Source organism: candidate division WOR-3 bacterium, assembly GCA_039804025.1.
GTDB lineage: Bacteria > Hydrothermota > Hydrothermia > Hydrothermales > JAJRUZ01 > JBCNVI01.
Window position 1 is genome coordinate 1 of sequence record JBDRZP010000014.1, and the last position, 57,671, is coordinate 57,671.

Genomic DNA, 57,671 nt, shown 5'->3' on the forward strand with positions numbered 1-57,671 from the left:
TGGTGAAAGACCGAGTGTTGGTTCATCTAAAAGAAAAATTTCTGGATTATAGGAAAGGATTGTTGCAAGGGAAACCTTCTTTTTCTCTCCAAAAGAAAGATGATGGGGAATTCTTTCTTCAAATCCTGAAACCCCTGCTTTTTTAAGTGCATCTTTTACAATCTCATCTAAATTACCATTAAATCCAAAATTCTTTGGAGCAAAGGCAACATCATCATAAACTTTTGGCATAAATAATGAATCATCTGGGTTTTCAAATAAAAAACCTATTTTTTTTCTTAAACTTTCATTAAATTCCTTACCATCAATTAAAACTTTTCCTTCATATTTTAAAAGACCTGCAATACATAAAAGAAAAGTTGTTTTACCAGAGCCATTTTCACCAATAATTGATAGAGTTTCATTTTCATAAACCTTTAAATTTATTCCCTTTAAAACCTCCTTTTTATCCTCATAAGAAAATCTTAAATCTATTATTTCTATTTTTACCTTTCTATTTTCCATCCTTTTGAAACCATTGCTTTTAAAACTCTTTCACTTCTTTCATAAGTTCTTATGAATATGTTTCCTGAAAAAATTAAATAACTTTTAAAATCAGGATTTTTACCTTTTGAAATCATCGCCCTTTTCATCCTTTCAATCTCATCATAAAGAAGAAAAAAGAACCTGTATAAGAAAGAAAAAATAAGGGAAATTAAAAAACCATAGGGAATTTTTTCAAAAATTTTAAAGAAATCTTCCATTTTTGTTGTAAAAAGGAAAATGATTATAAAAGATATTGAAAAAAGGGACTTTAAAAGAGAGTATAAAAAACTTAATAAACTTTTGTTATTTAAAATGGAAAGCAGAAAAATAATTGCTAAAAAGGGTAAAATTAAAACAATTCTTTTTAAAAAATAAAAAATGGGTATTTTTGAGATTATAAGGAAAATTGAGATTAATAAGAAAAAGGGGGAATAAAAAATAAGGTTCTGAGGTAAAAGGAGAATTAAAAAAAGAAGAAGAATTAAAAAAATAAATTTTATTGAAGGGGAAATTTTTTGCAAAATTCCCTTTTTAAAATAAAACCTGTCAATAAAATGATGCTTCATATTTTTTCAATTTTTAAAATTTCGGGTTTTATCTTTTTTAAAAAATTTATCATAAAAACTGTAAATATTCCTTCAATTATACCTGCTATAAAATGGGAAAAAATCATAGGGAAAAAACTTTTGTAAAAAGAAATTTTACCTGAAATTGAAAGTTCAAGGGTTACAAAGAAACTGCCAAGACAAACTGTAAATATTGAAATTGAAAAGATAAAAATGTTTTCAAATTTTGGGAAAATCTTGAAGAAAAATTTATAGATATAAAATCCTAAAATAGAGGAAATAAAGAGAGTATTGAAGGAGTTTGCTCCAATTGTTAAAATTCCACCATGGGATAAAATCAATGCCTGAAGAAAAAGGGATAAAAAACAGATGAAAAATGAAGAAAAAGGTCCTAATATAAGGGAGATAAAAAAAGCACCAAGAAGATGAACCGATGTTCCATAAGGAACAGGAAAACTTATACTCTCTATTAAAAAAATAAAGGAGGCTGAAAGACCGAGAAGCGGAACTCTTTCAGGGGAAATTTTTTTTATTATTTTTTTAATTGAATAAATAAGTGTCAAGATTGAAAAAGCATTTGTTAAAGAAACTGTCTTTACATCTAAAAATCCATCAGGTATATGCATCTTTTAACTTTTTATTTGCCATTATATAAAAAATTATTCCTGTGAAATTAAATATTATTGAAATACCAAAAAGGATTTTAAAATAAATAGGAATTTTTGAACTCCTTATAAACTCTTCCTTTTCCAGATTTTTTATTTCAAATTCCTTTATAATTCCATGACCCATTCCATCATCAACCTCTATTTTCCATTTACCAATTTTATCAGGGAAAAATAAAACCCTTCCATTTTTATCAAGGGTTCCTTCTGAAAAAATTTTACCATCAGGTGAATATATTTTATAATCTGCAAAGGAAATCGGAGTTCCATCTTCATAAAAAAATCTTATACCTTTTGCATTTTCAAAAAATTCAAAATCAACACCATGGGAAATTAAAATCAATGTGAATAAAATGTTAATGTGCATACCTTACCTTTCTCCCTTTTAATTAAAAGATTTAACCCTTTTTTAACTTTATAAGAATTTTTAAAAAATCCGCTTCCCTTTTCATTCATGAATTCATAATTTCCCTGAGGGAAATTTATTTCTTTATCTTTTGAAAAATCAAAATCCTTTAAATTTATTTCAAAATCATAATCTAAATTTTTAAATTCTGTTAATTTTTCAACATAAAAATAATTCTTTCCTATATAAAAGATTTCTCCATCAGGCTTTGAAAGAATAAAGTAAATAAGATATACCCCTTCTTTATTTATTTTAAAAGAGGATAAAAGATAATTTTTTTCCTTTTTATATTCAAGATTGATTTCATTTCCATCAGGCTCAACAAGTTTAAACTCTTTTATGAGTTTTTCCTTTGGAGCAAATTCAGATTCAAAAATTTTGTGTCCTCCTTTTATAAATATCTTTATCTCCTCATTTAATTTTGGAAAAGGATTTGATATTTCTATCCAGAAATCATGGGAATATAAAAAATTTAAGAAAAATAAAATAAAAAATAATTTTTTCATTTTTCTCTCCTTAAAATCTATACATTAAAGTTAAATTTGCCCTCAAATTTGTTGATTTTGAATTACCAAATCCGATTCCTGTTTTTATAAGAGAGTTTTCAATTGGGATGTAAATTCCAGGAAGGAAAAATAAGGAACCTTCATAATCCCCGAGAATTTCAATCCCACCTGCAATACCATGCGGGTCAGAGGATAAAGGATTTTTAATGCCAAATGCCCATTCCTTTAAAAATTCATCACCATCCTTTATAAAATTTAAATTTAAACATATATTTGAATGGACACCAAAATCCTTACTTAAAATTATTTTTCCTTCAAAAACTTCTTTTCCATCAAGATATTCTCTGCTTCTTTTAAAAGGAGTTTCATAAGATAAAACAAAAGCAAAATCAATAAATGTAAATTTTTTAATTCTTCCTTGAAGTGAAAATGCTATCGCCTCAATGAAAGGAGAAAGTTCAATATTATTTAGAGTATATCCTTTACCAAATTTTGAAAAATGGGTATGAACATCAAACATAATATAATCTGTTATTCCATAGGAAATTCCTGGTGTAAATTCCCAGTGGTCTAAATCAGGATTATCCTTATTTTCAACAAAATAATCATAATGAAGATGAAATACTTTTTGATTTTTTGGTGCAGTTGAATATGATTCCATTTCTATATATTCCATTGCATGATGAGCATAAATCTTTGAAAAAGTTATATCAGTAATTAAAAGGACACTTATTATTACATATATTTTTTTCATTTTTCCCCTCCCCTTTTAAAGGATTTGAACCTTTATTTGTGTTACATTTTTAAAAAATGTATTACTGTTTAATTATACATTAATAAGAGAAGAAATTCAAGTTTTTAATTTATTTAAATTTCTTTTCCTGTAGTTGCGATACTTAGCGAACTGTATTTAACGCCTTTTGTAGATTTTAATTTATTTGCGAGAGTTTCTATATCTTTTGGTTTTCCTTTTGCAAGGACTATTTCAAGGCAATTATTCTCATCAAGATGAACATGTTGTGAAGAGATTATGATTTCATGAAAATGGTGCTCAATATTTAGTAATTTATTTACAAGTTCCCTTTTATGGTGATTGTAAATAAGTATAATTGCACCTACAACTTCTTTACCCTCCATCCATTCCTTTTTGACAAGATATTCTCTTATTAGGTCTCCTATTGCTTTTGATCTTGTTGGATAATTTCTCTTTTTAATCTCCTTATCAAATTTTAATACGAGATCACTATCAAGTGATACACTGAATCTTTTTAGTTTTGTCAATTAAATTACCTCCTTATTAAACATTATAAATGATAAATTTAAAGTTTTCAAATTGTATTTTAACTTATTTCTTTTTTTATAATTTTTTAAAATGATCTTAGAATATCCTTCTTCAATAATATTTGATTTTGATTTTCAAAATATATTAAAAAAAGATGAGAAAATTATTGTTTTAAAAAGTAAGGATCTGTTGAAAGCTGAGATTTATGCTTATAATCTTATTAAATTTCTTAAATATCCTACTATTACAATTTATTATGATTTTGAGGATAGGGAGCTCTTTCTTATAAAATTTTTCAAGATTCTGAAAGATTATGGAGAAGAGAAAGGTGAATTCTTTTACGAAAGTATTGACCAATACAGGAATGTTGGGGAAGACCTTGTTATTTTTTTGCCCTATCTTCCAGAATCACTTTTTCCTTATTTAAAAAATCTTTCAGAATTTTTTCTGAACTTGAAATTTTTTGTATTATCCAGGGGGTCTTGCGATTTTATATATTCTCTTGATTTAGATGAAATTAATTCAAAAAAAATAGATTCCTTCATTGAGAGTGTTTATGAAAATTTTGAAAGGATTTTTAATGATAATAGAGATATAAAAAATATTCTTTCTTTAACTTTAAGTTTGCCATTATTCAACGCAAGTATTATTTCTCATTTGACTGGTTTAGAGGAAAGTATTGTGAATGGAAATATAAATTTCATAAATAAAAATTTTTTCCCACTTTATAAGATTAGAAGAACTTTAAAGGATAATTTTTATTATTTAACATTTTCAAAATTTATAAAGGAAAAATTTGAAAAATTAATTTCCCTTGATAAGGAAATTTACAAAAGAATAGGAGAGATTTTTGAGAATGAAAAATTAATTGAGGAGGCAATTTTATTATTTAGAAAGTATGAGAACTTTGAAGAAATGGAGAATTTAATTAAAAAAAATATTGAAAAGGTTCTGTTTGATTATCACCTTTCTTATTATACAAGATATATAGTAAAAGAAATTGAGGATGAGAAGTTAAAAACTTATCCTTTCCTTTTAGCCCTTAAAGGGGAGTTCTATTTGAGGAAATATGATTTTGAAAAAAGTGAAAAATTAATAAAAAATTCAATTGAAAATTCAGAAGAGAAAGAAAGGGAATATTTAAAAATTTTTGAACTTTTATATAACTGGGAAACCGGTAAGGATGATAAAATAATTTCAGAGTGGGAAAGTTTGAATAAGGGTGAAATTTCTAAAGCTGTGAGAGCTTATTTTCTTTATAGGGTGGGAGGAAGTTTTCTGTTTATGGAAGAAACAAAAAGAGCAGAGGAGTGTCTACTTGAAGCTCTTTCCCTTGCAATGGATTTAGGATATTCTGACTTTGTGGGTGATATAGCAAATACTCTGGGTTATGTTGTAAAAGCATACGGCTATGATCTTGAAAGGGCAATTGTACTTTTTAAGAAAAGAGCCTATACTGATATACCTAATTTTAAAAATATAATAGGGCTCTTTAATCTCGGTTATGTTTATGCTTTTCTTGGAAAATTTGACGAAGCAGGGTTGTGTCTTAAGGATATAGAAAATCTTGGAAAATTGTTCCCTGAAAATTATGATGGGACTGCATATTTTTATTTAAAGGGAATTATACATTTTTTTAAAAGGGAATTTGATGAGGCAATTTCATCATTTGAAGAAATTTTGAAAATATCAAAAAGACCTCTCACTATTTTTAATATTTCTCTTTATATGGCTAAATGTTATTTCTTTAAAGGTGATGCTGATAAGGGATTTTATTACCTTGATAAATCCTTAGAATATTATAAACCTTCCTCTAAAATTGAGCAAAATTCTGTTAATTTAGTAAATGCAATAGGTTTTTATAAAAGTGGAAAAAAGGAAAAAATGTTTGATTCATTAGAAGAAATAAAGCAAAAGGAAAAATTTCTTTCAAACGAGGAGAAATTAATATTTTATTATCTTTTAGAGATTTTAGGTGATAAAAAATATGAGGGTAAATTTGATAAGTTAAGAGAAAAGTTAAAAGCAATTAACTTTTTAGAAGGTTTTAAGTAAGGTTTCCAAAAATTAAGTATCCTGTGTGGGTAATTCCAAACTCCTTTGGTCTTGTTCCTATATCTCTTATCATAATTTCTCTCAATAAAATTTCATATACTCTTATTCTTACAAATCCATTATTTTCCATTTCCTTTTTAGTTTTCTGAATCTGTTCTATATTTGGTGATAAAGAGCCAAGAGGATGTCCTTTTTTCAAAATTTTTATGGTATGTCTTATAACACTCCATGGTTCTGGAATATCTATAAATACTGCATCTACTTTTATATCAGGAAATCCTTCTTTTTCCACATCTCTTAAGTGAAACTCTATGTTATCAAAAAGTTTATACCTTAAAATATTTTCTTTTGCAAGTTCATAAAATTCCTTTCTTCTTTCAAAGGTATAAATTTTTCCTTTTTTCCCAACTATACTTGATATGAGGGTTAAAAAAGAACCACTTCCTGTTCCAACTTCACAAACTTTTGAGCCTGCTCTTATTCCAAGTTCAAGGATTATAAATCCTGCATCCTTTGGATAAATTATTGTTGTTTTTCTTTTTATTTTCAACATCAAATCACTTGTTGAGGGTTTTAAAACAAAAAATTTTTTATTTTTTGAACTCATAAGTTTATCGCCATATTTCAAATTCTCAGGAATAACAATTTTTCCAAGGTGTGTATGGATTTCTTTTAAGGGTTCCTTTTCAATAATTCTTTCAAATTTATTATCCTCACTTAAAATTAAAATTTTTTCACCTTTTTTAACTTTCATAAAATTATTTTAATATATTCCTCAATAGAAATTTGATCAGGTCTTTTTTCTCTAATTTCTTCTGGAACTTTTTCGTAAAGACCGAATTCCTTTAATATTTTACCTATTTTTTTCCTTCTCTCCTGGAAGGCTCTTCTTACTAATTTAAAAAAAATTTCTTCCTTTTCTTTTTCAATTTGTAATTTTTCCTTTGGTATCATTCTGAAAAAGAGGGAATTGACTTTTGGTTTTGGGTAAAAAAAATGTGCTGGGATTGGCATTAAAACTTTTATATCCGTATAAAAGTTTATGAATATTGTTAGGGATGAAAACTCTTTTGTTCCTGGTTTTGCATTAATTCTTTCAACAACCTCTTTTTGAAGGGTTAAATAGATTTCTGAGAAGTTTTCCCTTTCCCTTATCAATCTAATAAGAAGTGGTGTTGTAATATTATAGGGAACATTGGAAAGAAGTTTTACTTTTTTTAGATTAAATTTATCTAAAATTTCCTTTATGTTTATTTTAAGAAAATCACCTTCAATGAGAGAAAAATCAAGGTCAAGAATATTTTCCCTTAGATATCTACATAAATTTCTATCAATTTCAATTGCGATTACCTTGACTTTTTTTTCAAGAAGTATCTTTGTTAATATTCCTTTACCAGGACCTATTTCAAGAACATATTCCCCCTTTTTTAAATTCATTTTTTCTATCATTTCTCTTGCCACTTTCTTATTCACAAGAAAAACCTGCGAGAATCTTTTTTTCACTTACTAATTATAAATTATCCTCATACAGAACTTGCATTTTTAATAAACAAATGATATATTTATATTCAGTTTAAAATTAAAACTAAATTAAAATAAAAAGGAGGTTAAAAATGGCTTTTAAATTACCCGATTTACCTTATTCTTATGATGCTTTGGAGCCTTATATAGATGCAAAAACAATGGAGATTCATCACACAAAGCATCATGCTGCCTATGTAAATAATCTAAATAATGCTCTCTCAAAATATCCCGAACTTGAAAAATATTCTCTTGAGGAAATTTTAAGAAATCTTGATTCTATTCCAGAGGATATAAAGATTACTGTGCGAAATAATGGTGGAGGGCATTTTAATCACTCACTTTTCTGGGAAGTTATGAAAAAAGATGGTGGAGAGCCTAAAGGAGAGCTTTTAAAGGCAATAGAAAGGGATTTTGGTTCTTTTTCTTCTTTTAAAGAAAAATTTGCAAATGCTGCAAAGAATCATTTTGGTTCAGGATGGGCTTGGCTTTCTCTATCAAGATTTGGAAAACTTTATGTTTTTTCAACTCCTAATCAGGATAATCCATTAATGATAGGTTATATTCCCATTCTTGGACTTGATGTATGGGAGCATGCTTATTACTTAAAGTATCAAAATAGAAGAGCAGAATATGTGGATAACTGGTTTAATGTGATAAACTGGGATAAAGTAAAAGATAATTATGAGGAGGCTTTAAAAAAGATTAGATAGAAAACTCAAAAAAGAAGATTTTTAATTTTTTTAATTCTTAAGGATCTATTTTTTTATTAAAAATAATTTATTTTAAAATTTTTATATGAAAAAATTAACAATTCACGATATAATTGCAAAAAAGGGAAAGGAAAAAATTGTAGCCCTTACAAGTTATGATTATCAAATGGCTAAAATTGAAGATGAAATAGGAATTGATATTATTCTTGTTGGTGATAGTGTTTCTAATGTTTTGCTTGGATATGATAACACTTTAAGAATAGGAATGGATGAAATGCTCGTTTTTACAAGGGCAGTTGCAAGGGGTGTAAAATATTCCCTTCTTGTCGGTGATATGCCCTTTTTATCCTTTCAGATTTCAAAAGAAGAAGCAATAAGAAATGCTGGTGAATTTATAAGAGCAGGATGTGATGCTGTTAAAATTGAAGGAGGAGAAGAGTCCCTTGAAGTAATTGAATACCTTGTTAAAAACGGTATTCCTGTAATGGGTCATATAGGTTTGACTCCACAGTGGATTTTAAAAATGGGAGGTTATAAAGTTCAGGGAAAAACTGAAGAAAGTATAAAAAAATTAAAAAGAGATGCTGAACTTTTAGAAAATGGAGGAGTTTTTTCCATTGTTCTTGAAGGTGTAAAAGAAGATGTAGCAAAAGAAATCACAGAGAGTTTAAAAATTCCAACAATAGGAATTGGGTCTGGAAGATACTGTGATGGTCAGATTCTTGTTGTATGGGATATATTAGGTTATACAGAAAAACCCTATCCCAAGTTTGTAAGAACCTATGAAGATTTGAGGGAAAGAATAAAAAATGCCCTTTTAAGATTTAAAGAGGATGTTATTAAAGGAAATTACCCTTCTGAAAAAGAAATCTATTAAATCAATTTTTCAAAAAATTTTTTTAAGTCCCTGAAATTATCAAAAACAAAATTAGCACCTGCTTTTAAAAGTTCCTCCTTTGAAAATCTAAAAATAGCCATTCCTATGGATTTAAAGCTTACCTTTTTTGCAGCCTCAATATCTCTTGGTGTATCTCCAATTACATAAACATCTAAAATTCTAAAATTTTCTCTTTCTGCAATTTTTTTTCCCTTTTCATATGCTTTTCTTAAAATTTCACTTCTTTCCCAGGAATCAGAGGCATAACCGCCAAACTTAAAGTATTTTAAAAGATAAGAGGGTTTTAATTTTATCTCAGCACCTTCTTCAAGATTTCCTGTAGCAAGTCCTAATAAAAATTTTTCCTTTTTCTGTGCCCATTCGAGAAATTCCGGAACTCCCTCAAAGATTTTATAACCTGGATTATCTATTTCCTTTTTGAGATTATCAAGATAAATTTCAAGAATTTCTTCAATTTCTTTTTTTTCTGGTTTTTTATTTAATTTTTTTAAAAATACTTCCTCAATAATTAAGGGATCTGTTTTTCCATCAGGAGAAATATCTTTCATAGCTTCTTTTAATCCATATTTTTTAAAAAAAGCCTTATCAATAGACCTTGTTCCTGCTCCACCTGAATAAATAAGTGTTCCGTCAATATCAAAAAGGAGCATGATTTTATCCATATTTTTTATTATAAAAGATTTGATAAATTTTCTCAAAAATATTTATACTTTATAAAAATTCATATGAAAATAATACTTTTTATTATTATCACTTCTTCCTGGTTTCAGAAAGATTTTGAAAGGGCTAAATTTTTATATGAAAGTGCTTTAAAAGGAGAGGAAAATTCAGAAAATCCCTTTGTTTATTTTATTAAAGCAATAAAAGAAGAAAAAATGGGAAAATTTGAAGAGGCAAGGAATGATTTTGAAAAAGCTAAGTTTTTCTCAAATCTTGAGCCAGCAAATATATTTTTGATGTATATGATTTGTGATATAAAAAATTTGAAAGAGTTTAAAGATGAACTTATTCCACTTTTATTAAAATCAAAAGAAAAAAAGGGAGTAGAGGATATTTATGAAATTTCAGAATACTTTTTTAAAAAATCTGAATGGGAGCCCCTTTTTATATTAAAAATTGAGGAACTTGATAAAGCATTGGCTATTTCGCCGACATATATTAAAGCATGGTTTAAAAAACTCGAACTTTATTATATAAATTTTAAATTTTTAGATTTTTTAAAAACCTTTTTCAGTTTTTCCCCTTTTAAGAGAGGTAATCCCCTTTTTAAAGAAATTTTTAATCTTGCCTTTTTAAGAGTTATAATTCTTTTTTTCTATTCTCTTTTTTTTATATTCCTTCTTGGAATTTTATTAAGAAAAAGGTATTCAATTTATTTTATTAATTTAAAAACTCTTTCTCAATTTCCTGAATCCGAATTTTTACCTATTATTTTATTTTTAATTCTCTTATTTTTAAGAGCGCCTCTTCCTTTTTACCTTCTTTTAATAATACCTACAATTTTCTTTTTAGAACTTAAAGAAAAAATTTTCCTTTCAATTTTACTTATTTTGATTTTTTTAGTCTCTTTATTTGCCATTCAGAAGGAACCCTATTCCCTTTCCTTTGTTCAAGACCCTCTCAATCCCTATTATCTTAAGTTTTTAACAATGAATTCCCCTTATGATGAGGAACTTTTAAAGAAATGGGATTCTCTAAATATTGAGGAGAAAAATTTAATGAAAAGTATCATTTATATGAAAAAAGGGGAAATAAAAGAAGCAGAAAAGCTTTTAAGAGATAAATTTAATAAATCTTCTTACAATTATTTAGTTGAGATGGGGAATATATATTTTTTAAAGGGAAAGTATGATTCAGCGAGTATTTTTTATAGAGAAGCAATTAATTTATATCCAGAGAAATTTGAGGCACATTTTAATTTATCTCAGGTTGCCTTTCAGATGGTTGACCTTGATTTATTTCAAAAAGAAATAGAAATTCTTAATCACATAGATGCTAAAAAAACCGAAAGATACATAAAAGTTATAAAGGAATTCAAACTTACTCCATTTTTACATGCCTACCCCGAAAATTTTAAGAAATATAAATTCAAAAGTGAAAAAGTTTTTCTTTTTGTTAACAGGTTTATTTTCCCATCCCTATTTATGCCTCTTTCTTTTATAATTCTATTTATCATGTTTTTCCTTAAAGGCACACAAAGTATTAAAAGGTGTAAAGCATGTAAAAAAGTTATTTTAGGAGAAGTAGAAAATATTCCCCCCCTTGGTGAGGTTTGCGAAAAATGTAAAAATGAAATTCTTGCTACAGAATCCTTAAAATTAAGACAGAGAATTGCAATGAGGTTAAAAATGAAAAGGTTACAGAAAATTAAAAATATTCTTTTATTTGTTAATCTTTTACTTCCCGGGCTTTCCTTTGTTATAAATAATTCTATGATACTATTTTTGATAAGTTCTTCTATCTTTTCCCTTGGTCTTATTATTATTTACTTTACTTCCTTTAAACTTTTCGGTATTTTACTTTATATATTTAGTTTTTTAATTTTTCTTTTTTATTATTTAACAGGAGGTAAAATTGATGAAGCAATTTAGTGAGGGAATGAGTGGAAGTTTGAAGATATTTTCTGCACCTGATGTATTACAACTAATTTCCCAGCAAAGAAAAAAAGGTGTTGTTTATTTTTATAAGGGTAAAACAGAAGCAGCAGTTGGTTTTGAAGATGGAAAAGTTGTTGCTGCCTATATTATAAGAGAAGGAGAGTTTGAATCCCTTGAAAATTTTTTAGTAAAATCAGGTCTTGTATCAGAACAGGATTATAAAACAGCAAAGGAAATCCAGGAAGATACAGGAGAGCCCATTGAGGAAATTCTTGTAAAGGAAGGTGTAATAACTTCTGAGAATTTGATTGAGATAATTTCCTTTAAGATTCAGGAAGTTATAGATGAAGTTATAACCTGGAGAGAGGGAATATATAAATTTGAGCCTGATAAGGAGATTTATAAGTTTTCAAAGATTAAGATAAGTCTTCCTCTTGATTCCCTTTTAATGGAAGCAGCTTGGCATCAGGATGAGTGGCCAAGAATAAAGGAGAAAATCAAAAGTTCTGATATGGTTTTTAAAATTTCATCAAAAAAACCACAGATTGAACTTGAGCTGGAAAAGGATGAGAAAAAAGTTTTGAAGCTTGTAAATGCAAGAAGAACAGTTCAGGAAATTGTAAATTTAAGTGGTCTTGGAAAATTTAAGACCTATTTTGCTTTATACAGGTTATATGAAATGGGAAGAATAGAACCTGTGGAAAAACTTACTGAAAAAGAAGAATTTGTAGAGGAAGTTGTTAAAGAGGATAAAGTTAAAAGAGAAAGGGAAAAAACTTTGATTTTACCTAACCTTACACTTCGTTTAATTTTCATTTTTCTTTTTGTTTTTCTGTTTTTTATTTTGAAAGTTTATAAAAGGGGAATTTTCCCTTATATTGAAAAAATTGTTCCTGAACAAAAAGTTTTTAGTGTTGATGAAAATTTATTCAAAATTTCACCATGAATTCAATTAGGGAACTTTCAAAACTTATAACAAAAATTGAAAATTTTGATGAACTTGATTCAGATGTTTTAAAGAGAATTTTTGAAAAAGAAGGTAAAGCACACAGGATAGGTTTTACAGGTCCTCCAGGTGCAGGAAAAAGCACTTTGAGTGATAGGATAGCTTCACTTTTAGCAGAGGAAAAAAATAAGGTTGGAATTATCGCAGTTGATCCTACAAGTCCTTTCACAGGTGGAGCAATTCTTGGGGATAGAATAAGAATGGAGGAAGCTTCAAAGAAAGGTGTTTTTATTAGAAGTTTGGGTTCAAGAGGAGGTATAGGAGGTTTATCAAGGAGAACTTACCTTTCGTCTCTTTCCATGGAATCTTTTGGAATGGATTATATCATAATTGAAACAGTGGGAGTAGGTCAATCAGATTTTGAAATAAGATATATTGCTGATACAACTATCGTTGTTTTAACTCCTGAATCCGGTGATTATGTTCAAGCTATGAAGGCAGGTTTAATGGAGATTGGTGATATTTATGTTATAAATAAGTCAGATAGACCTGGTGCAAAGGAAATAAAAAATGAAGTTGAATCTGCACTTTTACTTTTACCATCAAATTCTGAGTGGAAAGTGAAAGTAATTCTTACAAGTGGAATAAAGGGCGAAGGTATAGAAGAGTTGAAAAATCTTATAATTACTCATAAAAAATTTTTAGAAGAAACAAAATTAAAGGATAAAATGATTAGAGAAAGAAGAAAAAGATTTTTAATGGAATTTTTAAGGGATGAGATATGGGATGAAATTGAATTTTTTCTTGAAAAGAATGGTCTAATTGAGAAATTTTTAAAAGATATAGAAATGGGAAAACCTTTTAGAGAGATAAAAAAAGAATTTTTTGAATTTTTTAAAAAGGGGTTAAAATCCCCTTAAACTTTTTTAAAAAAGATATGGAAAAGGAAAAAATTTTAGAGGAAAAGAAGAAATGGGAAGAGTGTGTAAGAAAAAATTACAAGGATGAAAAAGAAAAATATCAAACTATATCAGGAATTGAAATAAAGGATATTTATACCCCTCTTGATGTTGAAGATCTTGATTATTTGAGAGACCTTGGTTTTCCTGGTCAATATCCCTTCACAAGAGGAGTTTATGGAAATATGTATAGAGGTAAGTTATGGACAATCAGACAATTTTCAGGTTTTGGAACAGCAAAGGATACAAATGAAAGGTTTAAGTTTCTTTTAAAACACGGTCAAACAGGTCTCTCAACAGCCTTTGATATGCCAACTCTTATGGGTTATGATTCAGACCATCCAATGGCACAGGGTGAAGTGGGAAGAGAGGGTGTTGCTGTTGATACTCTTAAAGATTTTGAAATTCTTTTTGATGGTATTCCCCTTGATAAGGTTTCCACTTCCTTTACAATCAATTCACCGGCAGCAATTATTCTTGCAATGTATATTGCTGTCGGAGAAAAACAGGGTGTGCCTTCCCATAAGTTAAGAGGAACAATTCAGAATGATATATTAAAGGAGTATCACGCTCAGAATGAGTGGATTTTTCCACCTGAACCTTCCATAAAGATAATTACTGATATTTTTGAATTTGCAAAGGATCATCTTCCAAAGTTTAATACAATTTCCATATCAGGTTATCATATAAGAGAGGCTGGTTCAACAGCAGTTCAAGAGCTTGCCTTTACCCTTGCAGATGGTTTTGCCTATGTTGAGGCAGGAATAAGGAGAGGTTTAAATGTTGATGATTTTGCAAGCAGGTTATCCTTTTTCTTTAATGCCCATATGGATTTCTTTGAAGAAATTGCAAAATATAGAGCTGCAAGGAGAATATGGGCAAGGGAAATGAAAGAAAGATACAAGGCAAAAGATCCAAGGTCAATGATGTTAAGGTTTCATACCCAGACCGCAGGATGCTCCTTACAGGCTCAGCAACCTCTTGTTAATATAATTAGGACAACAATTGAGGCTCTCTCAGCAGTTTTAGGAGGGACTCAGAGTCTCCACACAAATTCTTATGATGAAGCCTTACAGTTACCGGCAGAATTACCTGCTGTTATTGCAGTGAGAACCCAGCAGGTTATAGCTTATGAAAGTGGTGTTATAAATACGATTGACCCCTTAGCTGGAAGTTATTTTGTGGAATCACTTACAAATAAGATGGAGGAGGAGGCTTATAAGTATTTTGATGAGATTTTAAAAATGGGTAATGGTTCTTTCCTTGATGGTGTTTTAAAAGGCATAGGGGAAGGATTTTTTAAAAGGGAAATAGCAAATGCTGCTTATGAATTTCAAAAGAGAGTTGAATCACAGGAATATATTATTGTTGGGGTTAATAAGTATGTTGACCCTGAAGAAAAAATAGAAGTTCCACCTTTTAAAATGGATCCTGAACTTGAGAAAAAGCAGATTGAATTTTTGCATAAAGTAAAATCTGAAAGGGATAATATAGCGACTCAAAATGCCCTTAATGAACTTGGAAAAGCAGCTGATAGAGGTCTCAATTTGATGCCTTATATTATTGAATGTGTTAAAAGATATGCTACTGAAGGAGAAATAATTGATACTCTGAAAGTAAGGTATGGAGTATTTAGGGAAAAGGTTGTTGTTTGATTTTTATTTATTAAAAATTTGAAATTAATTTAAGATTAATATTATATTATCCTTATGAAAAAATTTTTAATTTTTTTCTTTATTTTATTTTTAACTTCAACTCCGCTTTTTTCACATGAGAAGCATGAAGAAAAAGGAGTTGAAAAAGAGGAAATTGTTTCACCTCAAGAGGAAGGTCAAGAAGGTGAAGAAAAAATTGAGGAAAAGTTTGTTTTGCCGCCTATAAAGGATATTCTATTTTCCCATCTTCATAACAAATTAATTCATTTTCCAATAGTTCTTTCCCTTTTAGCTTTCCTCTTTTTTCTATTTCCAGGTAATGAGAAAGAGGCGCGATTTTTGCTCATATTAGCAGCAGCCTTTACAATTCCTGTTTATTTCACTGGTGAGGCACAAAGTGAGTTTTTTGAAGGAAAGGAGAAAGAGTATCTTGTTGAATTACATGAGCAGTTTGGAATATTTACGATAATTTCTATATGGATATTTCTTTTTCTTTCCTTTTTAAAAATACCAAAAATAATAAAGATATTTTTTGGAGTTATAGTTGTAATACTTGTAATGATAACAGGTTTATATGGTGGAATTTGTGCTCATTAATAGATTTAAAAAGGAGGTTTTTATGTTTATAGCCATAAATAGAATTTTTGTTAAGGATGAATTCAAGAAGGAATGGGAAGAAAGGTTTAAGAGAAGAAAGAGACTTGTGGAGAAAAAGAAGGGTTTTAGAAAAATGGAAGTTTTAAAACCTCTTGAAGGGAATGATTATCTTGTAGTTACATACTGGGAAACAAAAGAAGATTTTTTAAACTGGGTTAATTCAGAGGATTTTAAGGAGGCTCATAAGGATTCGCCACCTTCAGAATTTTTTTTAAAACAGAATGAATTTAGTATCTATGAATTATTATATGAAAGTGGATGAAATTTTTTGGTAAGGATAAAAAGAATGCTAAAATTTTAATTAAGGGTGTTCCCTTTGAATTTATATCACCTTCAGGTGGATGTGCCCTTTCACCTTATTTTTTAAGATACTGTTCAGAGTATATAGAAACAAAAAGTTTTTATTTTAATAAGGAATGTGAGGATTTTGAAGATAAGGGGGATATTTCCTGTTTTGGAATTGAATTTATTGAAGCGATTGATTTGATAGAAAGGGAATCCAGTGAAATATTAGAAAGTGGTAAAATGGTTTTATTTATAGGTGGTGATCATACTATAAGTTATCCTATCTTTAAGTCAGTTAAAAATATATATCCTGATGTTAAATTACTTATTTTTGATGCTCATACTGATTTCAGGGATTTATTTATGGATTCTAAACTGAATCATGCTACCTGGTTAAAAAGGCTTTATGAGGAAAGAGTTATTAGGGAAGATGAAGTATTTTTATATGGAATAAGGGAAAATTTTCCTGAAACCCCCTTTAAGATTTTAAAAAAGGAGGAACTTTTAGAACTTAAAGGAAACTTTTATCTTTCCTTTGATTTAGATGTTTTTAAACCTGAATTTTTTTCTTCTGTTACAAATCCTGTTCCAGGTGGTTTGAGTTTTGAGGAAGTTATGGAAATTTTAAATAGAATAAAAAATTACATAGTTTCTGCTGATTTTGTTGAATTTAATCCTTTAAGAGGAAATCCCCTTATTTCAGGAACTATTTTTGCTACACTAATTCGTGAGTTTATTGTTTTAAAGTCTCTTTAAAATTTATTATTAATTTTTATTGGCTTCTTGAGATTTATTCAACCGAAATTAAAAAACACTAATAACTGGATTTGAATTAAAGAAAAATGAGAATTTTATAAAATATAATATAAAGTTATGGGTGTAAGCCAAAAAAAGATAAAACCTTTTAATTTCGAAAGAGATAGAGAGGTTTTTATTACTTTTGATAGTGGAGTAATCTATCCCTATATAAATCAAATATTTGCGAAAGGAAGGGTTAAAAGTTATGGGGAAAATTGATTTTTTAAAGGAAAGAGCGAAAGAGTTCTGGGAAAATGCTTTGGATCTATTTCAAAAGGAAAGATACAATCTATGTGCTTTTAGTTTGGAGCAATCTTTGCAATTATGGTTGAAATATTTAATTGGCAAAAGATTGGGAAACTGGCCACAGATTCATTATTTAGTAGAATTAATTAAAGAACTTTCTAAGGCTTATGATAGTTCAGAAATCCTTGAGTATTTAAAAGAAAATGAGTTATTTCTTGATGATTTAAGTGATGCTTATTTTGTTTCCCGTTATTATCCTAAGAAATTTAGTAAAAGTTTAACAGAAAAATTAATAAATGAATGTGAAAAATTTATCAAATTAACTGAAAAGATAACCAAAGAAAAATTTTTTGAGCCATGAAAACATTAGTTGATATTGATAAAGAAATCTGGGAAGAGAAAAGAAAATATTTTGAAAATTATGTAGAATACTGTAAAAAAATTAAAAAAATCAGCGAAGAACTTTTAGGTTCGGTTAAAGTTTTAGTATTTGGTTCGGTTGTAAAAGGTAAATGGACACCAGCCAGTGATATTGATGTTTTAATTATTTCAGAAAATTTATCGGAAAATTGGGAGGATAACCGTCTAATAAGAACAATGATAAAATCCCGTATTGGACTTTTCACTCCCTTTCAACTTCATTTAATTACCGAATCTCAATATGAAGACTGGTTTAAAAGATTTATCAGAGAAGATTTTATTGAGGTTTAATTTATTCCTTTAACTGAAAAATTTTAAAGAGATAATAGAATTATTGAATAAAGATAGAGAAATACTTTAAAATTATTTTATGAGACCGAAAGAATTTAAAATGTTATGTTATAATTATCATATTTCTGCTCTTATTCCTGAATCAAGGGCACCGATAAGGAGAAAACAAAAGGATTCTTTATCCTGAAGTTATTGAATATATAAAGAAAAGGAGATGGGAAATTCCGCTACTTGGACAAATTCCTTTGAAAAAAGAATTAGATGAATTTTGTAAAAATAAAGGAATAAAGCCAATTTCCGCTTCTACTATTGCAAAAAAACAAGATATCTTAAAGATAGAGATGAAATTATAAATCCAAAAGCAAAAATTTCTTTTTATGCAAAAACCAGCAAAGTGGTAATAAGGGAAAAGAGGAAAAAGAAAAATTGAGAATTTGAAGAATTACTTGAAGATTCTCAGATTAATGCTTTTGTAGAAAGATTTAATAGACTTTTCTACGAGCATTTAATTGAGTGGAATTTAAACGAGATTATTCAGCCTGATTAATTCAACTACTATTTGAAAAATTTTAAAGAGATATTAGATAATGGGGAAAGGTAAAAATTCGCAGGCTAAAGCCTGCGCCTACCATTTTTATAAAATCTTTAGGTGGAAATCTACACCTTTTAAGGTATAAATTAACAAGTTTTTTAGAATATTGTTTCTATTATCCCTCATATTATCTTCACCCTTAATTTTCCAAAAAAACAAAGTTTCTATAATTTAATGGTAGCCGCACCCTTTAGGGTGCGCAAAAATTCACTTTTATTTTTTAAAAACATATATTAATAATCCTAACCACTCTTAAAATGTTATGGTATTCTACAACACCCGAAATGGAAAAATAATATAAACCCCTTATAATATAATTGTGATAATTTTCTTTATAGTTACTTATTTTCCGATTTTATTTATTTTTTTAATTTTTTCTTTCTTATACTTGATCCAAAAATTTATCGAAAAAGGGGTCCTTCTTAAATTTTTAATTCTAATTTTATTTATTTTTCTCTCTTTGATTGTAAGTATTTTTATCAGCAACATGATCTTTTCTCCTTCCGATGCTTTAGATATAGGTATTCTTATTGGCTTTATTATTTCTTCTATTATACTTATTAAAAAAGGAGCAAGAATTTTTTTAAGTTATGTTAAATTTAAAAACTCTCTTTCGTATTATTTTAAAAAGGAAAAAATTCTGTCTTTTTCTAATAATTATGTAGCATTAAAAAAACTTATAGAAAATTATTTGAGAATGGGGGAATATGAAAAGGCAAAAAAGGTAATGGAAAATATTCTTAAAAATACAAATGAGGATTTATTTAAAGAAAAATTGAATATAGAGATGAAGAATTTAGAAGTTTTTATTAATCTGGAAAAAGAGAAAAATAAAAAGATCTGTAAGTTCTGTAAAAATGAAGTATTTGAAAGCAGTGTAATATGCAATTTTTGCGGAAAAATTCAATATCCGATTTCACTTTTTGATTTTTTTCAAAAAAATTTCAAAATAAATCCGTGGGTCTTTATCATTTTTCCGATTTTCTTTATTCTTTTCCTTTTAGCTTTAAATTTTATCTTTGCCTTATCATGGATTTTTTTATGGTTCGCTCTAATTTTTTCAATCTATGAACCTTTTCAAAACTCTAAGATTCCTTCCAAAGAGGAATTTGATTGAAAATAGAATTCTTAAAAAGAATATAGCGAAATAGTTAAAATGAGAAATTACACAGACTCTGTAAAAGTTTTAAATATTGAATAAAGTAAGATTAATTCTCCCAGAAGATTTAAATGTTAAGAATTCAAAAAGTTATGGATAAATTATGAATATTCTGGAAAAGAGCACCTCTTGTGATTTTTTTGAATCCAAGAAATACCACTTTTATGATGTTATGTGTTTTAAAAGAATTTGATTTTTCTGTTGTTTTCAAATTAAATTATTCTTTTAAAAGGAGAAAAAAATGGAAGAGAAAATTAAAGAAATTTTAGAAGCTTTAAAAAAGGTTATTGACCCAGAATTGGGTAGGGATATTGTTTCTTTAAATATGATAAGCGATATTAAGGTATGTGATAGCACTGTTTCTTTTAAATTCACCCTCACAACACCAGCCTGTCCTATAAGAGATAAATTAAAAAAAGAAGCTGAAGAAGCTGTGCGAAAACTTCCTTGGGTTGAAAATGTAATTGTTACAATGGATGCAAATGTTGTTTCTAAAAGAATTCAAACTGATAGAAAAGTTAAAGGTATAAAACATATTGTAAGTATCGTAAGTGGAAAAGGTGGGGTTGGAAAATCTACTGTTTCAATTAACCTTGCTCTTGCTCTTAAAAGTTTAGGTGCAAGAACCGGTTTACTTGATGGAGATGTTTATGGCCCAACCCTTTCAATTATGGGAAAAACAAAAGCCCCTCCCCTTGTAAATGAAGAAGATAAAATTGTTCCTCCACTTTATCATGGAATTCCAATAATTTCAATAGGTTTTATGACAAATCCGGATCAAGCTGTTGTATGGAGAGGACCAATAGTTCATACTGCCTACAGACAGATGCTCTTTGACCTTGAATGGGGTGAACTTGATTATTTAATAGTGGATTTACCTCCTGGAACCGGAGACCCTTTAATTTCAATAACTCAACTTGTTGAACTCTCAGGTGCTGTTCTTGTTACAACGCCACAGGATGTCTCTGTTTCTGATGTCCGGAGAGCAGGTAATTTTCTTAAAAAAATGAATGTTCCTATACTTGCGGTTGTTGAAAATATGAGTGAGTTTATATGCCCTCATTGCGGTAAAATGACAAAACTTTTCAGCGGAAAGGGTGGAGAGATTCTTTCAAGTGAATTTGGTCTTGAAGATTATATAAAAATTCCATTTGACCCTTTAATTTCTGAATACTCTGAAAAAGGTGAGCCCTATTATGATTTAACTCCTGATTCTCCATCAAAGGATGCCTTTAAAAAACTTGCTGAAAAAGTTGCCTCAAAAATAAGCATTTTAACTCATAGCTCTTTCTTATAAATCAGCCCTTTGGAGACCCGTATGCTGGTAACAGAATGCCCCATATAGTTATCTTTGTTTATAAGTGAAAATCTTAAACCCCCTTGTGGTGGTGATGGAATATTATGGACAGAATTGTGTTATTCACTTTGTCCCGTTCACTCTGGCAATATGGCGGTGATAGAATGCTTTGTCTCCCAGCCCTTACTTATAAATCAAGCCCCCTTTTTCTAAGTATATAAAAATATCCTATAAAAAGAATAAAAAGAAACAAAATTAATTCTATTGTGGCAAAAATTCCAAATTTTTTTGCTTCAAATATAAAAGGAAATAAAAGGGCTGCCTCTATATCAAAAAGTAAAAATAAAAGCAAAAAGGGGAAAACTCTTACACCATACCTTTTATAGGGCGAATCTTTATATAACATTCCTGATTCATAGGGTTCAAGTTTTCCCTCAGATATTTCTTTATATCCTAAAATTTTATTTTTAACTGTTGAAGAAAAAAGTTCTACAAGAAAAAATGTAAAAAAAACAAAAAATAAAAAGATTAAAAAACTTATATACTCATTCATTCCCTTTAAGAAAATTCTTTAAAACATAAGGGAGTATTCCGCCATATTTTAAATATTCAATTTCTTTCCATGTATCAATTCTCAAAATTCCATTAAAAACTATTTCCATATCATCCCTTTTAGCTTTTATTTTTACCTTTTTGTTTGGTCTCAAATCCTCTTCAAGACCTTCTATAAAGTAGATTTCTTCACCTGTTAAGTTCAGTGTGGAAGCATTTTGTCCTTCTTCAAACTGTATTGGAATAACTCCCATCTGAATTAGATTCTGCCTATGAATCCTTTCAAAACTTTCTGCTATTATTGCCTTAATTGAAAGAAGCTTTGTTCCCTTTGCTGCCCAGTCTCTTGAAGAACCACTTCCATATTCTTTTCCAGCAATCACAATAAGAGGCACCCCTTCTTCCATATATTTCATTGCAGCATCATAAATTGTTAAAACTTCTCTCTCGGGAAATTTTATAGTCCAGAATCCCTCTCTGTCTGGAATCAGTTTATTTTTTAACCTGACATTTCCAAATGTTCCCCTTATCATAACTTCATGATTACCTCTCCTTGCTCCAAATGTATTAAATTCTTCTCGTTTTAAACCCTTTGAAATCAAATATTTACCAGCAGGGGAATCCTCTGGAATCTTGCCAGCAGGAGAAATATGGTCTGTTGTTATTGAATCACCGAGCAGTAATAAAACTCTCGCATTTTTAATATCTTTAATTGGAGAAGGGGTGGGTTTAAAATCTTCAAAAAATGGAGCTTCTCTTATATAAGTTGAATCTTCTTCAAATTCAAAAAGGGTTCCCTTGGGTGATTCCAGTTTCTCCCACAATTCATTCCCCTTATAAATTTCAGAATAAACTTTCTTATAGTGTTCTCTTGAAAGGAACTTTTTCATATAATCAAATACCTCTTCCTCTGAAGGCCATATATCTTTTAAATATACAGGGTTATCATTTGGATCAAGTCCTACTGGCTCTTCATAAGGATTGAAAAGGATATCACCCTTTATAGCAAAAGCAACAACAAGAGGAGGACTTGCTAAAAAATTCATTTTAACAAGAGGATGGACTCTTGCCTCAAAGTTTCTATTTCCTGATAAAACTGAGGCAACGATAAGATTTTTCTCTTTTATTATCCTTTCAACACCTGGAACAAGGGGTCCTGAATTTCCTATACATGTAGTGCAACCGTAACCTGCTATAAAGAAACCAAGGGCTTCAAGATAAGTTAAAAGTCCTGCTTTTTCAAGGTATTCTTTTACTACTAAGGAACCTGGTGCAAAGGAAGTTTTAACATATGGTTTAACTTTAAGTCCCCTTTCAACTGCTTTTTTAGCAAGGATTCCTGCTGAAAATAAAACAAAGGGGTTACTTGTATTTGTGCAACTTGTTATTGCTGCAATTACAATTGAACCATCCTTAATTTCAAAATGTATGTTTTCCTTTTTAATTTCATAAACTCTCAATTCTTCACCTCTTACCTGTGGATGAGGTCCTCCTTCTGATTCAAGTCGAGAAACACATTCTTCAGGAACTTTTACCTTATAATCTTTTTCAAGGTATTCTTTTACTTTATTTTTTAATTCAAAAAGGTTTATTCTATCCTGGGGTCTTTTAGGTCCGGATACTGAAGGAAGAACATCTTCTAAATTTATTTCAATTAGATCAGTATAAATTGGTTCTTCTTTATATGTATAAAATAAAAGATTCTCTTTTGTGTATCTTTTAACTCTTTCAATAATTTTTTCATCTCTTCCTGTTTCATATAGATAGATGAGGGTTTTTTCATCAACAGGGAAAAATCCTATTGTGGCTCCATATTCAGGACTCATATTTGAAATTGTTGCTCTATCCTGAACTGTTAAAGTTTTTAGCGCCTCTCCAAAATACTCAACAAATTTATCAACTACTTTTTTCTCCCTGAGTTTTTGGGTTATATATAGAACAAGGTCTGTTGGAGTTACTCCTTCCTTAAGTTTTCCCTTTAACCTAACTCCAATCACTTCAGGGAAAACCATATATATAGGTTCACCCAGCATACAAGCTTCAGCTTCAATTCCACCAACACCCCATCCAAGAACACCTATCCCATTTATCATTGTTGTATGAGAATCTGTTCCAATTAGGGTATCAGGAATAAGAATTTTTTTATTTTGATATTTTCTTACACTTACAACTTCTGAAAGGTATTCAAGGTTAACCTGGTGAATAATTCCCTTTCCAGGAGGAATAACTTTTAAATTTTCAAAAGAATTCTGAGCCCATTTTAAAAGTTTATATCTCTCTTTGTTCCTTTCAAATTCTTTTTCAATATTTAAATTTAGAGCAAATTTTGTTCCGAAATAATCAACTTGAACTGAGTGATCAATTACAAGGTGAGAAGGAATTTTAGGATTTACTTTTTTCGGATCCCCTCCTAATCTTTTCATTGCATTTCTCATTGAGGCAAGATCAACTATTGCTGGAACACCTGTAAAATCTTGTAATATAACTCTTGAAGGATAAAAAGGTATTTCTATTTTTTCCTTTATTTTCCCGTCCCAATTTCTGAAAATATCTAATAATTTATCTAAATTGGTATTTTTTTCATAATTTCTCAATATGTTTTCAAGGAGTATTCTGATAGAAAAGGGGAGTTTCTGGATATCTATTCCAAATTTTTTTGATGCTTTTTTAAGAGAAAAAATGTAGTATTTTTTAGAATTTATATTTATTTCTTTTAAAATTTCTTTTAAACCTTTCATAATTTTATTTTATGATAACACTTGAATAATTTAAAAGTAAGAGTTATAATTAAGAACATGAAAATAAAAAAGAAGAAAAAATTGACAAAAAAGGAATTAAAGAAGGACCCCTTTATAGAATTTGTTAATAATATTTACGAAAAGTTTAAAGAAAAACCGAGGGAGTATATTGGTTCTATTTTGTTAATAATAGCAGTAATCTTTTTAATTTTTATATTAAGAACAGGAGAGGTAGAGGATTTTCCAATAGCAAGGCAGATGTGGTTTCAGGCGGTATCACTAATGCAAGCACAAAGGATGAATGAGGCAATTCAGATTTTTCAGGATATTTCAATAAGATTTCCTAATTCACCTGAAGGAAAAAAGGCAATTTTTTATCTTGCTAATTTTGCATTTTTGCAGGAAGATTATGTAACAGCAAAGACAAGATATGAAAGTTATCTTTCAAAAAAACCCAATGACCCACTTCTTGAGGCATCAGCAAATGAAGCTCTTGCAATTATAGATTTTAATATGGGTAATATTGAAGGAGGTAAAAAAAGATTAAAAGAGGCTATAAGAAAAACCCCTTATAAAACCTTTAAGAGCTACTTTGCTTATAGATTTGTTAAATTGCTTATTGATAAGGAATTATATAAGGAAGCCTATGAAATTCTTAATGAATTTAAAGATGAAATTTCAGAGGAATTTAAAGCTGACTTTGTTAGATTTGAAAGTTTTCTTAAAGGTGTTTTAGAATTGTAATTGGGAATACTATGAATGAAAATACAGAATTAAAGGAAATGAAAAAAAATATCGGAAATGAAAGACATATTTATGCTTCCTTTTCTTATATACCCTTTTTAAATTTTATTCCCCTTTTTGATAATGAGGCAGGTGATTTTGTTCATTTTCATGCAAAGCAAGGGTTTTTAATTTTTGTTATTGAATTTATAGGGCTTTTATTCTTTTTTGCCCTTTATCTTCTTGTTGGTTCAATTCCTGTAGTTCGTTATATTTTTATCAATTTCTTTTTTGCCTTTTATATACTTTGTATAGCTGTTTTAATTATTATAGGAATTTATGGTGCTTTAACTGGAAAAAAACTACAAATTCCCTTTATAGGAGAATTTGTTGATAAATTAAACCTTTAAAAGGAGGTAAATTTTGTTAGGAGAATCTTATTTTGATAAGTTTACACAGAGGGCTAAAAAAGCTTTTCAAATTGCAAAGGATGAAGCTATAAGATTAGCCCATTCTGAAGTAGGAACAGAACACCTTTTACTTGCTCTAACCCGTATGACAGATTCAGTAGCAGCCATGGTTCTTTCAAACCTTGGTGTTGATTTTGACCTTTTGAGAGAAAGAATTGAAGCAGCACATCCTCCTGGAAATTATGTGACTCCAATGCAGGATTTACCTATGAGTGCAAGTTTAAGAAGAGCTATTCAATATGCAGCTGAAGAAGCAAGAAAACTTGGACATACACATATTGGTTCAGAACATTTACTTATTGGTATAATGAGAGAAAAAAGAGGTTTGGGGGCAAAAATACTTTCCCAATTTGGTCTTGATTTTGACCTTGTTGTTGAAGAAACTTTAAGGCTTTTATCCAGCCTTGAAGAACCTCAACCTGAACAGAAAATGAGCCAATCTATGGGATTTAAGAAAACAAAACTTATTGAACAATTTGCAACTGATCTTACTTTACTTGCAAAACAGAATAAACTTGATCCTGTTATAGGAAGAGAAGTAGAGATTGAAAGGGTTATGCAGATACTTTCACGAAGAAAGAAAAATAACCCTGTTCTTATAGGAGAACCAGGTGTTGGTAAAACAGCTATTGTTGAAGGTCTTGCCCAGAAGATAGTTAAAGGTGAAGTGCCTGATTCTTTGAAGGATAAAAGAATTTTGGCTCTTGATCTTGCTGCAATTGTTGCTGGAACTAAATATAGGGGTCAATTTGAAGAGAGATTAAAGGCTATTTTGAGTGAAGTAATTATGAGTAAAAACATAATTTTATTTATAGATGAGCTTCATACCCTTGTTGGTGCAGGAGCAGCTGAAGGTGCTATTGATGCATCGAATATTTTGAAGCCGGCTCTTGCAAGAGGTGAAATCCAGTGTATTGGTGCTACCACAATGGAAGAATATAGAAAATATATAGAAAAAGATGGCGCACTTGAAAGAAGATTTCAGCCAATTATAGTTGATCCACCAACTGTTGATGAGACTATAAAAATTTTAAAGGGTTTGAAGGAAAAGTATGAGAACTATCACGGAGTTATATATACCGATGAAGCAATTGATGCAGCTGCAAGGTATGCTGATAGGTACATATCTGACAGATATTTGCCGGATAAGGCTATTGATGTTATCGATGAAGCAGGAGCAAGGGTTAAACTTATGTCAGGATTTCAAGACGAAGTTATTGAAAGGTATAAGAAAGAAATAGAAAAATTAAAGGAGGAGAAAAATAGAGCAGTTATGGAACAGATGTATGAAAGAGCTGCAAGAATAAGGGATGAAATAATGAGATTAACCCAACTTATTGAAAGCAGAAAAGAGGAACTCAAGTTAAAAAGAGAAAGACCTAAAGTAACAGAAGAGGACATAGCTTATGTTGTTTCCAGGTGGACTGGTATACCACTTACAAGGATAGAAGAGGAAGAACAAATGAGGCTTTTAAGAATGGAGGAAGAACTTAGAAAGAAAGTAATCGGTCAGGATGCAGCTATTGAGCTTATTTCAAGGGCAATTAGAAGGTCAAGAGCAGGTATTAAAGATCCGAGGAGACCTATCGGTTCCTTTATTTTCCTTGGCCCAACAGGAGTTGGTAAAACACATCTTGCAAAGGTTCTGGCTGAGTTTTTATTTGGTGATGAAAATGCCTTAATAAGAATTGATATGTCAGAATATATGGAAAAATTTAATGTTTCAAAGCTCATAGGGGCTCCACCTGGTTATGTGGGTTATGAAGAGGGTGGTCAGCTAACCGAAAAAGTTAGAAGAAAGCCCTATTCTGTTGTTCTTTTTGATGAATTTGAAAAGGCTCATCCAGATGTTTTCAATATTCTTTTACAGATACTTGAAGATGGTATTCTAACAGATAGTTTTGGTAGAAAGGTTAATTTTAAAAACACGGTTATAATTTTAACAAGTAATATAGGCACAAAATTTTTAAAATCCCATCATGGGCTCGGTTTCCACAAGGGCGAAGAAGGCGAATATGATTTTGAAGCAATGAAGAACTTTTTGATGGCAGAAGTAAAAGAACTTTTACCACCTGAATTTTTGAACAGAATTGATGAAATAATAGTTTTCAAACCTCTTACAAAAGAAGAGTCAATTAAAATTTCTGAAATTTTATTAAATGAACTTGCTCAAAGAGTGTTTTCTGATAGAAAGATAAAAGTTGTGTTTACAGAAAAAGCCATTCAATTCATAACAGAAAAAGGTTTTGATCCTGATTTTGGTGCAAGACCCTTAAAAAGAGTCATAAGAGCTCATATTGAAGATCCACTTTCAGAAGAAATTTTAAAAGGAGTTTTTGAAGAAGGAGATGAAGTGGAAGTTGATGTTAAGGATGAGAAGATAGTTTTTAGAAAACTTGAAGGAGCGCATGTAGAAAAGGTTAACTAAATTTATATGAATTTTCTTTTATTTTTATTGCTTATAACACAGGAAAGAATCATTGCCGATATTAAGATAGAGGGTAATATTAATGTTTCTTCTGAATTTATAATAAGTTCATCAGGACTAAAAAAGGGTAACCCTTTAAAAGAAGAGGATATTAAAACTGCTATTAAAAATCTTTATAATACAAAGAATTTCAAAAAGGTTTCTATTGAAATTTTAAAGGATGAAAAAGAAAAGGAGGTAGAAGTTTTAATAAAAGTTGAGGAAAATCCGAGGGTTTCAGGTATTAAAATTGAAGGAACAAGAAAGGTTAAGGAAAAGGAAATAATAGAAAAGATAAATCTTATAAAGGGCACACCTTTAACAGGTAGTGACCTTAAGGATTATGAAAATAAGATAATTTCATTATACAGGGAAAAGGGATTCTCAGGAACAAAAGTGGAAACAGAAATTATAGAAACTGAAAGACCACTTTTTGTTGATGTTTTATTTAAAATACATGAAGGAGAAAAAGCAAGGATAAAGGAAATTGATATTGTGGGTAACAGAAGTTTTAGTGATAAAAAACTTGAGATTCTTTTAAGAAACAGGGAAAAAACCTGGTATAGGAAGGCTGTATTCAGGGAAGAATACTTTGAAGAAGACCTGCCTAAAATAGAGGAATTTTATAAAAATAAAGGATTTCTTGATGCAAAGGTTGACTCTTATAAAATTAATCCTGAAGGTTTATGGCTTTTCATAAAAATTTTTGTTACAGAGGGTAAAAAATATTATTTTGGAAAACACAGCTTTGAAGGTAATAAATTCTTTGATGATAAAACTCTTTCAAAAAAACTTAAATTAAAAAGGGGAAGTGTTTTTTCCTTTAAAAAATTTATGGAATCTGTTCAGGAAATTCAGGGTATATATGCAGATTCAGGTTTTTTACTCATTAAAGTAATTCCAGAAGAAAAAAGAAAAAGTGAAGAAAAGGATACTATAGATGTTATTTTTCATATAAAAGAAGGACCCCCTTGTTTTGTTAGAAAAATAGAAATTGAAGGGAATGAGAGAACAAGAGAATATGTTATAAGAAGGGAACTTGATATTTTCCCTGGTGATAAATTCAACAGACAAAAGGTAATAAAAAGTTTAAGGGATCTTTATTTTTTGAATTTTTTTGAAAAAGTTGATTTCTCCTTTAAAATTCTTGAGGATTCTCAGAATGTGGATTTAATTTTTAAAGTAAAGGATAAACCAACAGGAACACTTCAGGCAGGTGGTTCCTGGTCACAAACTCAAAAGGGTTCCTTACTTTTATCGGTTTCTGAAAATAATCTTTTTGGGAGAGGTCAGCAGGTTTCATTATCCCTTGAACTTGGACCTTATAGACAGAATATAAGATTTGATTTTACAGAGCCATGGATGTTTCAAAGACATTACCTATTTGGTTTTGATGTTCACCACTACATTGATGTTTTCCCTTATGAGTATTCTATTCAAAGAACAGGTTTTTCATTTTCCTTTGCAAGACCCTATGATTTAAATGAATATATATGGACAAGTTCAAGGTATGAGTTTGATAGAACTAAGGTATTTGATTTTTATCCTAATTACAATCCTCAGGGAATTTTTGATTTAAGGAAAGAAAAATGGCCAAAAATTGTTTCAAGAACAATAAATGCAATTTATTATGATTCAAGGGATAGAAAGTTTAATACAAGGAAAGGTTTAAGGTCAGAATACAGATTAACTTTATCCGGTGGAATATTCCTTGGAGATGAACACTTTCACAGGCATATATATAGCATTTCCTATTATAAACCTTTTTTCAAAGAAAGAGTTGTTCCTACCTTTAATCTTAAATTAGGTGTAATGTATCCATATAGTAAATCAAAGCCAATTCCAGTTTATGAGTATTTTAGACCAGGAGGCGTTGCCTTTACGGATTTTGTTATAAGGGGTTATGATGAAAGGTCTATTGGTTATAGATCTCAAGGTGTTGTAATTGGGGGTCAGGCTGCTTATGCCTTTAATTTTGAACTTAGATTTGTTATTGCAGAACAACTTTATTTTACTCTGTTTTTTGATATGGGGAATGGATGGATTACTCCTTATTATATGGAAAAGGAATTTAAGAGATTTTTAGAGGGAAAATCAGTGAGATTAAAAAGGGGATTTGGAGTGGGAGTTAGAATGGAAATTCCCATGCTGGGAATAGTGGGTGTTGACCTTGGTTACGGACTTGATAAAACTGAGAAAGGTTTTATACCTCATTTTATTCTTGGCTTCCCCTTATGGTAAAAAATTTTTTTTTATTTGTTTTTTTCCCTGTTTTTCTTTTTGCTCTTGAAACAAAAATAGGCATAGTTGATTTAAAAAGAATCACTGAAAACTACGAAGGAATGAAGGAAGCAAAAGGTGATATTGAAAGACTTGTAAAGGAATGGGAAGGTGAATTGAATAAAAAAAGAGCAAAAATAGATTCTTTGCAGAGGCTATATGAAGGCGAAAAACCAGGACTTTCTCCTGAAGCAAGGTTAAAAAGAGAAAAGGATTTAGAAAATTTAAAAAGAGAATATCAGAATTTTATAAAGGAAATCTGGGGAAAAGATGGAAGGTTAGAGCAGAAGACGAAAGAAAGAATACAGCCCATAACAGAAAAGATTAGAAAGGTGATTAGAGAAATAGCACAAGAGGAAAATGTTGATATTATTTTTGATTCTTCAAAGGATGATATTCTCTATGCAAAGGATGTTATAGATTTAACAGATAGGGTTCTTGAAAGGTTAAATATGGAATATAAGGGTAAAGAGATAGCAGAAACAGGGATAATAAGGAGATTGAGAGTCTCTATTTTCCCCTTTAAACTTTCTGGAGAACTGGTAGGTTCTATTTATCCAAATATTTTTATGAATGAACTTGAAAAGGGTATTAGAAAATCACCTAAATTTGATGTTACAGGAAGTAATGTCTCTGAGAATAGTATAAAATCAATAGGTTACGATAGAAACACTTTACCTGAAGCCCAGATACCCTTTGTAATAACACAACTTGGAGTTGATTATGCTTTATATGGAGAATTGAAGAAAAAGGGAAGTACTGAAATTGAAGTTAATTTTTACATTTATAACATTAAGGGAGAGAAGGTTTTTGAAAATACAATAACCTTCACTGAGTCTGAAGAAAAAATTAAAGAAGGTGCTTATTCAGTAGCACAGAGTGTTATTAATTATTTTTCTGAAGGGAAGTAGAGTTTATTTCTTTTTCAAAAATTTCAAAAGGATTTTGTGATAGAATTTCTTCTCCTTTTATCATATTTTTTAAACGAAAAATATTTTTTCTTAATTCCTCTTCTCCAATAATAAGTGCCCACTTTGCCTTTCTCTTATCTGCTTTTCTTAACTGGGATTTTAAACTCTTTGTATCCCATTCCATATCAGAATAAATCCCCCTTTCCCTTAATTTTCTAACCCATTTTATTGCTTCTTCTTTCTCCTTTTCAGAAACATAAACTACATAGATAAGATTTTTTTCTTTTTTTTCATAATTTTCCATTGCAATCATTAATCTTTCAACACCAAAGGCAAAACCAATACCAGGTGTATCTATTCCTCCTATTATTTTCATTAAATAATCGTATCTACCACCACCTCCAAGAGCATTTTGGGCTCCTAATTTTTTAGAAATAATTTCAAAAGCTGTTTTTGTATAATAATCAAGACCTCTTACAATAAACGGATTTTCTATGAAATTAAAATTTTCTTTTAAGAGTAAATTTAAAAGTTTTTCATGGTGATTTAAACATTCATTGCATAAAAAATTTTTTAAAGGCTTTAAAAATTTTATTTTTTCCCTATCTATTTTACAATCTAATATTCTGAAAGGATTTCTCTCATATCTCTGCTGACAGTTTGAACAGAAATTCTTTATTTTTTCTTTTAATTCTTCTTTTAAATATTCTGAATATTTTTTTCTATCTTCCAGGCAGCCAACAGAGTTTATTTCAAATACATAATCCTTGATATTTATTTCCTTTAAAATATCTTCAGCAAGAATTAAAATTTCAAGATCAATGTAAGGTTCTTTGAAACCTACAGCTTCAGCACCCAGTTGATAAAATTCCCTGTATCTTCCCTTCTGGGGTTTTTCGTATCTGAACATATTTAGAAAGTAAGAAAATTTTGAAGGGAGTTCTATATTTTCTTCAACAATTGCTCTTAAAACAGGGGGTGTTCCTTCAGGTCTTAAGGCAAGTTTTCTTCCTTTTAAATCTTCAAAAACATACATTTCTTTTTCCACAATATCAGTTGTTTCACCTGTTGATTTTTCAAAGAGTTCTTTAACTTCAAAAGTTGGCGTTATTATGAAGTTATATCCATAAAGTTCACAAACTTTTTTTGATTTTTCAAAGATAAAGATGAATTTATCAAATTCCTCTCCATATATATCTCTTGTTCCACGAATTTTTTGATATTTTTTTTCCATTTAAATTAAAATTTTATAATAAAGGTTCAAGCCCTTTCTATTTTAAAAGGAGAACCTGTGAAAAATTATTTTATATTATTAATAATAGCTCTTCCTTTTATTTTGTCCTGTAAAAAGAAAGAGGAAAAAAAGTTAACTGGAACCCCGATAGCAAAGGTCGGTAATGTTTATATTACTCAGGATGATCTTGAAAAGGGTTTGCCTCAATTTGCTTACCAGTTAATGGGAGAGGAACAGAGAAAAGAATTTTTTAATTATGTTATTGACCTTGTTATTTTTTCACTTGCAGCTGAAAAGGAGGGAATAGATAAAGAGCCTTTGATGAAAGAAAGATTGTTGTGGGCAAGAAGAATGGTTTTATCAGATGAGTATTTCAGGAGAAAAACTCAAAATATAATTATTAGGGATTCAAAAGTTGATTCCTTTTACAAAAGTTTTGAAAATGACTTTTTAAAGGAAATAGAGTTTGTTTATTTCTTTGTGAATACATTAAGAGATGCTGAGAATATAAGAAACATATTGATGCAGGGTGTTTTAACTCCTAAACTGATTGAAGAAATTACATCAAAATATAATGCAATCGGTGATATTACAAGTGTAAATGCAGGATATTTACATCTTGAAACAGCTCTTCCCTTTCCAAAAGAAATAGCACAGGCTCTTTTAAATCTCCCGAAAGGACAGGTTTCTGATGTAATTTCTGTCCAAAATCCACCTGGGTTTGCTATTGTGAAAATTTTGAGCAGTTCACCTACTAAACTTTCAAAAAACGAAATTTTGAGCGATATAAGGCAGTATATCCAGCTAACAAAAATAATAAAGGTTAAAGATTCTTTGCGAGAGGAGCTGAAGAAAACTTTCCCTGTTGAAATTTATACAAGAGGGGGCGCAAAATAGGTTCAATTCCTTTTAAAAAATTTTAAAGATTTTATGAAAGTGGGAATCTGTGGTGCAGGAACAATGGGAAATGGTATAGCCCATGTTTTTGCTTTAGAAGGGTTTGATGTTATTTTACAGGATATTTCAATGGAGATTCTTGATAGAGCAATAAATACGATTTCATCCAATATGGATAGGCAAATTAAAAAGGGTATAATTGATGAGAGAAAAAAGAAGGAAGCCCTTTCAAGGATAAAAAAAACAGTTTCCCTTGATGATCTTTCTGATTGCGACCTTATAGTTGAAGCAGTATTTGAAGATGTAGAGGTTAAAAAAGAACTTTTCAGGAAATTAGATAAAATTGTTAAGAAGGATGCAATTTTCACTTCTAACACTTCATCAATATCAATAACCCTTCTTGCCTCTCAAACTGAAAGACAGGAAAAATTCGCTGGTATGCACTTTTTCAATCCTGTTCCTGTTATGAAACTCGTTGAAATAGTTAAGGGAATAAGAACAAGTAATGATACAATAAATTTTATTTTTGAACTTGCGAAAAAACTTGGAAAAGAACCTGTTATTGTGAATGATTATCCTGGATTTGTTTCAAATAGGATTTTAATGCCTATGATAAATGAGGCAATTTATGCTTTAATGGAGGGTGTTGCTTCAAAGGAAGAGATAGATAAAGTTATGAAACTTGGTATGAATCATCCAATGGGACCTCTTGAACTTGCAGATTTTATAGGTCTTGATGTTTGTCTAAATATATTGGAGGTTTTATACAGGGATTTAGGAGACCCTAAATATAGACCCTGTCCCCTTTTAAGAAAAATGGTAGAAGCAAATTTACTTGGAAGAAAAACTGGAAAGGGTTTTTATGATTATACAAAGGGGTAAATTTTAATGAGGGGATAATAGATTTTGAAAAATTAAGAGAAATTCAAAGAAAACTTTCGAAGAAAGTAAGATTAAAAAAAATTAATTTTAAAAAAATAAGGTATGTGGGAGCCTGTGATGTTTCTTATAAAGAAAAAATCGCAAGAGGAGCAATAGTTATATATGATTTAAAGGAGAAAAGGATAATTTATGAGGGGATAGTTGAAAAAGAAATCAGTTTTCCTTATGTTCCAACTTTCTTATCTTTTAGAGAGATTCCTGTTTTAGAAGAGCTTTATAAAAAATCACCTATTAAGCCTCAAGTTTTATTTATTGATGGTCAGGGCATACTACATCCTTTTAAACTTGGACTTGCTTCTCATTTTGGGGTGCTTTATAATATTATTACAATAGGTATTGCTAAAAACAAACTGGAGGGAGAAATTAAAAAAATGCCTGAAAGATTTATGGAAGCAGAACCCGTATATATGGATGGAAAAATATCGGGTTTTTGTTTAAAGTTATCAAAGGGAAAAAAATATTTGTGGATATCTCCAGGAAACCTGATTACACCGAGAGAAGCCCTTAATTTTACTTTAAAATTTATAAAAGATGGTTATCATTTCTTAATGAAAAGGGCAGATATATTAAGTAAAAATGTGATTTAAATCACTTGAAAAAATTTTAAATGGATGCTAAAATTAACTTTATTTTAAAATTAAAAGGGGTTCAAATCCCTTAAAAATTAAGGAGGTTTTATGAAGAAGTTATTAATACTTGTGATAGGTTTTGCCTATCTGGTAGCTTCTCCTCTATCTCTTTTCCGTCCCTCTGATAAAAAGGGTCTTGATATACCTGTTAGGACAAAACCAATTTATAACAAAAGGGTAAAAGGTTCTTCAAATTACCAGATTTTCCAGACATGGACTACAATATTTTCAGAAGATTTTGAATCTGGAACAATGCCCACTGGATGGACTGTAACTGATGGGAATAATGATGGATATAGCTGGACTGTTGGTGTTTCAAATGATCCCTTCTATCCTCCAAATTATGGAACAAAATATTTATATTATTCAGATGATGATGCAGGTTCTTCTGCACCACCTGGTGATGAAATTCTCACAACAAGCTCCTATTATATACGGAAAATTGCTAACTTAAGGTTTATTTATGCCTACGATTTTGAGGAATACGCAGGACAACCTTATGAATTTGGAGAAATCCATGCAAGGTTTTTTTCAGGAGGAACATGGTCTCCATGGAACATACTTGTTCAGTATTACCAAGATACAGGTCCAAAATGGGATACCCTTGATCTAACATCCTTTTTACCAGCAGATTCTGTTCAACTCAGATTTGTTTATAGAGACCCTTCTGGCGAGTGGGGCTGGGGATTTTATCTTGATAATTTCCTTCTTGAGGGAATTTTAGAGCTTAATGTTCTTTTTGTTGATGATGATCAGGGATCAAACTATGAGAGTTATTTTGTTAATTCTCTTTCCTTTTTAAATGTTGACCATGATACTTTTGTGGTTCCTGCAGGTGCAAATAATGGTCCTGATTCAGCTTTTATGTCAAATTATGATATTGTTATATGGAACACAGGTGATGATTGGGACTATACACTTACAGGACAGGATACTATTGAGATTAAGAAATACTTAAATGCTGGAGGAAGGTTATGGTTATCATCCCAGGATGTTCTCTATAATCTTGGTACAAGTGTCTCCTGGATGCACATAACAAGTTTTACAAATGATATAGGTTGTCAAAATGCGATAGGTGTGGGTCCTGTTATGGGTGGATTTCAGTTTGCTACAGATGGGAATGCTATGACTGATTTTGCGGATTATATTAATCCTGATCCTTCAGCTTATCCAGAGGTTGTAAATCAGGATAATTATATAAATTCACTTTCCTACTCAGGAACTTACAAACTTTTCTTTAATACCTTTGCTTTTGAGAATATTGCAGATCCTTATGATAGACATGAATTTGCAAGGAGAGTTTTAAAGTTTTTTGGTTATCTTATGCCCAAAAGGGATGTGGGAGTAAGCTCAGTTTATCCAACAGGTTTAATACAAATTGGTGATACAGTTCAGATATCGGCTACATTTAACAATTTTGGAACTCTTTTCCCTGAGAATTTTGCTACCCATATAGAAGTTAGAGATCCATTAAATAATGTTATTTTAACAAAGGATAGTGTTATTACGGGACTTTTGCCTCTTGCAGTGGATACAATTTCGGCAGGAAGTATTATACTTTCCTTGGAGGGAACATATACTATACAAGCCTATACAACAAGTAATTTTGATGAGGATGCTACAAATAATACTGTTATTGGTCAAATATATGCTTCTCCATGGGGTTCCTGGACAATTTATCCTTCTCCGAGTGTAAATTTTGACAGGTTAACTCATGCAACAGTTTACGATTATGATAACGATAGGATTTATATGATAGGTGGAACACCAAATGGACAAGCAGGTTCAAATGTTTCATATAATTACAGGTTTGATCCCTTAAATAATACATGGGAGACTAACCTTGCACCCATGCCAACACCGAGGGGCTGGATACAGGGTGTTTATTATAATGGCTTTATATATGTGGCAGGTGGGTATTCTAACTCTCAAACTGCTCTTTCTGTTTTTGAGGCTTATGATATACAGAATAATGCATGGGTAAATCTTCCTGCTTTACCATCTCCAAGATTAGCTTATGGAGCTGTTGCATGGAACGGTAGTGTTTATGTTCTTGGGGGACTTGATGCAAGTTTTAATGCAACAAACACTGTTTACAGGTATGATATACAAAATAATGCATGGACTTACGCTACAAGTCTTCCTTTAAACTTCTTTATGGGTGGTGTAACTCAAATTAAGGATACTATATATATAGTTGGAGGTTATACAGGTTCTGGAGCCTGGACAAATCTTTATAGGGGAATAATTGATCTGAATAATCCGGACCTTATAACATGGCAAGATCTTGGTCCTCTTCCCTATCCTAATATGAATAATGCTGCTGTTTCTTTACCTGGTTCAATTATAATGATAGGAGGTTTTAAAAATGCATCACTACCCGTCTTAGATTCTGTATGGGAATACAAAATTCAATCAGGAACATGGGTACCTATACCAAATTATGTTGTCCCTATTGTAAGAAATCATTTTGCAGTAGGAAGAAAAGCAAGGGGTGGAACAGGAGATAGAATTTATGTTGTTGCCGGTGATGCATATGGAGATTGGGATCCACCCAACAATTATTACTATTATCTTGAAAGACCTGCTGCAATTTCTGTATCTGAAAAGGGAGAAAAAGTGAATAAGCCTTATCTTTTTGTAAAGAGTAATCTTGCAAATGGAGGCTTTGTTATTAATTTTCTCCTTCCAGAAAATAGGAATGTTGATATAGGTCTTTATAATATCCTTGGACAAAGGGTAGCAACAATTTTCAAGGGAACAAAATCAAAGGGTGAGTATACAATAAACTTTAATAAAAAAGACCTGAAATCCGGAATATACTTTATCAAAATGGAAACAGGAGATAGGATTCCTGTCCAGAGGATTGTAAAGATAAAGTAAAAAAATTTAATTCTTTTAATTTCTAAGGGGAGGTTCAATGCCTCCCCTTTTTATTTTATAATAATATTATGGAAAAAACCCTTTTAATAATAAAACCAGATGCTGTTAGAAGAAATTTGATTGGTAAAATAATTTCAATGTGTGAGGAAAATGGATTTAAGGTATTGAATATAAAAATGGAGAAATTAACAAGGGAAAAGGCAGAAAGTTTTTATAAAGTTCATAAGGGAAAGGATTTTTTTGAAAATCTTATTGATTATATAACTTCCGACTATGTTGTTGCTATTTTACTTGAAAGGGAAAAAGCAATTGAAACTTTAAGAGAACTTGTTGGGGCAACTGATCCAAAAAAAGCAAAACCAGGGACAATAAGGTATCTTTTCGGGATAAGTATAACTGAAAATTCTGTTCATGCTTCTGATTCAAAGGAAAGTTTTGAGTATGAAGTAAAACACTTTTTTTGATGCATTTTTCTGAATTTTTTTTCCCAGTTTTAAAAAAAGAAATAGATGAAATATTTAAAGGGAAGAAGGTTAAAAAATTCTTATTTAGTGATAAAAAATTTTTTGTTGTTTTTGATGATAAAAATCTTTTAGAAATATCACTTGAGCCACAGATTTATTACTTTTTACCTTATATTTCTCCAGTTACAGAAAATCAAAACTTTTTAGAATTTAAAGAACTTCCATATTTAAAGGATTTTGTTTATAAAGATTCAGAAATAATAGAAGGAGAAAGAATTTTTGCAATAAATTTTGTTAAAAAAAACCCTCTTGGAGAAATTGAAAAAAGAAAATTAATAATTGATTTTACGAGAAGAAAAAAAGATCTTTTTATTTTAAAAGATGAAAAAGTTATATATTCCTTTTCAGGATTAAAAGAATTTAAAATGGAATTTCCTGATAAAATCAATATTTTTAAAGAAAAAAATTTAGAAAAGATAAAGGAATACACTCAAAAATTTTTACCCTTTTTATATGAGGTTTTAGAAAGAGAAAAGGAATTTTCTGATTTCAAAGAAATTCTTTATAAATATTTTAAAGGACCATTTTATGTCGATAAGGAGAAAAAGTTGCATTTGATCAAAAAAGAGAATTTTCTTGAATTTAATAAATTAAGCGAAGCTCTTTTTTATATATACAAAAATCTTGAAAAAGAAGAAATTGAAAAAACAAAAGTAAAAGAAAAAAAAGAAAAAACTTTTAAAAAAGAAAAAGTTGATCCTGAAATATATAAAATTAAAGGTGAAGCAATTTTACTTAATCTAAATCAGATTTTAGATAAAAAGGGGGTATTTAAACTAAATCACCCTGAAAAAGGAGAAGTTGAAGTTGAAATAAAGTTTTCTGAGACACCTCAGAAATCAGCAGAAAGATATTTTGAAAGATATAAGAAACTTAAAAGAGCTAATTTAATTAAAGAAAAAATTGAAATTAAAAAGGAAGAAAAACAAATTTACAAAGTTTATATTTCACCTTCTGGTTTTAAAGTTTTAGTTTCAAAAAATAAGGAATATGCAAATGAACTTACATTTAAAATTGCAAAACCTGATGATTATTTTTTTCATGTTAAGGATATAAGAGGAGCACATGTTATCTTGAAATATGAAAAAAATAAAGAATTAAAGGAAGAAGATATAAAATTTGCAGCTGAAATAGCAAAAAAACATAGTAAACTAAAAGGTGATGAAAAAATTTTTGTTCTATATACTTTAAGAAAATATGTAAGACCTGTTAAAGGAGCAAAAGGGCTTGTTAGAATAAAAAGAGAAAAGGTTATACTTGTATGATAAAATTTTTGCTTTTCCCTTCTACTCTTTTTATTTTTATTAATTTAAAGAATTATTACATAAAAGTTTTTCCCCCTGATACTTTAAATTTTGAAAAACCTTTTAATTTTAAAGATGTTAAAACTGACGGTTTATTCATCTATTTTTTAACAAGGGATGGAAAGGTTACATCCATTAATCCCTATAATGGAACTCTTAAATCAGAATTTAAAATTAATTCCCTTTTATATGCTTCATCCTTTGATGTTACAGATAGGGGTAATTTTTATTTTTTTATTTCAAAAGGTGGAACATCGAAAATTTTAAAAATAAAGTTTTCTCCCTTTGATTCCACAGTTTATTATTATGATATTGATAAAAATTTGCTTGATTTTTTTTGTATAGAGGATAGCTTTTTTATTTTTGTTTTTAAAGACAGAATTTCAGTTTATAAAAATGGGAAACTAACCAAGATATTCAAAAAAAATTATAAAAATTATTTCAAATATAAAAATTCCTTTTATGTATATAGTGGAGATACTCTTTTTTCCCTGCTCAGAGAAGAAAAAAAAGAATATAAAGGAAATTATGATTTTTTGTTTATAATAGATAAAGGTGAGATAGTTAATAAAGATAACAAATGGTTTTTAAAAAATTGATTAATTTGTTTATTTTTATGACACTAAATTCCCATAATTTTGAATATAAGAGAGAAATAATAACTTTTGAAAAACCAATTATTATACTTGAATCTCCCCTTTTAAATTCCGTTAAAGTTTTAAAGGATACTTTTAAAATTCCTTTTAAATTAAAAAGCGACACTTTATTTCCTCTTTTGCCTCTTACAGAAAAAGACACCTTTTTTGTTGAATATCTCTCCTTTTTTTATAAAAAGGATACAACAGTTTTAAAAATAAAAAGTTTTTTAATGGAAGAAGAATATGATGAAGAAAAAAAGAAAAGTATGGATGAGGAGATGAATGTGGAAATAAAAGGAGAGAAAACCCTTTCTGCTTCCTATTCAGTTTATGGTTTTAAGATAGATCAGAGGTTAAATTTTGAAATTGATGGAGAACTATCAAAGGGTTATAGAGTGAGAGGGAAAATAAGTGATGAATCATTTCCTGAAGAGGAAAATTTTACAAGGAATCTAACTGAACTTGAAGAAGCAAGTTTTAATTTTGAGGGAGAAAATTTGAAGGCTAAAATTGGTGAATTTACTAGAAAATCAAATTTTTATCCAAGATTCGAAAGGGAAATTGTTGGTCTTGAATTTGATCTCTATAGTAAAAAAAATAATTTTAATTCAGTTTTAGGTTATCCAAAGGGGAAATTTAAAACTTTATACATAGAACTTGATAAAAGTAATTTAAATAACTTTTTACTTATTGATCCTTTAAAGGAAAAAATTGTTCCAAATTCTGAGAGAGTTTATCTTGATGGAAGATTATTAAAAAGGGGAAGAGAATTTGATTATATCATTGATTATTCAAATGGAACACTCACTTTGACTCAAAATGTAAGTTATTCTCTTAATTCAAAGTTAAGAGTAGATTTTGAGATTGTAGAAGATGCTTATAGCAATTATATTTTTTCGTCAGAGTATGAAAGAAATCTAGGATTAATGAATTTAAATTTTATGTACATAAATGAAAGTGATATAGCTTCAATGCCTAAATTTCTTTTGAAAGAAGAAGATAAAGATCTTTTAAAAAATGTAGAGGATTCTTCCTGGGTTCTTTTAAATGGGATAAACTTTGTGGATTCAGGGAAAGGAGATTATATTTTGAAAAATGATACTTTAATTTATGTTGGAAAAAATAAAGGTAATGTTTTACCAAATTTTGTTTTTGTTGGTCCATTTAAGGGAGATTACGAATTTGTTGATGGGAAAAATTATTTTATTTATGTGGGTGAAGGTAAAGGGTCATATAAACTGGGGAAATGGGGTATTACTCCAAAAAGGAATCAGAATTTAATTTTTAGTTTAAAATCAGAAAATAATTTTTTAAAAATTGATAATACTTTTGGTTTTTCTCTTTTTAACCCCAATCTCTTTATTCGTAAGAATATATCAGGTTTTTATGGAGATTTTAGATTTAATATTGAAAAAGGTAAATTTGGTATAGATTTTAATTTTTTAGGTAAAAAAAATTTTAAATCACCCTTTAGAATTTTTGAGGAAAATTATTTCTATTACTGGGGTAAAAATATAAAGGGGAATTTTTATGATACAAGGATAAAACCCTATTTAAAGTTAAATGAAAATTTTAATCTCTATTACGCTTATTCAAATTTAAAAGGTGAAAATTTTTTTATAGATAAAAATTCTTTTGGATACGAATTCAATTATTTTTTTAAAAATAAAACTGATATAGAGTTTTTTAGTTATAAAAAAAATAATTTAAAAAGATTTAATTTATATTTTGAAAAAAAATGGATACTATCACCTTTTTATAACTATTTTTATGAAATAGATACTCTCAAAATTAAAAAAATAAATGAAAATTTCGGATTTAAAATAGATTTTAAAAATAAAAGTTTTTTATATGAAATTATCTCCTTTAAGAAAAAAAGTTTAAGGGAGTTAAAAAATAATTTCAGAATCCTTTACAATTTGGATAAACTAAATTTAAAGTTAAGTTCAAGTTTAATAAACTTCAAAGATTCAATAATTTCAAAAAGGGATTTTAATTATTATTTAGAAGCAAATTTTTATCCTAAAAACAATTTATCAATTAACTTAATTTCAAATTTAATAAGGATGAATGGTTTGAGGAGAGTTATTGAATATGTAAAAGTTCCAGAGGGAAGAGGTTCATATAGTTATGATTCTCTCAGTAATACTTTTTATCCTGATCCAGATGGTTCCTATATAAGAAAGATAAGAGATATTCCATTAAATGAAGGAATTTTGAAATCTGAAAATGATTTTTCTCTTAATTTTAATGGGGAGAATTTTTTTTATATAACAAGTGTTTCATATAGAAGGGATAAGAGTTTTGAACCAAGAACTTATTTTTCACTTATAAAGAATTTAAATTTTAATATTTTTTTGAGTCCTTTTATAAATTTTATTTATATAAGAGACTTTAATAGAATTTTTGAAGGTTTTAATAGAAATGAAAGTTATGAAATTTTAACTGGAATTAAAAAAAATTATTTTAAAAAAATTTTAGAAATTTCAATAAATTTTAAAAGGGATATTTTTGAAGAACTTCTCATTTTTAATAGTAAAAAAACTTATGCTTTACCTTTTTCTATTGTCGTTTCTGGAAGTAATATTAATTCTAAAATAAAGCTTTCGCCAGGTTTAATTATTCTTGAATATTTTAGACCAGAATCTGAGATAGAAAGAATTCCTTTTTTGGAATTTAATTTTAATTTATCGTCAATTTTTATATTTAAAACAAAGATTTTTTTTGATTTTAATTTTATAATAAAAAAATCCTATGAAAGAAGTTTTGCTTCCAGTTTTGAAAGGGATAATTGGAGGTATAATTTTAGTTTTAAAGTAGAAAGGAATATTACAAGTAATACTATAATTATTTTGAAATCAGATTTAAGGAGGGGTTCTTTTTCAAAGTCTTTTTATAATTTTTATCTTGAAACAAAGTTGCTTTTTTAATTTTTTATTTTTATAATATAATAATGGAGAGAATATGGATAAAGTTTTATGATAAGGGTGTAAAAAGTGATATAGAAATACCAAAGGTTCCCCTTTTCCACTTCCTTCTTGAAACTGTTAAAAATTTTCCTGAAAAGGATGCTTATATATTTTTTGATAAAAGAACAAAATTCAAAGAACTTCTTGTAGAATGTAAAAAGTTTGCTTCTTTTTTGAAAGAAAATGGAATAAAAAAGAAAGATAGGGTAGCTCTTCTTTTGCCTAATACTCCCCATTTTATTATTTCCTATTATGGAACTATGATGGCAGGAGGAATTGTTGTTCAGTTAAATCCTTTACTTTCTGATAGGGAAGTTTCTCTTCTTTTAAAGAATTCAGGTTCTAAGGTTTTAGTGATTCTTGATATTTTACTGCCAAGATTTCTGAATTCCGTTAAAAGTTCAAATATTGATTTTTTAATTGTTGCTCAGATTGATGAATATTTTCCACTTGTTAAAAGGATTGGTTTTAAGTTTTTAAAAATTTTGAAGGGAATAAATGAAAAGTTGAAAGGTTTAAATAGAAAATATTTCTTTTTTAGAGAAATTGAAAATTATAAGGAAATAGAAGATTTTGAAAAAATAGACCCAGAAGAAGATATAGCTTCCCTTCAATATACAGGTGGAACGACAGGGATTCCAAAGGGTGCAATGCTTACCCATTACAATCTTGTTGCAAATACTTTGCAAACGATGGAATGGGTTCCTGATTTAAGAAAAGGTGAAGAAGTTGTTATGGGTGTTTTACCCTTTTTCCATGTTTATGGAATGTCAGTGGCTCTAAATTTTTCAATAGCTTCTGGTTCAACTTTAATAATTGTTCCTAAATTTCATACCAAGGAAATTCTTGAAAATATAGAAAAATATAAGGTAACAATTTTTCCTGGTGTTCCACAGATGTATCAGGCAATAAATAACTTTAAGGATATTAAAAAATATAAATTAAGTACCATAAGAGCATGTATTTCAGGAGCAGCACCTTTACCGCCTCAGGTCAAGGATAAATTTGAAGAGTTAACAGGTGCAAAACTTGTTGAGGGTTATGGATTATCTGAAGCCTCTCCTGTTACCCACTGTAATCCCATTTATGGTAAAAATAAAAGGGGAAGTATAGGTATTCCTTTTCCAAATACTTTAGCAAAAATTGTTGATCTTGAAAAAGGTGAAAAAGAAATGCCTATTGGTGAGCCAGGAGAATTAATCGTTAAAGGTCCACAGGTAATGAAAGGTTATTGGAAAAGTGAAGAAGAGACTAAAAAGGTTATAAGGGATGGATGGTTATTTACAGGAGATATAGCAAAGATGGATGAGGAAGGGTATTTTTATATTCTTGATAGGAAAAAGGATTTAATAATTGTGAGTGGATTTAATGTTTATCCCAGGAATGTTGAGGAGGCCCTTTTAAGCCATCCAAAAATTAAAGATGTTGCCTGTGTTGGTATTCCCTATGAAAGAACAGGAGAGGCTGTAAAGGTATTTATAGTCCCAAAGGAAGGTGAAACCCTTACAAAGGAAGAGGTGATTGAATTTTCAAGAAAGAATTTAGCTAAATACGAAGTTCCTGTTGAAGTTGAATTCGTTAGGGAAATTCCAAGAACAGCAGTTGGTAAAACTTTAAGAAGGGTTTTAAAGGAAAAAAGTTAAATTTCAAATCCAAGGGGACAATATTTAAGGGAATTTTTATTTTCTTTGCTTATTTTTAAATTCCCTTTTATTTTACCCAAGAATATTTCACCCCTTGTTCCCTTGTCTTCTCTTAAAAATTTTTTATAATTATCTGAATAGAGATTACATAGGGAACATAGAATACACATTTTTTTATTTTCCCCAGGATCATATTTATTTAAATTAAATTCACCTTCAATTTTTGATGGGTTAAAAAGATCATAAGGGTCAAGGGCTTTTTTAATTTTCTTCATTATCTCATATTCTCTAAATCTCTTTGTATATTCAATGTATTTTATTCCAAAACCATGCTCCCCTGTTACAGTTCCTCCTATATCAAGGACAAATTCACATATTTCTCTTTTAATTTTTTCTGCTTTTTCCTTCTCTCTTTTTTCAAATATGATACTTGTATGAATATTTCCGTCCCCAAAGTGACCGTAAGGAATTATTTTAATTTTATATTTATTTTCAATTTTTTCATAGAAAAGAATAAGAGAATCTATTTTTGAAACAGGAACTGTAACATCTATGGACTTTTTCCCTCCCTTTAAAGTCCACATTAAATTTGAGTATTTTCTCCTTAGAGATAAAATTTTCTCTTCCTCTTCTTCATTAAAAGGTAAAATTAAATTACCTTTAACAAATTTTTTTAATTTTTCAATTTCACTTAAAACATCTTCCTTTTTACCTGTTAGTTCAGTCCATAATAAAAATTTATTTTCCCATTCCATAATTTCGCACAGGGTTATATTTTCCTTTTTTATCAATTCTTTTGAAATTTCAAGAATTTCTTTTTTTTCTGATTCAATTAAAATACTCCTTTTATACTCAGGGGTTCTTATAACTTTTAAATATATTTCTGTTATAAGCCCTAATGTTCCTTCTGAACCTACAAAGATTTTTTCAATAGGATAGAAGAGTTTATTTTTTTTTAAAAGTCCCCTTGTATTTAAAACTGTTCCATCGGAAAGTAAAATAGAAAGTCCATTTACATAGTTTATAGTTACTCCGTATCTTAAGGCTCTTGGTCCTCCTGCATTTGTTGCAACAGTTCCTCCTATACTTGCTATATCACTTGAAGCGGGGTCAACTGGATAAAAGTATCCATAATTTTTTAAAAATTCATTTATCTCATCAATTGTAAAACCAGGTTCTAAATAAAGTATTTCATCCTCTATGAAGAATTCAATTTTATTCTTTAGTCTTTCAGTGCTAACAACAACACTTTCAGGGTGAGGGACACACCCACCGCTTCTTCCAGTTGCTTTTCCCCTTGGTGTTACAGGAATTTTATTTTCAAGGAGTAAAGATACAATATCAATAAGTTTATTTTTTTCTTTTGGAATAAAAACTGCCTTTGGTAATGAATAAAAAAAAGATGTGTCAAAGGAGTATGCATAGAGGACTTCTTCCTCAATAAAAAATTCCTCAGGAAATTTTTTCTTTAATTCCTTAAAAAGTTTCTTCATTCTTTTTGAGAGTATCTTTTAGGAAGGGCAAAAGGGTTAAAAGAATATTTATTATTAAATTTACTGGAAATTTTGAAAAGGGAATTAAAAATCCTGAGAATTCCTGAATAAAAAGATATGCTAATTCTTCTTCATATTCCCTTTTAATTTTTTCTTTTAATTCTTTATCATCAGGATAAATAACCTTCATTAATTTGATAAGAGCCTCTTTACCTTGTGTTTCATAAATTTTTCTCAATAGTTCTTTTTCTTTTAAGTTTTCTTCTTTTTTTATTTTTAATTTTAAAATTTCTTCCTCTTTTTTTCTTATGAATTTTAATAGTTCACCGTGATTGAAAAACATTCCTTTACAGTTTTCACAGAAAAGGATAAGTAAATCCCTATATTTTGGATTTAAATATTTTCCCATTTTTTTATTACATTGAGGGCACTTAAAGTTTTTATTTATATCTAAAGGGAATTTTGTCTTTAAAAGGGGTAAATTAATTTCCTCAAGTTTTTCTGCTTCTTTTTCTTTTATTCTTAAACCGGAAAGGTCAGAGAAAAAAATCCCCCCGCACTGGAAGCATTGATATGAAGTTTCAATTTGACCGTAAATATTTTTAAATTTTCTTTCCTCTAAATTTATATTACATAGAGGACAAATCATTTAAAAAAGTATCTCTTAATCTCCTCAAGAACAGAAACAAATTTATCGACTTCTTCTTTTGTGTTATATAAATAGAAACTTACCCTTGCTGAGTTTTCAATTTTAAAATGTCTCATTAGGGGTTGTGTGCAGTGATGTCCACTTCTTATAGCAATTCCCTCCTCATCGCATATTCCTGCTATATCGTGTGGGTGAATTCCTTTTATGTTAAAGGAAATGATTCCCAGGGTTTTTTGTCCCTTATGTCCATAAATTTCAACTCCTTCAATTTCTTTCATTTTTGAGAGGGCGTATTCTGTTAATTCATTTTCATGTTTTTCTATATTTTCCATTCCTATTTCTTTAAGGTATGAGATAGCAGCAGAAAGTCCTATTCCACCTGCTATATTTGGTGTTCCTGCCTCATATTTCCAGGGCAGCTCATTCCATGTGGCACCTTCAGTTGTTACTTCAAAAATCATATCACCGCCGTATAAAAAGGGTTCCATTTTAGAAAGTAATTTTTTCTTTCCGTATAAAAATCCAATTCCTGTTGGTCCAAGCATTTTATGTCCACTTACAGCAAGAAAATCAAAATCAAGTTCTTTCACATTTATTTTTGTATGTGGAACAGCTTGGGCACCATCGCAAACTACTATTGCATCACTATTTTCTCGTATAATTTTAATAATTTCTTCTGCCGGATTAATTGTTCCAAGGAAATTTGAAGCAAGTGTAAAGGTTACTATCTTTGTCTTCTTATTTAAGAGTTTTTTAAGATGTTCAAGGTCAAGGGTCCCATCTGGAAGAACATTTACATAATTTAGTTTTATTTTTTTTACTTTCCTTAGCATCTGCCAAGGGACTATGTTTGAATGGTGTTCCATTAAGGTTGTGATAACTTCATCACCCTCTTCAAGTTGATGTATTCCTATTGAATAGGCGCAAAGGTTAAGGGCTTCAGTTGCGTTTCTTGTAAAGATAATCTCTTCCATTGAATTTGCACCTATAAATTCAGCAACCTCCCTGTGGGCATCTTCATATTTCAAGGATGCTTCATAACTTAAAGTATGAACCCCCCTGTGAACATTAGCATTGTAATTTTCATAAAATTCTAAAATTGTATCAATAACCCTTTTGGGTTTCTGTGTTGTTGCAGCATTATCAAAATATATAAGGTCTTTTCCCCTTATTTTTCTTTTTAAACAGGGGAAATCTTCTCTAATTTTTTTTAAATCTAAAAAATTCTCTTTTGTTTTCATAAAATTTTTTTAATTTAAAGGATTTGAACCTGCTAATAAAATTATATTATACTCTTAATTATGAAGAAATTTATATTTTTTATTCTTTTTCAAACTTTTTTATTTTCAAAGGCAAATTTAAAATTCGGAATAAAGTCCTCCATAGTTTATGAAAATGGTGAGGCCTATCCATTAATTGGGATATCTCTTGGTTATTATCCTGTTTCCTATTTTTTTATTGAAGGAAATGGTGAATATATTATGAAAAGTTCCTATAAGGAATTTGCTTTTCCTTTGACATTTAATTTTATTTATAAGAGAAAATATTTTTCACCTTATTTAGGACTTGGACTTGCTTACCACTTTTATTCCTATGATTCCTATTCTGATAATTCTCTCGGTTATAGATTTAAGGGGGGGACAAGTCTATTTGATAAAAGTGGTGCCACTATTTATTTTGAGGCAATTTATGATGTCCCTGATTTTTCAAAAACAAAAGGAAGGTGGCAGTTTACAGGTAGAATTGATAAGGATTTTAATTTTGAATTTTAATGAAGGTTAACCATATTTCTGTTGCGGTTAGTGATTTTGAAAAAGGTGTAGAAATTTTTAAGAAGTTTTTTTCCCTTGAGCCTGAAATTCATTTTTTTGAGGAAAGAAAATTGAAGATAGCAATATTTTACTTACAGAACTTAATGTTTGAAGTTATATCACCTATGGAAGGTGAAGATAAGGTTAAAAAATTTCTTGAAAAAAGGGGAGATGGAATTCATCATATAGCATTTGAGGTTGATAATGTTGAAAGTATTGTTAAAGATTTAGAGGTAAAGGGATTTAAAATAGTTGAAGGTCCAAGAGAAGGTATTAAAAGTAAAAGTGTAATTTTTCTTGATCCAAAGGATACAGGAAGGGTTTTAATTGAATTGGTTGAAAAGGAATAAAAAGTTTAAAAGATTTTGGAAGAGGAAAATTAAGAAAATGAGTTAAATTTAAGATAAAGGTGATTTTTGGGGGAAAGGAAATTATGTTTTAATTATCATAGAATAGTAAGAATAATTTGCCTTTATTCCTTATTTTGTTGATTTTTTAATTTTTTTAGTTTACAATTTATTATGAAGAAAATTTTAACAGAAGAGGATATTGTAAAAATAATTGAAAAAAGACTTCCGGAGATTATTGAGAAATCACCCTTTTTAAGATTAAAAATAGAGGAGATAATGGATAAAAGGGCAGTAACAAGGGAGGAGATAAAAGAGATACTTAATGAATTAAAAGCTCAAAGGGGAGAATTAATAGTTCAAAGGGAGGAATTAAAATCTTTAAAAGAGGAATTAATAGTTCAAAGGGAAGAACTAAAGGCTCTAAAGGAGGAATTAATAGTTCAAAGGGAGGAATTAAAGTCTTTAAAAGAGGAATTAATAGTTCAAAGGGAGGAGCTAAAGTCTTTAAGGAAGGAAATGGTAGATGGTTTTAAGATTTTAAGAGATGCTATAACAGCATTAGGTGCAAGGTGGGGTATTTTTGCGGAGGAGGCTTTCAGAGAGAGTATGGAGGATATTTTAAAGGAGCTTGGTTTTTATGATGTTAAGAAATGGGAAGATTATGATAAAGAGGGGATGGTTTTTGGTTATCCATCAACAATTGAGGTTGATCTTGTTATAAAGGATGATAAGCATTATTTGATAGAGATAAAAAGTAGTGTATCGGATGGTGATGTTTTGAAGTTTAAGAGGATCGGGGAGTTTTACGAGAAGAAAACAGGGGTAAAACCCGAACTTTTCATAGTTTCTCCTTATATAAGGGAAGAGGCAAAGGAAAAGTGTAAAGTTTTTGGAATAAAGTTTTATAGAAGAGATTAAAAATTAATGTTGGAGGAAGATAATGAGGGGAGACCAAAAAGGATTTCTAATAATAAAAGAAGGAGGAAAAATTTTTTATGTGATAACATTAAATTCTAAAAGGTTTAATTCCACAGAATAATTTCAAAAGATAAATTTATTTTCTTTGAGATAAGCTCAAATCCATTCAATTCTTTCACAAAAATTAAATACTATCTTCCTTAACCCTCTAATGTTATACTTAAACTTTATGATATTAAAGGAGAGTGTTTAAAGACATTTATAAATGGAAGACAAAATGCTGGTATTTATGAAATTAAATGGGATAGAAAAAATGATAGAGATAAAAAGATTCCCGAAGGTATTTATTTCTTACGCCTTGAAACAAATGATTGCACAATAACAAATAAAATGATAATAATCTATTAATTAATTTTTTTTATTTTTTTAATAAAATTCTTAATTTTTTTTTCTTTAAAAAAGAAGGAACCAATACATAAAACATCAGCTCCAAGATTAATTACATAAAAAATATTTTCCTTATTCAACCCACCATCAACTGCTATTTCAAATTTTAAATTATCTTTTTCTTTTATTTCCTTTAATTCCCTTATTTTAAAAGATGCACTTTCAATAAACTTTTGACCTGAAAATCCAGGATTTACTGTCATAACAAGAACTCTTTCAACATCTTTTAAGTAAGGTAAAATTCTTTCGATAGGTGTTTCAGGGTTTATTGCAATTCCTGCCCTTGTAAAATGATGTATTTCCTCAATTGTTTCTTTAACTTTATCTGTCGCCTCTACATGAAAGGAAATAAGATGAGGTATGGAGTTTTTAAACCTTCTTATATACCTTAAAGGGTCAATAATCATAAGGTGAATATCAAGGGGTAAATTTGTTAATTTTCTGATTGCTTCAACTATCATTGGACCGAAAGTAATATTAGGAACATATACTCCATCCATTACATCAACATGGATTAAATCCGAACCTGATTTTTCAATTTTTCTTATTGTTTTTTTTAAATCTGAAAAATCTCCCGCAATTATGGAAGGTGCAATTTTTATTTTCATCGCATAAAGTAAAAATAAATTGTAACAATTATTATAGTGAGAATATTCATAAAAAATCCAATTTTTGCTAAATCCTTAACCTTAACATCACCAGTGCTTAAAATTATTGCATTCGGTGGAGTTCCTGAGGGAAGCATAAAAGCGAAAGAAATACAGAGTGTTGAGGGAAGCATCAGAAAATATGGAGATAGATTTAAAGCCTTTGAAAATTCTCCAATTATGGGTAATAGAAGGGAAGCAGAGGCAGTGTTTGATGTAACTTCTGTAAAAAAAACAAGAAAAGTAACAAGGATTAAAAGAAATAAAAAGGGGGAAAATATTGAAGATATATTTTTTATGTAATTACCAATAAAAGCTGTAAAACCTGTTTTTTCGTATGCATCAGCAAGGGCAAGACCACCTCCAAAAACATATAAAATTCCCCAGGGGATTTCTTTTGCTTCCTTTGAATTTAAAAGGGTTTCTTTCCCTCCTTTTCCTCTTTTAATGAAAAAAAGTAAAGAAGAGCAAAAAATTGCAATACTTGAATCCTCTATATATTTAAGATAGGAAAATTTAGAAAAAAAGGGTCTTATAAACCATAAAATTATTGTTAAAATGAAAATTAAAAAAACTCTCTTTTCATATTCTGTTAATTTTAACTTTTCCTCTTCAATTTTTATTTCAAAACTTTCTCCTTTTATAAAGAAAAATTTAAAAAAAAGCAACATAAAAATAAAAATTATTATTGCAAGGGGAGCAGCATATCTTATCCATTCAATAAAAGAAAAAACATATTCCTTTCCAAAAATTTTCTCCACTATTCCAAGATAAATAATATTAGGGGGTGTACCTACAGGTGTTAAAATTCCCCCTATTGATGAGGAATAGGCTGTTGAAATTAATAGAATTTTTTTAAAATTTGAATTTTCCTTTAACTTTATACCTTTTAAAAGGGAGATAGCAATGGTATATGAAATGATTGTGGCAGCAGTATTTGATATCCATCCTGAAATTAAAAAAGTGGCAAGGGAAATACCAGCTAAGAAAAAAAATGGGCTTTTAGGAAAAATTGATATAAAAAACATAGAAATTTTTTTAGCAAGTCCTGACACTTCAATTGCTTTCGCTATGAAAAAAGATCCAAGGAATAAGAAAATTAGGTGGTTTCCATAGGATAGAGCAGTATCTTTAACACTCAAAATACCAAAAAGAGGAAAAAGAAAAAGCGGAAAGAGCCCCGTTATTTCTATCGGGACAATTTCAAATATCCATGAGTAGGCCATTAAAAGGGTAATCGAAAAAATTTTATTAAACTTAAATGGAAAAAGTAAGGGAATAAACAAAATCAAAAATAGAATAAAAAGTTTTAGATACGGCTTTCTATTTGTTTTTCTAATCAAAATTCAATTCAATCATAAATTGTATTTAAAATAAATAAAACAAGTTCTTCATATCTCAGTCCATAGGCTTTTGCTTCAGCTGGTAAATCGGATAAATCTGTCATACCTGGCAAAGTATTCACCTCAAGTATATAGGGTTTTCCATCTTCAGATACAACTCCATCGACTCTTGAAAAACCCCTACATTCAAGTGCGAGGTGTGCTTTAAGGGATATCTTCTGAATTTCTTGAGTCAATTCAGGAGAAAGTTCTGCTGGTAAAATAAATTCTGTTTCTCCTTTTGTATATTTTGCTGTATAGTCATAGAATTCTCTTTTTAAAGGTCTTAATTCAAGGATAGGTAATGGGAAAGCCTTTTTGCCTGTTCCAAGAATTCCAGTTGTTATTATTTTTCCTTTAATATATTTTTCAAGGAAAAAATCTTTAAATTTATTTTTATTTTCCTCAAAATTTCTTATCACATCTTCTCTACTTTTACAGATTGAAACACCAAGACTTGAACCCTCATCTTTTGGTTTAAACATCATAGGGTATCCGAATTTCTCTTCTGCTTCTTTTAATTTTTCTTCAAAATTTTCATAGTGGTATATTGTTACAAAGGGTGGTGTAGGGATTCCTTCACTAATGAATATTTTTTTTGAGACAATTTTATTCATACCAAGGGCGGAACCAAGGACACCACTTCCTGTATAGGGAATACCAAGCAGGTCGAGAAAACCTTGAACAGTTCCATCTTCTCCTGGTTTTCCATGCAGAATATTAAATATAACATCAAAGGGTTTACTTTCAAGTATTTCTTTAACAAAATCATTTTTAATTTCAAGAATTTTAACATTTAAATTCCAGTATTTAAGAGCTTCAAATACTTTTCTTCCGGATCTTATGGAAACCTCTTTTTCACCAGAGGTTCCGCCACAGATAACAAGTATAATTTTATCTTTAAATTTTTTTAATATTTCTTCCTTATTAAATTTCATAAATTGTAATGATAAAAAATAACCTAATCAATAGTCAAAAATTCCTTTAAAAATTAAGTTATTTTAAAGGTATTGTGATTTAACACATTTTACCCTTTTAATTTCAATATGGAAATATTTGGTAAGAAGTTCTACATTACTTGCAGGAGTTTTAACTTATTTTGCATGGATTAATGGTAGATGGATGAAAGAAATGATAAGTAAACAAAAGGAGATGCTAAATAAACAGAACGAAATTTTAAATAAACATACTGAAATATTAAACAAGCAGACAGAAATGTTAGAGAAAATAAGTGAGATGCTTTACAAAATGGATGAGACTTTGAAAGTTTTGGAAAAGAATGCAGAGGAAAGGCATAGGGAAGTAATAGAGCTTATAAGACATTTAAAATAAAAAAGAAGTTTTTGAGGAGTTAAGAAGAAAATCTAAAAAGTTTATCTTTTAAAGATTTAGAGGCTCAAAGACGGTTTTAAAGAATTTTATATTTTCAAATTTTTTAGATAGACTCCAGTATATCTAAGTAAAAAATCTTCAAGGAATCCTAATGGAACTTTACCAATCTAAAATGTTATGTGCTCTATACTATTTGATATAAATAATCTTTTTTCCTCCTTCTTTTATTCTGGTGTTTATGAGATATATTCCACTCTTTTTGAGTTTTAATTCTGTTTTCCCCTCGCCTTTTATTTTAAAAGATTTAATATTTCTTCCCTGTATATCAAAAACCTTTATTTCAAAGGGTTTATCTAAGCCTTTATAGTAAAGGAAGGGTTTTCCCTTCGAGTAAAAAATCCTTATATCTCCTTCTTTAATTAATTTTTCTTTCAGGTCTGTTAAACCACTGTTATAAATTTCACAAACAGCCATAATTATAGGGTCTGCAGGATGGTTGCTGTATATATCCAAAAGAGGTTGCCAGGATGTTCCATCATAAATAAAACTACGATTGGAAGAAGGTGAATAATCTTCCCAGCATATTGCTGGATATCCATTTATATTAATTATTTCAAGACCCACAAAAAACATTTCACCTGATAAGAATTTTATTGGAGAAGGTAAAGGAGCAAAATTGAGAGAATATCTTCTCTGAGGATTATTCTCAGGATAATCTTTAAAGGAAAGGATAGGATTTATATTAGGCATACTACCAGAGGAATTAAAAATTTGAACAAAAAGGGAATCAATGGGTGTTCCATCATCACTGTAAGTTAAATATAAAACTCCTTTAAGTTTTATAGAATCATAAGGCACTGTAAAACCAGTTGCAACTCTGTAAGAGTTTGGTAACAAAACAATGTTCGGATTTGTTATTTCATTATGATTATAGAGGAGTTTTCCAAGGGTTTTTTCATAAATTGAACTTTTACCAATATTAGAAAAGGCATCTTTTGCTTCAAAAAAGTAATATATTCTTTTACCAGCACCTAAATAGGGGAGGGTAAAATAGAAAAATTCTCCCCTTGTGCTATCAAAGGGGATTGTAAAAGTATCAATGTTTGAAGTTTCTTCAAAATATTTAAGATATGCTTCAGTAACAGGAGTAGGATCAATTATCCTTGCTTTTAATACCTTTGGAAAATAAAAACTTGAAGTATCAGGAGGTTTATTATATATTATAAAAGGTTTTCCTTTATCTTTTGTTTCACCGACAACCATTAAATTATCAAAGAAAATACCAAACATATTTAGACCCGGGTCTGATTCAAATCTTAATCTTATATAAGCGGAATCTTCCCCTGCAAGCCCTGATATGTCAAGAGTTTGACTTGTCCATGTTCCCTGATAACCAGTATATTTTGCTATATTGTTGAAATGAATACCATCACGGGATATATCAATATAACAGTAATCAAAACCAGTCTCTATCTGATACATCGTGTAAAAAGTGAGTTTTACTGTTTCTAAACCTCTTAAGTCGATGGGTTTTGTTTTTGAATAAATACGAGCCATATTGGGATAATTCTGAAATGCCTTTTCACAGAAGGAATAGTTTCCTCTATAAGAGGTTTCAGAAGTTCTTTCAAAACCTGGTTCAAAATTGGAAAGTGTCCTTTGAGAATTTTCAAAATCATCCCATAAGGGAACATAGAGGGTTTTGAATGTATCAATAAAAATGTTATCTGAATAGTTAGCATCAGAAGAAGGTAAAAGTTCAACTTTAAAAATGTATTTCTTCGGAACATTATAATAAACTGGTTTATTAAAAGTAATAACTGTTTTCTCAAAAGGCATAAGAGGAATTACATACTCAGTATCAGAAACAAGAACTATTGATGTATTTTTCTCCTTTATTTCAAGAATACAGGGTGTAAGAGAAGAATTAACCGCACCTAAATTTTTTACTTCAATGCTATAATTATATAAAACATAGGGATTTTTTACTGGATATATGCTATCAAAGGCAATTTCATAGGGATAAAGGGTATCAATTGCTAAATTGGGGAGAAGAGGTTTTTGATATTTTAGAAGCCCCTCAATAACTTTTGATATAAAGGTATCTCTCTTAAAAGAAGAAGAAATGTCTTCAAAAGAAGCAGAAAAGAAAACAAGGCGACCAGTATCATTAACTAAAGGGAACTTTCTATAAAGCATTATACAGGAATCAGGAATAGAGCTCGGATGTTTGTTAGCAATTAAAATCCTCATAGCTCCCTGTGTTAAGGTAATAAGATCCTGGAACCCATTAGCATTAGAATTGTTTGAGAAATTGTCAAAGGAAAAGTAAAAACCACTAAAATAAGGTGCAGAAGAAATACCACTTGCACTAACATTTGCAAGGTCTGTTTCCTCATATGCTTGGACACCAACAAATTTTGGCCAGGTACCCCAGCCAAGACCCAACTCAAAATTGTATAGAACATCAGGTCCTAAAAGGAAAAGTTTACCCCCCTGGTTTAAATATTGATACATAACCTGTGTATCTGAGGCTGAAAAGGGACCTGAAGTCCAAGCAGGGTTATCCCAGACAACAACTTTGTAACTCAAAAGGGTATCAAGAGGTGGTATTCCCTTTAATGAATAATCCCAAATTTTATAAATGTAACCAAGGTTGGAAAAGGAATTAACAATAATCTGTTCATAAGGAGTTCCGTTATCAAGAGTTCCTCCTCCATCATGGTCAATGAGAAGTATTTCGCCCCCATTTAAAAAGGAGAGAAAAATAAATAAAATTAAAAATTTCCTCATATTAACCTCCTTATTTTATTATTAAAACCTTAACATTTTTGTTTTCTTTCTTTAAAAGATAAATTCCCTTTCTTTTAGGATTTAAAACTTTTTGACCTGTTACAGAATACTTTGAATAAGACTTAAAAAGTTCATTTATTCTATTAGAAGTGGTTATAAAAGAAAATTTAACTTTTTCTTTTCGTTTAAATTCCGTGATATCCTCCTTCACTTCCACTATACCGAAATATCTCAATATATCGTATATTACCTTGTGCAAAAGGGTAAGTGTACCTGTACCTGTAAGTGGAACTGATTCAAGAGGAAAAGCAAAAAATACTGTATTTGAGGTTCTTACTCCTGCTCCCCTATATTGACCAGTTGTTCCATATTTTAAACAGATTGTTCCATTTAATGTATCATTTAAAATTTCATCAGGTGAGATATTATTATCAGCCCCACTTGAGCTTCCAAGATATAAAAACCATCCACTGGTGAGAGGATCACCTGATAGACCTTTTGCATAATTTTTTCCTGATCCAAGAGGAACATAAAACTTATCAACTCCAAGATAGTCCCTAAAGAAAAGGGTATCAAGGGGTGTATTTATATTTTCAGCAGCAAACTGGGAGGTAAAAACAAGTTTTCCTCCTAAGGTGAGGTAATTTATCATTGTGTCAATTTCAGAGGAACTTAGAACATTTAAACTGTCATTCCCAGTAGCCCATATAACAATTGGCGGCATTGAAGTGGAAAGAGTGGGAATTCCTCTTACACTTGATTTCCAGATATCGTAAGTGATATTAAGTCCATAAATCTCATTCATTTTTAAAATTGCTTTCTCGTAATAGGTATAAAATTTATTTGTATTGTCCGTATAATAAACAAGAATATCAGGGATACCTATAAAGAAAGTAAATTTGTTCGTAGGATAAAAAGTTTGAGGAGATGCATTAATTTCAAATAAAAGTGTATCCCTCGCATTTAAATTATTTAGTAAAATTTTAAAGGTATCAGAGGTAATGTT

The 57,671-nt window shown here is 29.4% G+C and carries 53 protein-coding genes (1 of these 53 running past the window's edge); 32 read left to right on the forward strand and 21 right to left on the reverse strand.

Annotated elements, in window-relative coordinates; genetic code table 11:
* The 7 genes from ABIN73_06140 to nikR all read right to left on the reverse strand — a co-directional run.
* On the reverse strand, nt 1–504 hold a 504-nt coding region (locus ABIN73_06140; GenBank protein MEO0269301.1), incomplete at its 3' end, for an ABC transporter ATP-binding protein.
* Nucleotides 486–1,091 carry a CbiQ family ECF transporter T component gene (locus ABIN73_06145; protein ID MEO0269302.1) on the reverse strand — a complete coding sequence of 202 codons (606 nt, stop codon included), beginning with the start codon at nt 1,089–1,091 and terminating at the stop codon, nt 486–488. The genes ABIN73_06145 and ABIN73_06140, both read right to left, overlap by 19 nt.
* The gene (locus ABIN73_06150; protein ID MEO0269303.1) at nt 1,088–1,717 is read right to left on the reverse strand and encodes an energy-coupling factor ABC transporter permease; all 630 of its coding nucleotides are present in this window, start codon (nt 1,715–1,717) and stop codon (nt 1,088–1,090) included. The genes ABIN73_06145 and ABIN73_06150 overlap by 4 nt, the downstream gene beginning before the upstream one ends.
* Nucleotides 1,704–2,123 carry a hypothetical protein gene (locus ABIN73_06155; GenBank protein ID MEO0269304.1) on the reverse strand — a complete coding sequence of 140 codons (420 nt, stop codon included), beginning with the start codon at nt 2,121–2,123 and terminating at the stop codon, nt 1,704–1,706. The genes ABIN73_06150 and ABIN73_06155 overlap by 14 nt, the downstream gene beginning before the upstream one ends.
* The gene (locus ABIN73_06160) at nt 2,096–2,668 is read right to left on the reverse strand and encodes a hypothetical protein (GenBank protein ID MEO0269305.1); all 573 of its coding nucleotides are present in this window, start codon (nt 2,666–2,668) and stop codon (nt 2,096–2,098) included. The genes ABIN73_06155 and ABIN73_06160 overlap by 28 nt, the downstream gene beginning before the upstream one ends.
* A gap of 10 nt (nt 2,669–2,678) precedes the next feature.
* A complete protein-coding gene (locus tag ABIN73_06165; protein MEO0269306.1) occupies nt 2,679–3,422 on the reverse strand; it encodes a hypothetical protein in 744 nt (247 codons plus the stop codon).
* A gap of 113 nt (nt 3,423–3,535) precedes the next feature.
* The gene (gene nikR / locus ABIN73_06170; protein ID MEO0269307.1) at nt 3,536–3,949 is read right to left on the reverse strand and encodes a nickel-responsive transcriptional regulator NikR; all 414 of its coding nucleotides are present in this window, start codon (nt 3,947–3,949) and stop codon (nt 3,536–3,538) included.
* A gap of 91 nt (nt 3,950–4,040) precedes the next feature.
* Between nikR and ABIN73_06175 the strand changes: the two genes are divergently transcribed.
* Nucleotides 4,041–6,005, forward strand: coding sequence for a hypothetical protein (locus ABIN73_06175; protein MEO0269308.1), 1,965 nt, complete (start codon nt 4,041–4,043; stop codon nt 6,003–6,005).
* On the opposite strand, the gene ABIN73_06180 is transcribed toward ABIN73_06175, so the two are convergent.
* Together ABIN73_06180 and rsmA are read right to left on the reverse strand one after the other, a co-directional pair.
* Nucleotides 5,998–6,759, reverse strand: a complete 762-nt coding sequence (locus tag ABIN73_06180) for a tRNA (adenine-N1)-methyltransferase (GenBank protein ID MEO0269309.1) — start codon at nt 6,757–6,759, stop codon at nt 5,998–6,000. The genes ABIN73_06175 and ABIN73_06180 overlap by 8 nt on opposite strands.
* Complete coding sequence (gene rsmA, locus ABIN73_06185; protein MEO0269310.1) at nt 6,756–7,508, reverse strand: 16S rRNA (adenine(1518)-N(6)/adenine(1519)-N(6))-dimethyltransferase RsmA; 753 nt, start codon at nt 7,506–7,508, stop codon at nt 6,756–6,758. Before rsmA ends, ABIN73_06180 begins: the two co-directional genes overlap by 4 nt.
* A gap of 110 nt (nt 7,509–7,618) precedes the next feature.
* Here rsmA and ABIN73_06190 point away from each other — a divergent pair, with 110 nt between their 5' ends.
* Entirely contained in the window at nt 7,619–8,239 is a 621-nt protein-coding gene (locus ABIN73_06190; protein ID MEO0269311.1) for a superoxide dismutase, read from the forward strand.
* 85 nt (nt 8,240–8,324) lie between these two features.
* Nucleotides 8,325–9,116 (forward strand): 3-methyl-2-oxobutanoate hydroxymethyltransferase, encoded by a 792-nt coding sequence (gene panB / locus ABIN73_06195; GenBank protein MEO0269312.1) that lies wholly within the window; start codon nt 8,325–8,327, stop codon nt 9,114–9,116.
* Here the strand turns inward: panB and ABIN73_06200 are convergent.
* Nucleotides 9,113–9,799, reverse strand: a complete 687-nt coding sequence (locus ABIN73_06200; GenBank protein ID MEO0269313.1) for an HAD hydrolase-like protein — start codon at nt 9,797–9,799, stop codon at nt 9,113–9,115. The two genes, panB and ABIN73_06200, sit on opposite strands and share 4 nt — an antisense overlap.
* Nucleotides 9,800–9,862: 63 nt before the next feature.
* Here ABIN73_06200 and ABIN73_06205 point away from each other — a divergent pair, with 63 nt between their 5' ends.
* The 11 genes from ABIN73_06205 (at nt 9,863) to ABIN73_06255 (ending at nt 21,039) form a co-directional block, all read left to right on the forward strand.
* Nucleotides 9,863–11,728, forward strand: coding sequence for a tetratricopeptide repeat protein (locus tag ABIN73_06205; GenBank protein ID MEO0269314.1), 1,866 nt, complete (start codon nt 9,863–9,865; stop codon nt 11,726–11,728).
* Complete coding sequence (locus ABIN73_06210) at nt 11,715–12,680, forward strand: DUF4388 domain-containing protein (GenBank protein MEO0269315.1); 966 nt, start codon at nt 11,715–11,717, stop codon at nt 12,678–12,680. The genes ABIN73_06205 and ABIN73_06210 overlap by 14 nt, the downstream gene beginning before the upstream one ends.
* Nucleotides 12,677–13,600: a methylmalonyl Co-A mutase-associated GTPase MeaB gene (gene meaB / locus ABIN73_06215; protein MEO0269316.1), complete on the forward strand. Its 924-nt coding sequence runs from the start codon at nt 12,677–12,679 to the stop codon at nt 13,598–13,600. The genes ABIN73_06210 and meaB overlap by 4 nt, the downstream gene beginning before the upstream one ends.
* A 17-nt stretch (nt 13,601–13,617) precedes the next feature.
* Nucleotides 13,618–15,294, forward strand: coding sequence for a methylmalonyl-CoA mutase family protein (locus tag ABIN73_06220; GenBank protein ID MEO0269317.1), 1,677 nt, complete (start codon nt 13,618–13,620; stop codon nt 15,292–15,294).
* A 54-nt stretch (nt 15,295–15,348) separates the two neighbouring features.
* Nucleotides 15,349–15,891, forward strand: a complete 543-nt coding sequence (locus tag ABIN73_06225) for a hypothetical protein (GenBank protein ID MEO0269318.1) — start codon at nt 15,349–15,351, stop codon at nt 15,889–15,891.
* Between the two features lie 22 nt (nt 15,892–15,913).
* Nucleotides 15,914–16,213: an antibiotic biosynthesis monooxygenase gene (locus ABIN73_06230; protein MEO0269319.1), complete on the forward strand. Its 300-nt coding sequence runs from the start codon at nt 15,914–15,916 to the stop codon at nt 16,211–16,213.
* Complete coding sequence (locus ABIN73_06235) at nt 16,210–16,992, forward strand: arginase family protein (protein MEO0269320.1); 783 nt, start codon at nt 16,210–16,212, stop codon at nt 16,990–16,992. The genes ABIN73_06230 and ABIN73_06235 overlap by 4 nt, the downstream gene beginning before the upstream one ends.
* Before the next feature lie 247 nt (nt 16,993–17,239).
* On the forward strand, nt 17,240–17,641 hold the full coding sequence (locus ABIN73_06240) for a HEPN domain-containing protein (protein ID MEO0269321.1): 402 nt from the start codon (nt 17,240–17,242) through the stop codon (nt 17,639–17,641).
* Complete coding sequence (locus ABIN73_06245) at nt 17,638–17,991, forward strand: nucleotidyltransferase domain-containing protein (protein MEO0269322.1); 354 nt, start codon at nt 17,638–17,640, stop codon at nt 17,989–17,991. The genes ABIN73_06240 and ABIN73_06245 overlap by 4 nt, the downstream gene beginning before the upstream one ends.
* A gap of 1,079 nt (nt 17,992–19,070) precedes the next feature.
* Nucleotides 19,071–19,700 carry a hypothetical protein gene (locus ABIN73_06250; GenBank protein ID MEO0269323.1) on the forward strand — a complete coding sequence of 210 codons (630 nt, stop codon included), beginning with the start codon at nt 19,071–19,073 and terminating at the stop codon, nt 19,698–19,700.
* A gap of 283 nt (nt 19,701–19,983) precedes the next feature.
* Nucleotides 19,984–21,039, forward strand: coding sequence for an Mrp/NBP35 family ATP-binding protein (locus ABIN73_06255; protein ID MEO0269324.1), 1,056 nt, complete (start codon nt 19,984–19,986; stop codon nt 21,037–21,039).
* A gap of 187 nt (nt 21,040–21,226) precedes the next feature.
* Here the strand turns inward: ABIN73_06255 and ABIN73_06260 are convergent, their stop codons facing one another.
* On the reverse strand, nt 21,227–21,592 hold the full coding sequence (locus ABIN73_06260; protein ID MEO0269325.1) for an NADH-quinone oxidoreductase subunit A: 366 nt from the start codon (nt 21,590–21,592) through the stop codon (nt 21,227–21,229).
* Nucleotides 21,585–24,329: an aconitate hydratase AcnA gene (gene acnA, locus ABIN73_06265; protein MEO0269326.1), complete on the reverse strand. Its 2,745-nt coding sequence runs from the start codon at nt 24,327–24,329 to the stop codon at nt 21,585–21,587. The genes ABIN73_06260 and acnA overlap by 8 nt, the downstream gene beginning before the upstream one ends.
* Nucleotides 24,330–24,386: 57 nt before the next feature.
* Between acnA and bamD the strand changes: the two genes are divergently transcribed.
* From bamD to ABIN73_06290, 5 genes are read left to right on the forward strand one after another with little or no spacing between them, the layout of a single operon-like run.
* Nucleotides 24,387–25,073 (forward strand): outer membrane protein assembly factor BamD, encoded by a 687-nt coding sequence (gene bamD / locus ABIN73_06270; GenBank protein MEO0269327.1) that lies wholly within the window; start codon nt 24,387–24,389, stop codon nt 25,071–25,073.
* Nucleotides 25,074–25,084: 11 nt separating this feature from the next.
* Nucleotides 25,085–25,462, forward strand: a complete 378-nt coding sequence (locus ABIN73_06275) for a hypothetical protein (GenBank protein MEO0269328.1) — start codon at nt 25,085–25,087, stop codon at nt 25,460–25,462.
* 13 nt (nt 25,463–25,475) lie between these two features.
* Nucleotides 25,476–27,950 (forward strand): ATP-dependent Clp protease ATP-binding subunit, encoded by a 2,475-nt coding sequence (locus ABIN73_06280; GenBank protein ID MEO0269329.1) that lies wholly within the window; start codon nt 25,476–25,478, stop codon nt 27,948–27,950.
* 6 nt (nt 27,951–27,956) lie between these two features.
* Complete coding sequence (gene bamA, locus ABIN73_06285) at nt 27,957–30,230, forward strand: outer membrane protein assembly factor BamA (protein MEO0269330.1); 2,274 nt, start codon at nt 27,957–27,959, stop codon at nt 30,228–30,230.
* Complete coding sequence (locus tag ABIN73_06290; protein ID MEO0269331.1) at nt 30,224–31,180, forward strand: OmpH family outer membrane protein; 957 nt, start codon at nt 30,224–30,226, stop codon at nt 31,178–31,180. Before bamA ends, ABIN73_06290 begins: the two co-directional genes overlap by 7 nt.
* Here ABIN73_06290 and hisS read toward each other — a convergent pair.
* Entirely contained in the window at nt 31,155–32,414 is a 1,260-nt protein-coding gene (hisS, locus tag ABIN73_06295; protein MEO0269332.1) for a histidine--tRNA ligase, read from the reverse strand. The genes ABIN73_06290 and hisS overlap by 26 nt on opposite strands.
* Nucleotides 32,415–32,471: 57 nt before the next feature.
* Between hisS and ABIN73_06300 the strand changes: the two genes are divergently transcribed.
* From ABIN73_06300 to ABIN73_06340, 9 genes are all read left to right on the forward strand, one after another.
* The gene (locus tag ABIN73_06300) at nt 32,472–33,311 is read left to right on the forward strand and encodes a peptidylprolyl isomerase (GenBank protein ID MEO0269333.1); all 840 of its coding nucleotides are present in this window, start codon (nt 32,472–32,474) and stop codon (nt 33,309–33,311) included.
* 33 nt (nt 33,312–33,344) lie between these two features.
* Nucleotides 33,345–34,193, forward strand: coding sequence for a 3-hydroxybutyryl-CoA dehydrogenase (locus ABIN73_06305; protein ID MEO0269334.1), 849 nt, complete (start codon nt 33,345–33,347; stop codon nt 34,191–34,193).
* A gap of 41 nt (nt 34,194–34,234) precedes the next feature.
* The gene (locus ABIN73_06310; protein ID MEO0269335.1) at nt 34,235–34,840 is read left to right on the forward strand and encodes an endonuclease V; all 606 of its coding nucleotides are present in this window, start codon (nt 34,235–34,237) and stop codon (nt 34,838–34,840) included.
* 90 nt (nt 34,841–34,930) lie between these two features.
* The gene (locus ABIN73_06315) at nt 34,931–37,765 is read left to right on the forward strand and encodes a kelch repeat-containing protein (GenBank protein MEO0269336.1); all 2,835 of its coding nucleotides are present in this window, start codon (nt 34,931–34,933) and stop codon (nt 37,763–37,765) included.
* Between the two features lie 68 nt (nt 37,766–37,833).
* Nucleotides 37,834–38,229, forward strand: coding sequence for a nucleoside-diphosphate kinase (gene ndk, locus ABIN73_06320; protein MEO0269337.1), 396 nt, complete (start codon nt 37,834–37,836; stop codon nt 38,227–38,229).
* Nucleotides 38,229–39,554, forward strand: coding sequence for an NFACT RNA binding domain-containing protein (locus tag ABIN73_06325; GenBank protein ID MEO0269338.1), 1,326 nt, complete (start codon nt 38,229–38,231; stop codon nt 39,552–39,554). The genes ndk and ABIN73_06325 overlap by 1 nt, the downstream gene beginning before the upstream one ends.
* Nucleotides 39,551–40,192: a hypothetical protein gene (locus tag ABIN73_06330; GenBank protein MEO0269339.1), complete on the forward strand. Its 642-nt coding sequence runs from the start codon at nt 39,551–39,553 to the stop codon at nt 40,190–40,192. Before ABIN73_06325 ends, ABIN73_06330 begins: the two co-directional genes overlap by 4 nt.
* Nucleotides 40,174–43,161, forward strand: coding sequence for a hypothetical protein (locus ABIN73_06335; GenBank protein MEO0269340.1), 2,988 nt, complete (start codon nt 40,174–40,176; stop codon nt 43,159–43,161). Before ABIN73_06330 ends, ABIN73_06335 begins: the two co-directional genes overlap by 19 nt.
* 23 nt (nt 43,162–43,184) lie before the next feature.
* A complete protein-coding gene (locus tag ABIN73_06340; GenBank protein MEO0269341.1) occupies nt 43,185–44,843 on the forward strand; it encodes a long-chain fatty acid--CoA ligase in 1,659 nt (552 codons plus the stop codon).
* Here the strand turns inward: ABIN73_06340 and ABIN73_06345 are convergent.
* Genes ABIN73_06345 through ABIN73_06355 form a run of 3 tightly spaced genes read right to left on the reverse strand, consistent with a single transcriptional unit; the run spans nt 44,840 to nt 48,226 of the window.
* A complete protein-coding gene (locus ABIN73_06345; GenBank protein MEO0269342.1) occupies nt 44,840–46,336 on the reverse strand; it encodes an FAD-binding oxidoreductase in 1,497 nt (498 codons plus the stop codon). The two genes, ABIN73_06340 and ABIN73_06345, sit on opposite strands and share 4 nt — an antisense overlap.
* Nucleotides 46,320–46,985 (reverse strand): zf-TFIIB domain-containing protein, encoded by a 666-nt coding sequence (locus tag ABIN73_06350; protein MEO0269343.1) that lies wholly within the window; start codon nt 46,983–46,985, stop codon nt 46,320–46,322. The genes ABIN73_06345 and ABIN73_06350 overlap by 17 nt, the downstream gene beginning before the upstream one ends.
* Nucleotides 46,982–48,226 (reverse strand): cysteine desulfurase, encoded by a 1,245-nt coding sequence (locus ABIN73_06355; GenBank protein ID MEO0269344.1) that lies wholly within the window; start codon nt 48,224–48,226, stop codon nt 46,982–46,984. Before ABIN73_06355 ends, ABIN73_06350 begins: the two co-directional genes overlap by 4 nt.
* Nucleotides 48,227–48,286: 60 nt before the next feature.
* Here ABIN73_06355 and ABIN73_06360 point away from each other — a divergent pair, with 60 nt between their 5' ends.
* The 3 genes from ABIN73_06360 to ABIN73_06370 all read left to right on the forward strand — a co-directional run bounded on the left by ABIN73_06360 (nt 48,287) and on the right by ABIN73_06370 (nt 50,064).
* The gene (locus ABIN73_06360; protein MEO0269345.1) at nt 48,287–48,757 is read left to right on the forward strand and encodes a hypothetical protein; all 471 of its coding nucleotides are present in this window, start codon (nt 48,287–48,289) and stop codon (nt 48,755–48,757) included.
* Nucleotides 48,757–49,146 (forward strand): VOC family protein, encoded by a 390-nt coding sequence (locus ABIN73_06365; protein ID MEO0269346.1) that lies wholly within the window; start codon nt 48,757–48,759, stop codon nt 49,144–49,146. The genes ABIN73_06360 and ABIN73_06365 overlap by 1 nt, the downstream gene beginning before the upstream one ends.
* A gap of 171 nt (nt 49,147–49,317) precedes the next feature.
* Nucleotides 49,318–50,064: a DUF3782 domain-containing protein gene (locus ABIN73_06370; protein ID MEO0269347.1), complete on the forward strand. Its 747-nt coding sequence runs from the start codon at nt 49,318–49,320 to the stop codon at nt 50,062–50,064.
* Between the two features lie 404 nt (nt 50,065–50,468).
* Here ABIN73_06370 and rpe read toward each other — a convergent pair whose 3' ends face one another.
* Genes rpe through ABIN73_06385 form a run of 3 tightly spaced genes read right to left on the reverse strand, consistent with a single transcriptional unit; the run spans nt 50,469 to nt 53,478 of the window.
* Complete coding sequence (gene rpe / locus ABIN73_06375; GenBank protein MEO0269348.1) at nt 50,469–51,119, reverse strand: ribulose-phosphate 3-epimerase; 651 nt, start codon at nt 51,117–51,119, stop codon at nt 50,469–50,471.
* Nucleotides 51,116–52,501 (reverse strand): SLC13 family permease, encoded by a 1,386-nt coding sequence (locus tag ABIN73_06380; GenBank protein MEO0269349.1) that lies wholly within the window; start codon nt 52,499–52,501, stop codon nt 51,116–51,118. The genes rpe and ABIN73_06380 overlap by 4 nt, the downstream gene beginning before the upstream one ends.
* Nucleotides 52,502–52,509: 8 nt before the next feature.
* The gene (locus ABIN73_06385; GenBank protein ID MEO0269350.1) at nt 52,510–53,478 is read right to left on the reverse strand and encodes a D-alanine--D-alanine ligase; all 969 of its coding nucleotides are present in this window, start codon (nt 53,476–53,478) and stop codon (nt 52,510–52,512) included.
* A 118-nt stretch (nt 53,479–53,596) separates the two neighbouring features.
* On the opposite strand from ABIN73_06385, the gene ABIN73_06390 reads away from it, so the two are divergent.
* Nucleotides 53,597–53,872 carry a hypothetical protein gene (locus ABIN73_06390; protein MEO0269351.1) on the forward strand — a complete coding sequence of 92 codons (276 nt, stop codon included), beginning with the start codon at nt 53,597–53,599 and terminating at the stop codon, nt 53,870–53,872.
* Nucleotides 53,873–54,061: 189 nt separating this feature from the next.
* Here ABIN73_06390 and ABIN73_06395 read toward each other — a convergent pair whose 3' ends face one another.
* Complete coding sequence (locus ABIN73_06395; protein ID MEO0269352.1) at nt 54,062–56,665, reverse strand: hypothetical protein; 2,604 nt, start codon at nt 56,663–56,665, stop codon at nt 54,062–54,064.
* Between the two features lie 10 nt (nt 56,666–56,675).
* Nucleotides 56,676–57,671, reverse strand: the 3' portion of a protein-coding gene (locus tag ABIN73_06400; GenBank protein ID MEO0269353.1) for a S8 family peptidase. 1,557 nt of this gene lie beyond the right edge of the window; only the last 996 of its 2,553 coding nucleotides appear in the window; the start codon falls outside the window, past its right edge; the stop codon is at nt 56,676–56,678.

Coding starts and splice junctions, on each gene's coding strand:
- ABIN73_06145 (MEO0269302.1), bottom strand. CDS start 1,091: ATGAAGCATCATTTTATTGACAGGTTTTATTTTAAAAAGGGAATTTTG.
- ABIN73_06150 (MEO0269303.1), bottom strand. CDS start 1,717: ATGCATATACCTGATGGATTTTTAGATGTAAAGACAGTTTCTTTAACA.
- ABIN73_06155 (MEO0269304.1), bottom strand. CDS start 2,123: ATGCACATTAACATTTTATTCACATTGATTTTAATTTCCCATGGTGTT.
- ABIN73_06160 (MEO0269305.1), bottom strand. CDS start 2,668: ATGAAAAAATTATTTTTTATTTTATTTTTCTTAAATTTTTTATATTCC.
- ABIN73_06165 (MEO0269306.1), bottom strand. CDS start 3,422: ATGAAAAAAATATATGTAATAATAAGTGTCCTTTTAATTACTGATATA.
- ABIN73_06175 (MEO0269308.1), top strand. CDS start 4,041: ATGATCTTAGAATATCCTTCTTCAATAATATTTGATTTTGATTTTCAA.
- ABIN73_06180 (MEO0269309.1), bottom strand. CDS start 6,759: ATGAAAGTTAAAAAAGGTGAAAAAATTTTAATTTTAAGTGAGGATAAT.
- ABIN73_06190 (MEO0269311.1), top strand. CDS start 7,619: ATGGCTTTTAAATTACCCGATTTACCTTATTCTTATGATGCTTTGGAG.
- panB (MEO0269312.1), top strand. CDS start 8,325: ATGAAAAAATTAACAATTCACGATATAATTGCAAAAAAGGGAAAGGAA.
- ABIN73_06200 (MEO0269313.1), bottom strand. CDS start 9,799: ATGGATAAAATCATGCTCCTTTTTGATATTGACGGAACACTTATTTAT.
- ABIN73_06205 (MEO0269314.1), top strand. CDS start 9,863: ATGAAAATAATACTTTTTATTATTATCACTTCTTCCTGGTTTCAGAAA.
- ABIN73_06210 (MEO0269315.1), top strand. CDS start 11,715: ATGAAGCAATTTAGTGAGGGAATGAGTGGAAGTTTGAAGATATTTTCT.
- meaB (MEO0269316.1), top strand. CDS start 12,677: ATGAATTCAATTAGGGAACTTTCAAAACTTATAACAAAAATTGAAAAT.
- ABIN73_06220 (MEO0269317.1), top strand. CDS start 13,618: ATGGAAAAGGAAAAAATTTTAGAGGAAAAGAAGAAATGGGAAGAGTGT.
- ABIN73_06225 (MEO0269318.1), top strand. CDS start 15,349: ATGAAAAAATTTTTAATTTTTTTCTTTATTTTATTTTTAACTTCAACT.
- ABIN73_06230 (MEO0269319.1), top strand. CDS start 15,914: ATGTTTATAGCCATAAATAGAATTTTTGTTAAGGATGAATTCAAGAAG.
- ABIN73_06235 (MEO0269320.1), top strand. CDS start 16,210: ATGAAATTTTTTGGTAAGGATAAAAAGAATGCTAAAATTTTAATTAAG.
- ABIN73_06240 (MEO0269321.1), top strand. CDS start 17,240: ATGGGGAAAATTGATTTTTTAAAGGAAAGAGCGAAAGAGTTCTGGGAA.
- ABIN73_06245 (MEO0269322.1), top strand. CDS start 17,638: ATGAAAACATTAGTTGATATTGATAAAGAAATCTGGGAAGAGAAAAGA.
- ABIN73_06250 (MEO0269323.1), top strand. CDS start 19,071: ATGATCTTTTCTCCTTCCGATGCTTTAGATATAGGTATTCTTATTGGC.
- ABIN73_06255 (MEO0269324.1), top strand. CDS start 19,984: ATGGAAGAGAAAATTAAAGAAATTTTAGAAGCTTTAAAAAAGGTTATT.
- ABIN73_06260 (MEO0269325.1), bottom strand. CDS start 21,592: ATGAATGAGTATATAAGTTTTTTAATCTTTTTATTTTTTGTTTTTTTT.
- acnA (MEO0269326.1), bottom strand. CDS start 24,329: ATGAAAGGTTTAAAAGAAATTTTAAAAGAAATAAATATAAATTCTAAA.
- bamD (MEO0269327.1), top strand. CDS start 24,387: ATGAAAATAAAAAAGAAGAAAAAATTGACAAAAAAGGAATTAAAGAAG.
- ABIN73_06275 (MEO0269328.1), top strand. CDS start 25,085: ATGAATGAAAATACAGAATTAAAGGAAATGAAAAAAAATATCGGAAAT.
- bamA (MEO0269330.1), top strand. CDS start 27,957: ATGAATTTTCTTTTATTTTTATTGCTTATAACACAGGAAAGAATCATT.
- ABIN73_06290 (MEO0269331.1), top strand. CDS start 30,224: ATGGTAAAAAATTTTTTTTTATTTGTTTTTTTCCCTGTTTTTCTTTTT.
- hisS (MEO0269332.1), bottom strand. CDS start 32,414: ATGGAAAAAAAATATCAAAAAATTCGTGGAACAAGAGATATATATGGA.
- ABIN73_06305 (MEO0269334.1), top strand. CDS start 33,345: ATGAAAGTGGGAATCTGTGGTGCAGGAACAATGGGAAATGGTATAGCC.
- ABIN73_06315 (MEO0269336.1), top strand. CDS start 34,931: ATGAAGAAGTTATTAATACTTGTGATAGGTTTTGCCTATCTGGTAGCT.
- ndk (MEO0269337.1), top strand. CDS start 37,834: ATGGAAAAAACCCTTTTAATAATAAAACCAGATGCTGTTAGAAGAAAT.
- ABIN73_06325 (MEO0269338.1), top strand. CDS start 38,229: ATGCATTTTTCTGAATTTTTTTTCCCAGTTTTAAAAAAAGAAATAGAT.
- ABIN73_06330 (MEO0269339.1), top strand. CDS start 39,551: ATGATAAAATTTTTGCTTTTCCCTTCTACTCTTTTTATTTTTATTAAT.
- ABIN73_06335 (MEO0269340.1), top strand. CDS start 40,174: ATGGTTTTTAAAAAATTGATTAATTTGTTTATTTTTATGACACTAAAT.
- ABIN73_06340 (MEO0269341.1), top strand. CDS start 43,185: ATGGAGAGAATATGGATAAAGTTTTATGATAAGGGTGTAAAAAGTGAT.
- ABIN73_06345 (MEO0269342.1), bottom strand. CDS start 46,336: ATGAAGAAACTTTTTAAGGAATTAAAGAAAAAATTTCCTGAGGAATTT.
- ABIN73_06350 (MEO0269343.1), bottom strand. CDS start 46,985: ATGATTTGTCCTCTATGTAATATAAATTTAGAGGAAAGAAAATTTAAA.
- ABIN73_06355 (MEO0269344.1), bottom strand. CDS start 48,226: ATGAAAACAAAAGAGAATTTTTTAGATTTAAAAAAAATTAGAGAAGAT.
- ABIN73_06360 (MEO0269345.1), top strand. CDS start 48,287: ATGAAGAAATTTATATTTTTTATTCTTTTTCAAACTTTTTTATTTTCA.
- ABIN73_06365 (MEO0269346.1), top strand. CDS start 48,757: ATGAAGGTTAACCATATTTCTGTTGCGGTTAGTGATTTTGAAAAAGGT.
- ABIN73_06370 (MEO0269347.1), top strand. CDS start 49,318: ATGAAGAAAATTTTAACAGAAGAGGATATTGTAAAAATAATTGAAAAA.
- rpe (MEO0269348.1), bottom strand. CDS start 51,119: ATGAAAATAAAAATTGCACCTTCCATAATTGCGGGAGATTTTTCAGAT.
- ABIN73_06385 (MEO0269350.1), bottom strand. CDS start 53,478: ATGAAATTTAATAAGGAAGAAATATTAAAAAAATTTAAAGATAAAATT.
- ABIN73_06395 (MEO0269352.1), bottom strand. CDS start 56,665: ATGAGGAAATTTTTAATTTTATTTATTTTTCTCTCCTTTTTAAATGGG.